This is a genomic window from Streptomyces sp. NPDC029292 (genome assembly GCF_055569295.1).
In genome coordinates this window covers 15,190-72,860 of record NZ_JBVHXR010000016.1, presented here as the reverse complement: position 1 = coordinate 72,860, position 57,671 = coordinate 15,190, and the positions used below count along the sequence as shown (strand labels likewise).

The window sequence follows — 57,671 nt, the reverse complement described above, 5'->3', positions numbered from 1 at the left end:
CCGAGGGCGCCGCCTCCCTCGTACGCGCCGCCCTGGAGGCGTACGGCCGTCTCGACACCCTCGTCAACAACGCCGGGTTCCTGCGCGACCGGATGCTGGTCAACCTCGACGAGGACGACTGGGACGCCGTGATGCGCGTCCACCTGAAGGGGCACTTTCTGCCGCTGAAGCACGCGGCGGCGTACTGGCGGGCCGAGGCGAAGGCCGGGCGGACGCCGCAGGCCCGGGTCGTCAACACCAGTAGCGGAGCGGGGCTGTTGGGGTCGGTCGGACAGGGCAACTACAGCGCGGCGAAGGCCGGGATCGTCGGGCTGACGCTCGTCGCCGCCGCCGAGATGGGCCGGTACGGCGTCCAGGTCAACGCGATCGCTCCGGCGGCCCGCACCCGGATGACGGAGCGGACCTTCGCGGAGACGATGGCGGCACCCGGGACCGGCTTCGACGCCATGGCACCCGAGAACGTGTCGCCGCTGGTGGTCTGGCTGGGCTCGGCCGCGAGCGCCGGGGTCACCGGGCGCGTCTTCGAGGCCGAGGGCGGCCGGATCACCGTGATGGGGGGCTGGCGGCCGGGGCCGAGCGCGGACAAGGGGGCGCGGTGGACTCCGTCCGAGGCGGGGGACGCGGCGCTGAAACTGCTGGCGGAGGCGGAGGATCCGGGGGCGGTGTACGGGGCGCAGTAGTGCGATCGGCGTACGACACCTAGGAGTTCGGGCCCTGGGCCCCGCGCCTCTGGCTGGGGAGGATGCCCGCTGAGGCGCCGTGGAGCGTGCCGCCCGCGGAACCCCGGTGGGTTCGACGGATGTCGGGGGATGCGGGCGGCGGAGGGTCGCCCGCCCTTCTAGCGGGAGAGACGGGCGGCGGCCTTCCGCTGCTGCTCGCCCATCACGGACAGGAAGCGGATCACGGTCTCCAGCTCGTCCGTGCTGAACTCCTCGCAGGCCTCGACGATGTCGCGGGCCCAGGCCTCGAAGAAGACGGCCAGCTCGGCGATCTTCTCCCGGTTCGGCTCGACCACCACCCGGCGCTTGTCCGTCGGGTGCTTGACCCTGAGCACGAAGCCCTTGGCCTCCAGGCGGTCGATCAGGCCGGTGACGGAGGCGGGGGCCAGGCCGGTGTGCTCCGCGAGGTCCTTGGCGGTGAGCGGGCCGAACCGCTCCAGCAGGTCGAGGGTCTTGCTCTCGGTGGCGCTCAGGCCCTGCTTCGCCGCGACCGCCGCGTGGAACATCACCGTGACGCCACTGTGCTCGCGGCCCACGGTCATGAGCTGCTCCAGCGTCTTGGCCCGCCTGTCGTCGCGCCTGTCGTCGCGTTTGTTCTCGGCGGGCCTCTCGTCCTTCGCTTCCTTCTCTCCGCTGCTCATGGGCTCAGGCTAACAAATATTTCGTTCGGTCGAACTAAAGACTTGCCATCACGGCGGGCCGGCTGTAAGTCTTTAGTTAGTCCGAACGAAATAAATCCGCCGGGCACCAACGGACACCACCGGACAACAGAGGAGAGATCATGTCCGCCACCCTGACCGCGCCCACGTCGCTCGCGGAGCCGTACCCGCGCCGCTGGGCCGCCGCCGCCGTGATGATGATCGCGGCGCTGATGGACCTGCTGGACGTGACGATCGTCAACGTCGCGATCCCGTCCATAGGCCGCGACCTGCACGCCTCGCAGAACGCCCTGCAGTGGCTGGTCTCCGCGTATCTGCTGGGCTTCGCCGCGACCCTGATCATCTCCGGGCACCTCGGTGACCGCTTCGGGCGGCGCTTCCTCTTCCTCGCCGGTACGGCGGGCTTCGGCCTCGCCAGTCTCGGGTGCGGGATCGCGCAGTCGCCGGGTCAGCTGATCGCCGCACGCGCCGTGCAGGGAGTGATGGCCGCGGTGCTGATGCCCCAGGTGCTCGGCTCGTTCCGCACGCTGTTCCAGGGCAAGGAGCGCGGGGCCGCCTTCGGGATGTATGGCGCCGTCGCCGGGTTCGCCTCCGCCGTCGGGCTGCTGCTCGGGGGGCTGCTCACCGACGCCGATCTGTTCGGGTGGGGCTGGCGGTCCGTGTTCCTGGTGAACGTGCCGGTCGCCGTCGCGACCTTCGTGGCGGGACTCGTCCTGGTGCCGTCCACGCGTGAACGGTCCGCCGGGCGGCCCGATGCGGTGGGGAGTCTCGTGCTGGCCGGCGGGCTGGTCGCGATCGTCCTTCCGCTGGTGCAGGGGCGCAGCAACGGGTGGCCGCTGTGGGGGTGGGTCTGCCTCGGCGGTGGGGTGCTCGCGGTGGGCGGGCTCGGGGTGTATGAGGCTCGGCGGCGCGGGGCGGCGACGGTGCCGTTGCTTCCGGTGCGGGCCTTTCGGCTCCCCGCGTTCTCCGTGGGTGTGCTCGTGCAGCTCCTCTTTTCCGTCGGGATGCAGGGGTTCTTCCTGATCTTCGCGATCTGGATTCAGGGGAGTGAGGGGTATACGCCGATGCAGGCGGGGCTGGTCACCGTGGCCTTCTCGGTCGGCGGGTTCCTGACCGCGCCCGCGGCCGACGGGCTGGCCGTGAGGTTCGGGCGGCTCGTGCTGGGGGCGGGGGCGCTGATGATGGCGGGCGGTTTCGGATGGGTGTGGGCCGCCGTTGCCGACGCGTCCGTCGCGCACACCGGGGCGTGGCCGTTGGTGCCGGGGCTGGTGCTCGCTGGGGCGGGGCTGGGGTTCCTGGTGGTTCCGCTGGTGAATGTCGTGCTGTCCGCGGTTCCTGGTGAGCTGGCGGGTGGGGCGTCCGGGATCTTCTCCACCGCTCAGCAGTTCGGTGGGGCGCTCGGGGCGGCGGCGATCGGTTCGGTCTTCTTCGGGCACGCCTCGAGTGGTCTGACTCATGCGCTGACCACGGCGATGCCTTGGGTGGTCGCCGGGTTCGTGCTCTGTGCGGGGTTGTGTGTGGGGTTGCCTCGGCGGGCGGTGGGTGAGGGGTGAGTGGAGGGGTTTTTCGCCCCCGCCGCCCCTACGCGTCCCGTACCTGGGGGCTGCCGCCCCCAGACCCCCGCTAAGAATCAGCCCCTCCGGCGTTTGAGGAGCGGGGTCTGGGGCGGAGCCCCAGGGACGGGACCGGACGGGTAGGGGCGGCGGGGGCGAAACCCGCTTTTCTCAAGGCCCCCCGGCCCCCCGCCCCCCTTCGAGCAGCGCAGCTATCGCCCCGTGCCCCGTCTGCTGGTCGTCGGCCGCCATCGGCCGCCCTTCCGCATCGAGGAGCTGGACCTCGATGGTGATGCCGTCGTCTTCCGGGGCCGCGTAGCGGTGGGTGACCGAGCGGTGGCCGGGGCCATGGGTCCGTTCCAGGCCCGCGCGGAGTTCGGCCTCGACGTCGAGGGCCAGCCAGCGCCGCGCCTCCGCGAGGGCCTCGCCCCGAGCCCGCGCCCCGTGGGCGAGCAGGACTCGTACGCACCCCTCGGAGCCCCGCCGCGCCGCCACCAGCAGGGGCGGCTCACCGGTCGGTCCGGGCCGGTCCGGGTCGGCGCCGCCCGCGAGGAGTTCCGTGACCACCGCGACATGGCCCAGCCGCAGCGCCCACGTCAGGGCCGTGAAGCCGAACGCCTCCACCGTGTCCGGGGCGGCTCCGGCCGCGAGCAGGGCACGGACGACCGCTGTGTGACCGCCGCAGGCCGCCCCGCACAGCGGAGCGTCGGTGCCCTGGCTGAGCCGGTCGGGCGCGGCACCGGCCACCAACAGCAGCCGTACGACACCGGGTTGGTCGCTCACCGCCGCCAGATACAGCGCCGTCTGCCCGTCCGCGTCCACCGACTCCGGGCTCACGCCGGAGCGCAGCAGCCGTACGACCGCGTCCTCGTCACCCTCGTACACAGCGGTGAAGAGATGTGTCGCGGGGTCGTTCGTGCTCATCCTTCGACCCTCGCTCGCGAAGGACGCGCGAGGCAAAGCCTTTTGAGGTGTTCTGTCTCACCTCTTACGCCTCGCGGGTCCCTTCACTCACGTGTCGCACTCCAGCACCGTCCGGCACAGCGCGCAGCGGGCCCGTACCCGGCCGCGTACCGGCACCCTGATCCGCTGGTGGCAGGTCGGGCAGGGGAAGGACACGCGCAGCGGGCCGTGGCCGTCGGGGGTGAAGGTGTAGGGGAGGCCGGGCTGGGCGCCGGGGGCGTGGTGGTCCTGGGCGTAGCGGCGGTCCTTGGCGTAGCGGCGGCGGCCCGCCCAGCCGGCCGCGGTCAGCGGGGGCTGTTGCTCGTCGCGGCGGGCCTGGGCCATGCCCTTGGTGTACGCGGTGTACGCCTGCGGACTGGTGAACCAGATCGAGGGGTCCTCGCCGAAGACCAGGGCGCGTTTGGCGAGGACGTACCCGAACTCCTCGGGGGTGAGGTAGCCGAGCTTCTGCGAGGACGCCGCGTCCTCGCGGAACGCGTCGAGGAGGAGCCAGCCCGCGCCCAGATACGTCGCCGCCGTGTCCGTGAGGATCTCGGTGTCGCGGGTGCCGGGGAAAGAGAGGTCGAGGCGGTGCAGATAGACGTGCATCACCTCGTGGGCGAGGGCGGCGCCGATGTCATGGCGGTGGGTGCGGAAGCGGTCGTTCAGTTCGATGAAGTACTCGGGGCCCGCGGTGAGTTCGACGTTCGCCGCGTGGGTCATCTCGCGGAAGCCGACGATCATCCGGGCGTCCGGCAGCCGGTAGTGGCGCACCATCTCGCGGGCCACGCGCTGTGCGCCCAGGTGCAGGTCGTCGGTGTCGCTGAAGGCCACGTCGGCGGGGGCCACGCTGGCCGCGAAGGTGTGGATGGTGTCGTACGAGAGCCGTTTGTAGAGCGCGGTGATCGAGGCCCGCACCGTGTCGAGGTGTGGGTAGCCGTGCTCGACGGGTCCGCCGTTCGCCACGTCCGCACCCCCTGAAGACGTCAGGCCTCCACTGTATGCGGGGTTCTGGCAGGAGGTGGGGCGCGCGGGCCCGTGGTCGGCCGCCGCTGGCCGGAAAGGGCTCCTTGCCGGTGCCGCTCGGCGGTCTCGATAATCCGCACCAGCTTGGCAGGGGCATGCCATGGCTGTCGCCCGTGTACGCGCTGCCTTGCGTTCAACCCCCCACGAGAGGAAGCACGTTGAAGTCTCCGAAGAAGTTCACCGGTGTCAAGAGAGCCCTCGCCCTCGGCGCCGTCACCCTGGCCGCCGTCTCTCTCCAGCCCGTCTCCGCACAGGCCGCGCCCGCGCCCGTCGTCGGCGGGACCCGGGCGGCGCAGGGCGAGTTCCCGTTCATGGTGCGGCTGTCCATGGGCTGTGGCGGCGCGCTGTACACCAAGCAGATCGTCCTGACCGCCGCGCACTGTGTCAGCGGCTCGGGCAACAACACCTCCATCACCGCCACCGCCGGCGTCGTCGACCTGCAGAGCAGCAGCGCGATCAAGGTCAAGTCGACGAAGGTGCTCCAGGCGCCCGGCTACAACGGCAAGGGCAAGGACTGGGCCCTGATCAAGCTCGCCACGCCGATCGAGCAGCCCACCCTGAAGATCGCCACCACCACCGCGTACAACAACGGCGACTTCACCGTCGCCGGGTGGGGCGCCACCCGTGAGGGCGGCGCCCAGCAACGCTATCTGCGCAAGGCCACCGTCCCGTTCGTCGACGACGCCGCCTGTCAGCAGGCGTACGGCAGTGATCTCGTCCCCGGTGACGAGATCTGTGCCGGGTTCGTCGAGCAGGGCGGCGTGGACACCTGTCAGGGCGACTCCGGCGGGCCCATGTTCCGCAAGGACGACACGGGTGCGTACATCCAGGTCGGGATCGTCAGCTGGGGTCAGGGCTGCGCGGAGCCCGGCTACCCCGGGGTGTACTCCGAGGTGTCGACCTTCGCGGCCGACATAGCCCGGGCGGCGTCCGGACTGTAGGAGCCGCGGTCGTACGTCGCTGAGCGGGCGCCCGTGGCCCCGGTTGCGGGCGCTCCGCCGCGCACCTGACAGATCGCGGTCACGAACGCTATGCTCCCCGCGATGACGACTCACTCTATTGACAGAATGGGGGACCCGTCCGCGCAAGGTGAGTGCTGATGCTCACTCATATCGCGAATGGGGATTCCCGCCTTTCCTTCTGGCTGCGCGTGCGCGAGTTCGCCGTGCCGCCGTCCATGATCGAGACTGCGACCGCCCGCCGCTGTGCCGGGGACTGGGCGGGGGCGTGCGCCGCCGCAGGCATCGATGTCGATCTCAATCTGCGTTCCGTGGCACGCACTTACGGCCACGACCTCGCCGCTCGGGTCCGGGCCGACCTCCGCCATCTGGCTCCCGACCTGTTGCGCTGGCACATGCCGAGGGTCGCCCCTGATGGGCTGTTGCGGCCGGGGCTGACCATCACTCTGGCTCGCTACGACTACGGCGCCGCGGGGCGTGACAGTGAAAGTCCGGTGCACCTCGTGGTCCGGACTCCACCGGCCTGGGCGGACGGCGGCCAGCGGATCAGCCTCGCGCTGTGGGACGGATCCCAAGGCGCACCCCACGACGGGTTCTCCTTCGAGGCCGCCGCCCGTCGGCATCCGCATCCCCGGCCCAACCGGCGGTTCCGCCTCGACCTGCACCGTCACCTGTGGGACGCGCGCAGGACCGACGAGCTGCGGGTCAGGTCCGGGGCCGAACGGCCGCCCGCCGACGGCCGTCCCACGGACCTGGACCCGGACCCGGATCCGTCGGGGCTGGGGCTGGTGCCCCAGGGACGCGGCTGCGCCGTCGACCGCTGGGCGGCCGAGGCGGGGATTCTGCTCCGCACGGAGGGACGGACGGCCGGGACCGTGACCGTGCGGTTCGGGGGCGGGCATCGGCTGGTCCTGGACCTGGGCGCGGACGGCGACGTCACCGGGCCGCCCGCTCTGCGGATCGCGGCGGCGCCCGCGGACGGCAGCGCCTCCGCGCTGCCGGTGCTGCCCGACGCGGCGACCTGGGTGCCGCCCGACCTGGAACTGATCCGTGCCGGTTGGATCGAGGCCGACCGGCTGCATCCGCTGGTCGCCTCGGCTCTCGTACCGGATCATGTGCCGGCCGGTCGCTCCGGGGCTCCGGACCGGGCAGGGCAACCGCGTCTCGTGGAGTGCCGCGGCGCTCAGCACCGGATCGGCCTGGTCGACGGCGTACTGGCGCCGCTGGACCACGACCCGGCCGAGATCCGCCGCGAGGAGTTGCTGGTCGCACTGACCGGTACTCCGCTTCCCTGTCTGCGGGCCATCGACGAGGCACACCGTCGTCCGGACTGCCTCAGTGGTGTCCACGAACGCCTGATCCATGGCGACACCGCCGGTGCACTGGCCGTCGTCGAGGGACTGCTGGGCCCCGACGTGGTGCTGCGCGGCGGCGCTCTGCGGGACGAACTGGAGGCGGCCGCGCAACGGCGGATCACCTACGGGCTGTTCAGGGCAGGCCTGGCCGGACCCGGACCCGGCCGCATCCGCCCGGGCGAAAGCCGTCCTTCCCACCACCGCACCCACCCGCGCCACACAGCCTCTCGCTGACCCCGGGGACGTCCGTCCCCGCGCCACACGACCCCTCGCTGAACCAGGACGTCCGTCCCGCACACCCACGCGCCCCACCACGAACCCAAAGGTGATGAAATATGCCCACATGCACCCCATACACCGCCGCCACCACCCTCTCCGACGCCACCTGCTCCGACGCCACCCCCTCCGCCCCGGCCCCCGCCTCCCAACTCGACGTCGCCGGCGAGTTGTTGACCCTGTTGCGCGACGCCACCACCGAACCGCGCCCCGACACCCAGCTGGAGGCCCTGACGCTGGCCGTGGCCGCCGACCTGCCCGTGCTCCTGTGGGGTGAGCCGGGGATCGGCAAGACCGCGGCCCTGACGCAGCTCGCCACGGCCCTGGACCTGCCGCTGACCACGGTGATCGCCAGCGTGCACGAGCCGTCCGACTTCTCGGGGCTGCCCATCGTCGGCGACGATCCCGCGGAGCAGGGTGTCCCGATGGCCCCGCCGGACTGGGCCGTGCGACTGGTACGGGCGGGACGGGGGCTGCTGTTCCTGGACGAGCTGTCCACCGCGCCGCCGGCCGTTCAGGCCGCCCTGCTCCGCCTCGTACTGGAGCGGCGCATCGGCGCCCTGCAACTGCCCCCCGGCGTCCGCATCGTGGCCGCGGCGAATCCGCGGTCCTCGGCGGCCGACGGCTGGGAGCTGAGTCCGCCGCTGGCCAACCGGTTCGTCCATCTCCAGTGGACCCACGACCACGAGGTCGTCGTACGCGGCCTCGGCGGGACCTGGCCCCGGGCGACCCTGCCGCGACTCGACCCGCAGAAGCTGCCGGAGGCCGTGGACTTCGCCCGCCGCGCGGTGTGCGGGCTCCTCGCCGCCCGCCCCGCGCTCGTGCACCGGCTGCCCAGCAGCGAAACCCGCCGGGGCGGCGCCTGGCCGTCCCCCCGAAGCTGGGACATGACCCTGAGTCTCATCGCCTTCGCGACCGCGGCCGGCTCCTCCCGTGAAGTGCTCTCCCTGCTGGTCAGGGGCACCGTGGGGGACGGTCCGGGGCTGGAGCTGCTGGCAAGCCTGGACCGGATGGACCTCCCGGACCCCGAGACGCTGCTCGCCGACCCGGAGAGTGCCGTCCTGCCCGAGCGCGGAGATCTGCGCCAGGCCGTGCTCGACGGCGTGGTGGCCGCCGTCCGCAAGCGCCCGGAGAGGGCACGCTGGGACGCGGCGTGGGCGCTGCTGGTCCGGGCGCTGGAGACCGGAGCCCCCGACCTGGTGGTCGTGCCCGCGACCACACTCGCCACACTGCGCCAGGAGGACTGGGACGTTCCGGCGTCGATCGAGCGGCTCACCGGAGTGGTGTCCCTGTCCCGGCGAGCGGATCAGGCGGCAGACCGCGCGGAGGCCCGGGCCGCCGCCGTCGCCGCGAAGGCCGGCCGATGACCCCGGACGCCCCGGGGGCACTGGACCTCGACAAACTCTTCGCCGCCCGGCTGCACGCCGCCCGGGTCCGGCCCTACCTGGCGACGGCGCTGTTCGCCCTGCACACCGTGGAGTCGCGGCGGGTACTGACGATGGCCGTCGACCGGCACTGGCGGTGCTATGTCTCGCCCGCCTTCGTGGAGCGGACGCCGGTCGAGGAACTGGCCGGCGTATGGGTGCACGAGGTGTCGCACCTGCTGCGCGACCATCACGGGCGCAGCGACCGGTTCGCGCGCGAGCACGGGCTGACCGGCCCGGGGGAGCGGCTGCGGATGAACATCGCCGCGGACTGCGAGATCAACGACGACGCGTACGGGGATGGGCTGGTCCGGCCCGAAGGAGCTGTCGAGCCGCAGCTTCTGGCCCTGTCTGACGGGGAGCTCATGGAGGACTACCTCCGCCAGTTCCGGCTCGGTGCGCGTACCCAGGACCTGGCCTGGCTGGACTGCGGCAGCGGCGCCGACGGACTGGACCGGGAGTGGGACCTGGGAGCGGACGGCGCGCACGGCCTCAGCGAGCAGGAACGGGACGCGGTCCGGTTCCGGGTGGCGCAGGGCATCAACGCCCGTCCGGGGAAGGCCCCGAAGGGCTGGCGGCGGTGGGCGGAGGACGCGTTCCACCCGCCGCAGCCGTGGCGGGAGCTGCTGGGAGCGGCGGTCCGCTCGGCGGCCTCCGGCTCCGGTGCGGGCGAGGACTACACCTACGGCCGGCCGTCGCGGCGCTCGGCCGGGGTGCCCGGCGCCATTCTGCCGAGCCTGCGGCGCAGGCCGCCCCGGGTCTGCGTGGTCATCGACACCTCAGGGTCGGTCAGCGACGCCGAACTGGGCAGCGCGCTCCTCGAAGTCGCCGCGATCTCCCGTGCCGTGGGCGGCCGGCGCGACCTGGTCACCGTGGTGCCGTGCGACGCGGCGGCCCGGATCGCGCACCCGCTGTGCCGTGCCGAGGGAATTCCGCTGCTGGGCGGTGGCGGTACGGATCTGCGCACGGGCTTCGCCAAGGCGCTCCGCACACAGCCCCGGCCCGACGTCGTCGTGGTCCTGACCGACGGGCAGACGCCCTGGCCGGAGTCGAGACCGCCGTGCCGGACGGTGGTGGGTCTGTTCCCTCGGCGGCACGCGTCGTGGGACGAGGACGATCCCGAGTACGTGCCGGACTCGCCGCCCGCGTGGGCACGCGTGGTCGAGATCGGCTCGGTACCCGCCGCTCGGTGAGCCCACCCGGGACGGGAGTGCTCGGTCCGTCGGCCCGTCAGGCTCGTTAGTCCAACTGCTCTCCCTTCTTTGTCCATGGGCACGTTGGGCTCACGCGCCGCAGGCTGGCGGCACCCCGAACGCCGCCTCCAGGAGGAGTGCCTTGCAGCCCTCAGCCATGCCCTCAGCCACGTCCACAGCCACGTCCACAGCCATGCCCTCAGCCATGTCCGCAGCCCTGCCTTCAGACACCTCCTCAGCCCTGCCCTCGAACACCTTCGCCCCCAGCCGTCGTGCCGTCGTCGCCGCGGGAGCCGCAGCCGGGATCGGGGCCGCACTCGGCATGCCCGGTGCGGCTTCGGCGGCCGGCGGACCCGACGAGAGCACCGCCCCCGCCGACGACCTCACCATCCGCTCCGCCCCCCTCGAAGTCCGGGTCGCCGCCGCCTTCCCGCGGATCGTCTCCTACACCGACCGCGCCACCGGCGCCGTCCTGCACGGCCAGGAGGGCGAGGTCACCTCCGTCCTGATCGACGGCACCGAACGCACCCCGACGGTCACCGCCACGGCGGGCGCCGACGCGGTCGCGTACCGGCTGGCCTTCGACGGCGGCACCACGATCGACGTCGAGGTCGTCGTGACGGACCGTCAAGTCACCTGGAGAGTCACGGAGATCGCCGACACCACTGCCCTCCCGGTCGGCACCCTCCGCATCCCCGGCCTCGCTCTGCTCTCCGTCCGCAGCGATCAGTCCGGCGCCCAACTCCTGGCCCCCCGCATCCAGTTGGACAAGTCGAAGAGCGGCGACACCCTGGTCGCCCCGACCGCGGACACCCCGGCGGAGGCGGCGAGCGGCTGCGCCTACGCCGTCGTCGCGCACCACGGACTCGCGGGCGCCGTCGAGACCAACACGGTCTACGACAAACCCGACAGCACCAGCTCGCGCACCCCGACTACGCGGGCAACTACAACAAGCGTGCCGGTGGCCTCGACGACCTCAACACCCTGGTCAGGGAGGGCAAGAAGTGGAACAGCGACTTCGCCGTCCACGTCAATGCCACCGAGTCCTACCCCGTCGCCCACGCCTTCTCCGAGACCCTCGTCGACAAGACCGACGAGCAGTGGGACTGGCTGGACCAGAGCTACCGCATCGACCAGCGCCGCGACCTCGTCTCCGGCGACATCGTCCAGCGCTTCGCCGATCTACGCCGCGACGCCGACCCGGCCCTCAACTCCCTCTACATCGACGTCTTCCGCGAGTCCGGCTGGACCTCCGACCGCCTCCAGCGCGCCCTGCGCGAGCAGGGCTGGCACGTCACATCCGAGTGGGGCCACGGCCTGGAACGCTCCTCCCTGTGGTCGCACTGGGCGACCGAGACGGACTACGGCCCCGACACCTCCCGCGGCATCAACTCCCGGCTGATCCGCTTCATCCGCAACCACCAGAAGGACGTCTTCGCCGACAAGTGGCCCACCCTGCTGGGCATCGCCCGCATGGGCAACTTCGAGGGCTGGACCGGCAAGACCGACTGGACCCACTTCCACGACCTGATCTGGACCGACTCACTGCCCGCCAAGTACCTCCAGGCGTACCCGATCAAGGCGTGGGCGGAGCACGAGATCACCTTCTTCGGACCGGCCGGCACCTCGGTGTCCGACGCGGACGGCACCCGCCGTATCACCACCGACGGGCGGCTCGTCTACGACGGCGGCAGCTACCTCCTGCCCTGGGAGCCGAGGAAGCCCACCAACCCCACGAAGCTCTACCACTACAACCCCCAGGGAGGCAGCAGCAGTTGGCGCCTCCCGCGCGGATGGGAAGGCCTCTCCGGAGTCGCCCTGTACCGCTCACCGACCAGGGCCGGGTCTTCCTGAAGTACGTCCCCGTACGCGCCGGAAAGGTCACCCTGGACGCCACGCCCAAGCAGCCGTACGTCCTCTACCGCACCCTCCCCCAGTCCCGGCTTCGCTCGACCGGGGGACCCCCACCGCGGACAGCCCCGACCCCTCCTGGGGCCAGGCGACGCCCCTCCGCGACCCCGGCTTCAACTCCGGTTCCCTGAAGGGCTGGACGGTCACCGGCCCCGCCTCCGTCGCACTGAGCGACCTCGGCGACTACGAGCTGGTGATCGCCTCCGGCGGCGCCGCCACCGTCTCCCAGCGGCTCACCCGCCTCAAGCCGGGCCCGTACGCCGCCTCCGTCCAGGTCGAGGTCGGCGAGAGCGCGGACGGCACCCGCAAGGCGTGCCTCCAGGTCCGTACCGCGGACGGCGTCATCGCCGCCAACTGGACCGAGACGTCCACCGCGGGCAACTACGTCGCCGCCGACCGCAAGCACGGCACACGCTTCCAGCGGATGTTCACCTGCTTCACCGTCCCCGAGGGCGGCGGCCCCGTCGACCTCACCCTGCGCGCCGACGCCGGGCACGCGCGCGTGCGCTTCGACAACGTACGGGTCGTACCGGGCCCCCGCCCGGCCAAGCAAGGCGCCCTCGTCTTCGAGGACTTCGAGAACGTCCCTCAGGGCTGGGGCCCCTTCGTGAAGGGCGACGCGGGCGGCGCCACCGACCCGCGCACCCACATCGCCCAGCGGCACGCGCCGTTCACCCAGCGCGGCTGGAACGGCAAGGCGATCGACGACGTCATCGACGGCTCCGAGTCCCTCAAGTCGCGCGGCGAGAACGACGGACTGGTCTACCGGACCGTGCCGCACACGGTGCGGTTCGCACCGGGCCGGCGCTGCCGGGTCACCTTCCGCCACGAGAACGAGAAGGCCGGGCAGTACGCCTGGATCACCGCCGTCGACCAGGGCGCGACGACGACGGAGCTCGACCGCAAGGATCTCCCCGTCGCCACCGAACCGACCGAACTGTCCTACGAGTTCACCGCGCCCGGTGCGGGCGAGGCCTGGGTCGGGCTCCGCAAGGTCGGAGACGACGGCACGGCCGAGTTCTCGCTCGACTCGTTCGAGGTGAGCGAGGTCTCCTGAAGCGACGGGGCTTCCTGAAGCTCCAGGATCCACACGTCGTTGACGCCCTCACGCAGGACGGGACCGGGGACGTACAGCGAACCCTGCGGGCCCACGGACCAGTAGCGTCCGAGATTGAACCCGTTGATCCACACGAACCCCCGGGTCCAGCCCGGGAGTTCCAGGAGGGCGTCCCCGGCGCCGCGCACCTCGAAGGTGCCGCGGTACAGGCCGGGGGCGCCGTCCCCGGGGAGTTCCCGGAACGGGACGGCCCCGAGGTCGTCCAGCGCGTCCAGCCGCAGCCCCCGGGCCCGCACCCCGTGCAGATACTGCCGCTCGTGCAGCACACCCCCGGTGATGCCCTTCGGCTCGCCCAGGCGCGGCCCGTAGTTGACCCTCCCCAGGGACTCCACCCACAGCTCCACGCGCGCGTGCCCCGCGACGGGCTCCTTGAGCTGCGGCTCGTCCTCGGTGAGCACCCCCGCCCGTACGCCGTCGACGTACACCACCGCCAGGTCCCGCAGCCCGCGCAGGAGCAGCGGGTACGGCTGCCGCGGCCCGGGCACGGTCACCTCGTACCGGACCAGGCCCTGGTCGACGTCCAGTTCCTCGAAGGTCGGCGGCACCGGGTACTCGCCCCCGGGGCCGCCCGCCGCCTCCAGCACGGCGTCCAGAGAAGCCCACTCCCCGAGGTCGACCGGCGTGGCCGCCCCGAGTCGCGCGGGCGCGGGCGGGACGTCGGGCAGCGGACCGTCGGCGTACCCGGCGAGGATCTCCCGGAAGTGCCAGAACTTTTCGGTGGGGCGCCCGAGTTCGTCGATGGGCGCGTCGTAGTCGTAGGAGGTGACGTCCGGCTCCAGCGGGCCCTCGTGCAGATCGCCGCCGCCCCGGTTGGCGCCCGCCCAGCCCGCGAAGTTGGTGCCGCCGTGCGCCATGTAGAGGTTGACGGACGCCCCGCACTCCAGGATCTCCCGCAGTGCCTGAGCCGCGTCGCCGGGATCGCGTACGACGTGGCCGGCGCCCCAGTGGTCGAACCAGCCGCACCAGAACTCCATGCACATCAGCGGGCCCTCGGGCCGGTGCCGGCGCAGCGTCTCGAAGGCCTCGCGTGCGCCCGAGCCGAAGTTGGCGGTCGCCAGGACACCGGGGACCGAGCCGCCGGTCAGCATGTGGTCCTCGGGCCCGTCCGACGTGAACAGCGGCACGCGCACGCCCTCGGCGCGCAGCAGATCGGCCAGCCGGCGCAGATACACCTGGTCGGAGCCGTAGCTGCCGTACTCGTTCTCCACCTGCACCATCAGCACGGGCCCGCCGCGGTCGACCTGCCGCGCCACGATCTCCGGCAGCAGGACGCGGAACCAACGCTCCACGTGCCCCAGATATTCCTCGTCCCGGGTGCGGAGCTTCCCCGTCAGCCAGTGCGGCAGCCCGCCGTTGTCCCATTCCGCGCAGATGTACGGGCCCGGGCGCACGATCGCCCACAGCCCGGCCTCGCGGGCCGCGTCCAGGAAGCGGCCCAGCCGCTCCACATCCCGGAAGTCACCCGGGAGCGGCTCGTGGAGATTCCACGGAACATACGTCTCCACACAGTTGAGCCCCATCGCCCGCAGCATCCCCAGCCGATGCGCCCACTGCTCCTCGCGCACCCGGAAGTAGTGCAGCGCGCCGGACAGCAGCCGCACCGGGCGCCCGTCCAGCAGAAAATCCGTGTCCCCCACCGTGAACTCGCTCATGGCCACACGATCACTTGTAGCGGGGCTCTTGTCCATGGAAAAGATCAGTGCTGGTTGGAGCAAGCGATGCCCAGTGTCCCCCTGAGTGACGCCAATCAGGACCGGGGGCGCAACTGGATGCGCTATTTCACCGTTCCTGGGCAGCGAGCGGCAGTGAACCCGCGCGCCGGCACGCCCCGAACGGTCTTGGGCGCACTGGTCATCCGCTTTCGCCTCCGGGTGGCGACACGGATCGTGTCCGTGGTCCGGTTCCGGAAGGGCGGAGTCCCTCACGACCTGGCCTCGTGGATGCGGCCAGAGGCGACGGGGAGGCCCTGAACCATCTCGCTGGTGGAGTAGGGGCCCCGCACGCTGGCACCGCACCTGGCGTCCCAGGTCGCGGTGCCCACGCTACCCCGATGCCCGAACGGCGCAGCAAGCCGAGAAGCCGACGATCACACGATCGAGTTAACGTCGAGCAATAGGCGTCCCCCGTCAAACAGTTGCCGCGGCAACCCCTCCTGGAGGTGGAGACGGGCGCGGCCGTCCACGAACTCCTCGTCGCCCTGCGCCGCGCCCGCGCCGACCTCGCCCCCGACGGCGACGAAGTCCTCCAGGCCCTCGCCCGCGACGCCTTCCAGCCCCTGTCCGTCGCCGAGCACGCGGCCCGGCACGGCATGACCCCCGCCGAACTGCGCACCGCCGTCCGCCGCGGCGCCGGATGCAGCCCCAAGGACTACCTCCTCGGCATCCGTCTGGGCCGAGCCAAGGAACTCCTCGCCGCCAGCGAACTCCCCGTCGCCGCCGTCGCCCGTCGCGTCGGCTACGACGACCCCGCCTACTTCTCCCGCCTGTTCACCCGCCGTGTCGGCATGGCACCCGTCCGCTTCCGGGAACAGCAGGGCCGCACCGTCCCCGGCGGCTGGAGCAACCGGATACCGGATCCGGACGATCCACCCATGATCGAGCGACTGCACGCCACGTAGGGTTGGTCCCCATGAGTACCAGCAACACCAACGGAACGGCCGGCGGCAGGGACCACGAGGTCGACCCGGCCGTCCGCGCCGAACTCGCCCGGCTGCGCGAGAGCATCGACAACATCGACGCCGCCGTCGTCCACATGCTCGCCGAGCGCTTCAAATGCACCCAGCAGGTCGGCCACCTCAAGGCCGCCCACCAGCTGCCGCCCGCCGACCCGTCCCGCGAGGCCCACCAGATCGCCCGGCTGCGCCGCCTCGCCGAGAACGCCAACCTGGATCCGGCCTTCGCGGAAAAGTTGCTGAATTTCATCATCGCCGAGGTCATCCGCCACCACGAGCGCATCGCGGACGACACCGTCGGCAGCACCGCCGACACGGGGGAGTGACACCGGGCCGTCCCAGCGTGCATCCTGCGCTGAGCACTTCCTGTCGAGCACTCTGTCGAGCACTCTGTCGAGCACTCCCTGACACAACCACGGGCCCACGTCGTGAGTCCGTACGGGCATAAGCTGGTCTGTCCAAACGAGGGGACGTCGGGCCATGCCTCCGGATGCCAAGATCCTCATCGTCGACGACCATGCGGACACGCTGTACGCCCTGGAGAACGCCCTGGCCCCCCTCGGCTACCTCGTATCGCGGGCGACCGGCGGCGACGAGGCACTCAAGGAAGTCCTGCGCGGCCAGGTCGGACTGCTCCTCCTCGATGTGCGGATGCCCGGCGTCAGCGGCCTGGACGTCGTGCGCTACATGCGGCGCGTGGAGCAGACCCAGCACATCCCCATCATCCTGCTCACCGGCTTCGGCTCCGACGCCGAACTCACCTCCACCGCCTTCGGCCTCGGTGTCGCGGACCTCGTCATGAAACCCGTCGACCCCTGGGCGCTGCGCACCAAGGTCCGCTACCTGTACGACGCCCACCAGCGCTTCCAGAGCCTGGAACGCGAAGTGCGCGCACTGCGCGCCCTGGTCAAGGAACTCACCCCGGACTCCGCCGGCCTCGCCCACCCCGACCCCCGCGTCCCCGGCCAGCGCGAGGCCCGCAACCGGAAGCAGACCCGTAAGGGGAAGCAGGAACAGACCCGCAACGGGAAGCAGGAGCAAGGCCGCAACGGCACACGGGAACCGGACCACAACGGCAAGCTTGAGCAGGACCGGACATAAAGCGCATGCCGGGCTGCCTCTGTGCCTTGACAGAGGCATCAGGCAGCATGTCCTCATGTCCGTACTGACGCGCGACGAAGCGCAGACCCGTGCCAAGCTCCTCGACGTCCACCACTACGGGATCGAACTCGACCTGACCCGCGGGGACGAGACGTTCGACTCCCTGACCGTCATCCGGTTCACCGCCCGCGCCGACGCGGACACCTTCGTCGAGCTGAAGCCCGCCGAACTGCGCTCCGTCACCCTCGACGGGCAGCCCCTCGACCCCGAGACCCTCGACGAGAACCGGCTGCCGCTGAAGGGCCTCACGGCGGGCGAGCACGAGCTGCGCGTCGACGCCTCGATGCGCTACTCCCGCACCGGCGAGGGCATGCACCGCTTCACCGACCCCACCGACGGCGAGACCTACCTCTACACCCAGCTGTTCATGGAAGACGTCCAGCGCGTCTTCGCCGCCTTCGACCAGCCCGACCTGAAGGCCGTCTTCGACCTGTCCGTCACCGCCCCCGACGGCTGGACCGTCCTCGCCAACGGCGTCACCGAACACCTGGGGGAGGGCCGCTGGAAGGCCGCGCCCACCCCGCTGATCTCCACCTACCTCGTCGCCGTCGCCGCCGGCCCCTGGCACTCCGTGCGCACCGAACACCGCGGCCTGCCCTTCGGTATCCACTGCCGCCGCTCCCTCGCCCCCCACATGGACGCCGACGCCGACGAGATCCTCGACGTCACCCGCGCCTGCTTCGACCGCTACCACGAGAAGTTCGACGAGCCCTACCCCTTCGACTCCTACGACCAGGCGTTCGTCCCCGAATTCAACGCCGGCGCCATGGAGAACCCCGGACTCGTCACCTTCCGCGACGAGTTCATCTACCGCTCCGCCGTCACCGACACCGAGCGGCAGACCCGCGCCATGGTCATCGCCCACGAAATGGCCCACATGTGGTTCGGCGACCTCGTCACCCTGCGCTGGTGGGACGACATCTGGCTGAACGAGTCCTTCGCCGAGTACATGGGCTACCAGACCCTCACCGAAGCCACCCGCTTCACCGACACCTGGGTCGACTTCGGCGTCATCCGCAAGCCCTGGGGCTACGAAGCCGACCAGCGCCCCTCCACCCACCCCGTCGCCCCCGACCCGGACGCCGTCCCCGACACCGCGTCCGCCATGCTCAACTTCGACGGCATCTCCTACGCCAAGGGCGCCTCCGCGCTACGGCAGTTGGTGACCTGGCTCGGCGAGAAGGACTTCCTCGACGGCATCAACACCCACTTCGCCCGCCACAAGTTCGCCAACGCCACCCTCGCCGACTTCATCGACTCCCTCGCCGGAGCGACCGAGCGCGACGTGCATGCCTGGGCCGACTCGTGGCTGCGCACCACCGGCGTCGACACCCTCACGCCGACGATCACCGCCGCGGCCGACGGCACCCACACCCTCACCGTCGAGCAGCGGGGCAGCCGCCCGCACCGCATCGCCGTCGGCCTCTACGACCGGGACCTCACCGACGACGGCCGCCTCACCCTGCGCGAACGCCTCGAACTCGACGTACCGCAGACCGAAGAGGCGGAGATCGGAAAGCGCCCCGCCCTGCTGCTCCTCAACGACGGGGACCTGTCCTACGCCAAGGTCCGCTTCGACCCCGAGTCCTTCGAAACCGTCCGCGCGGCCCTCTCCGGCCTGCCCGACCCGCTGACCCGCGCCGTCGTCTGGAACGCCCTGCGCGACGCCGTACGCGACGGCGAACTGCCCGCCATGGCCTACGTGGAGGCCGCCCGCGCCCACCTCCCGCACGAGAGCGACCTCGCCCTCGTCCAGGGCGTCCTGACCTTCGCCGCCGCCCACGTCGCCGACCGCTACCTGCCCGCCGAGGACCGTCCCGCCGCCCTCGCCACCCTCACCGACCTCTGCCGCGACCTCATGCGCCGCACCGAGGACGGCTCCCACCCCGGCCTGCGCCTCACCGCCGTACGCCACTTCATCGACGTCGCCGCCCACCCCGACACCATCAGCGCCTGGTTCTCCGAAGGCACCGTCCCCGGCGGCCCCGAACTCGACCCCGAGCTGCGCTGGCGCATCCTCGGCCGCCTCGCCGTCCTCGGCGCCGTCGACGACGCCGTCATCGACGCCGAACTCGTCCAGGACCCCAGCGCCACCGGCCAGGAAGGCGCCGCCCGCTGCCGCGCCGCCCTGCCCGACCCGGAGGCCAAGCGCCGCGCCTGGGAGGAGATGTTCGCCTCCGACGAGCTCTCCAACTACCTGTTCACCGCCACCGCCCAGGGCTTCTGGCAGCCCGAACAGGCCGACCTCGTCAGGGAGTACGTCGAGCGTTACTGGCCCGACGCCGTGGCCCTCGCCGCCCGCCGCGGCCCCGCCATCGCCGAGGCCGCCGGACGGTACGCCTTCCCCTTCCACGCCGTAACCCCGGAAACCCTCGCCCTCGGCGAGGCATGCCTCCGCGACGCCGACCCCATCCCGGCCCTGCGCCGCAAGCTCGTCGACCAACTCGACGACCTGGCACGGGCGTTGCGGGTGCGAGAGGCGTAGGACCGGCGCCCTCGGTCCCGGCTCCTCCCACACGACGATGCGGCGGGCTGATCATCCCTCCTGGGCTCGGCCAGGCAGGGATGATCAGCCCGAAGCCCGCGGAGGAGCCCCCGTGATCGTTGTGACCGGCGCGACCGGGAACGCAGGCCGCTTTCTCGTCGACCGCCTCGTCGCCGAGGACCAGCCCGTACGGGCACTGACCCGTGACCCGGCACGGGCCGCGCTGCCGGCGGCGGCCGAGGTCGCACGACTCGAACTGGCCGCACCGGCCGCCCTGTTCGACGGCGCGACGAAGCTCTTCCTGTACGCGCAGATCGCCGCGGACCGCATCGAGGCCCTCACGGGCACCCCGGCCCGCACCTTCGCCGGCTGGGCCGAGGACCACCGCGCGGACTTCACGGCCCGAGCCTGATGCCCACGCACGACGTCAACGAGGGCCGCGCGTACGACGCTCAGCATCGCGCACGGCCTCAACGAGGGCCGCTCGTACGACGCCTAGCACCTCCGCCGCCCCTACACATTTCCTCCGTACGGCAGTACCCCCATTCGGGTCGGATCGTTGTGCTCTCCGGGCGCGCCGACCCGATCCGCGTGCAGGCTTGGACTTCCCCTGCCGCGCGCCCACCGGAGGACACCCCATGAGCACGCCGCCCCTCGCCTCTGGTCCCGAAGGTCCCGGTGCGCTACGGCCGTTGCTCGACACCGTGCTCGACGCACTGCGCGACGGCGGCCGCGCCCGGGGCGGGCCGCTGCCCGCCGGCGGACCGGAGGCGGTCGCCGCGCGCGTGCGGGACGCGGTCGGGGACGTACTGCCGGAAGAAGGCGACCCGGACGCCCTGCGCGCCCTCGTCCACATGCTCGCCGAAGGCGCCGCCGACCCGGCGGACCCGCTGTGCGCCGCCCACCTGCACTGCCCACCCCTCGCCGTCGCCACCGCCGCCGACCTCGCCGCCTCGGTGCTCAACCCGTCCCTGGACTCCTGGGACCAGGCCCCGGCCGCCTCCGAACTGGAGGCACTCGTCACGCGATCACTCGCGCGCCAGGTGTACGGCGACGAAGGCGACGCCCTCGTGACCACCGGCGGCACCGAATCCAACCAACTCGCCCTCCTCCTCGCCCGGGAAGCCCACGCCGGCGTACAGCTCCTCTGCGGTGCCAACGCCCACCACTCGCTGCACCGCGCCGCCTGGCTGCTCGGCCTGCCCGACCCCGTCGTCGTCCCCGCCCCCGCAGGAACGATGGACCCGGCCGCCCTGGACGAAGCCCTCACGGAGCTGCCCGGCCCCCGCGGCTCCCTCCTGGTCGCCGCCACCGCCGGCACCACCGACACCGGGCTCATCGACCCGCTGCCCGACATCGCCGACCTGTGCGCCGCCCACGGCGCCCGCCTCCACATCGACGCCGCCTACGGCGGAGGCCTCCTCTTCAGCGACCGCCACCGCACCAAGCTCGACGCACTCGACCGCGCCCACACCGTCACCCTCGACCTGCACAAACTCGGCTGGCAGCCCGTCGCCGCCGGACTCCTCGTCGTCAAAGGGCCGCACGACCTCGCCGCACTGGAACACCGCGCCGACTACCTCAACGCCGACGACGACACCGAAGCAGGCCTCCCCGACCTCCTCGGCCGCTCCCTGCGCACCACACGACGCCCCGACATCCTCAAAATCGCCGTCACCCTCAAAACCCTGGGACGGCAAGGCATCGGCGCCCTCATCGACCAAGTCTGCGCCCGCGCCAACGAGTTGGCCGGCCTCGTAGCGGCCCACCCCGGCCTCGAACTCTACGACCGGCCGGTCATCAGCACCGTCCTGTTCCGGCCCGCCGGGGCCACCGACGACACCGTCGCCGCCGTACGCCGCACCCTCCTGAACGAAGGCCGCGCCGTCCTCGGCCGCGCCGCACTCGACGGCCGCCTCTGGCTCAAAGCCACCCTCCTCAACCCCCACACCCGGCCGGGCGACCTGGCCGCGCTTCTGAAACTGGTGGAAGGACACACCCCCCGATGAGCCCGACGCCCACCCCCACACGCCCCGCCGCCGAGGCACCCCGCGACCTGGTGGGCATCGGCATCGGCCCCTTCAACCTCTCCCTCGCCGCCCTCGCCCACCCCCTCGCCGAACTCGACACCGTCTTCTACGAACAGCGCCCCGGCTTCGACTGGCACCCCGGCCTCCTCATCGACGGCGCCACCCTCCAAGTCCCCTTCCTCGCCGACCTGGTGACCCTCGCCGACCCCGCCAACCCATGGTCGTTCCTCAACTACCTGAAAGACCGCGACCGCCTCTTCCCCTTCTACTTCGCCGAGCGCTTCCACATCCAGCGCGCCGAATACGACGCCTACTGCCGCTGGGTCGCGGACAGCCTCCCCGGACTCCACTTCGGCCACCAGGTCGACGCCGTCCGCTGGAACCCCGAACGCGCCCTGTTCGAGGTCGACTTCACCCAACTCGACACCGACGGACAAGCCGAAGCCTTCGGCCGCTCCTACACCCGCAACATCGTCCTCGGCGTCGGCACCGCCCCCCACATCCCCGAACCCCTCAAACCCCTCGTCGAAGCCCCCGGCGTGCCCGTCATCCACGCCGCGGACTACCTCAAACACCGCGACCAGTTCCTCACCGCCGAACACATCACCGTCATCGGCGCGGGACAGTCCGGCGCCGAAGTCTTCCTCGACCTCCTCAGGAACCGGCCCGCCGGACACGAGAAGATCCACTGGCTCGCCCGCACCGAAGCCTTCGCCCCCATGGAGTACTCCAAGCTCGGCCTGGAACACTTCACCCCCGACTACACCCGCTACTTCCACCACCTCACCGAACCCGTACGCGACCGGCTCGTCGCCGCCCAATGGCAACTCCACAAAGGCATCGACGCCGACACCATCGCCGCCATCCACGACGAGCTCTACCGCCGCACCCTGCACGGCGGCTGGCCCGACGCCGTCCTCACCCCCGCCGTCACCGTCCGCACCGCCGGCCGCGTCGCCACCACCAAAGTCGAACTCCACCTGGAACACGTCCAGCAAGGCGCCCGCTCCTGCCTCACCACCGACGCCGTCGTCCTCGCCACCGGCTACCGCGAACGCCCCCTCGGCCAGATCCTCGCCGGACTCGACCCCTACCTGTGCCGCGACAGCAGCGAACGCCCCCGCATCGACGACCAGTTCCGCCTCGTCCTCGACCCCTCCGTCACCGGCCACGTCCACGTCCAGAACGCCGAACTCCACACCCACGGAGTCGGCGCCCCCGACCTCGGCCTCGCCGCCTGGCGCAGCGCCACCATCCTCAACTCCCTCACCGGCAAAGACCCTTACCCGCTCCCCGGGCGAACCGCCTTCACCACCTTCGGACTTGAGCAACAGCCCCACATCCCGAGCACGCGGCAGACGGCTCCGACACTCATCCCCCTCGTCGAGGGACGGTAAGAAACAGGCAAACGAGGAAGAAGTCCGACGACGGGTGATGTTGGGCCCGGCATGACCACTTCATGGACTGCCGCCCACCGCTCCGCCGTCATCAGCCCCTACGAAGGATTCAAGCTCGGCGAGCCCCGCGGCTTCGCCGACCAGACCGTACGTCAAGCGCTGCGCCTGGCCGGCGGAGGCGACGCCCTGCGGGTCCGGCTCAGCAACCGCTTCGGGAAGGAACCCCTGGTCATCGCCGGCGCACACCTGGCCAGGAGGACCGAGGGGAGCGGGATCGACACCGACACGGACGTGCCCCTGCTCTTCGCGGGCGCCTCAGATGTCACGATCCCCGTCGGCGAGGAAATCGTCAGCGACCCCGTCGAGAGGGCCGTCAGCGCGGGGGAGGAGCTCGCACTCAGCCTCTATCTGCCCGGGGACACCGGACTCACCACCCACTCCCGCGTGCCGTACGACATCGGACACGCCGTCTCCGGCAATCAGCTGGGAGCCGAAGTCCTCGAAAACGCCGAGGAGTTGGACGCCGGCCACTTCGTCACCGGCATCGACGTACGAGCCTCCGAGGGCACCCGCATCGCCGTCGCCTTCGGCGACTCCTGGATCGAGGGAGCCGCCACCACCCCTGGTACCGACAGCAGCTTCCCCGCCCAGCTCAGCCGCCGCCTCACCCGCGGCTGGATCGTCAACCAGGGCATCTCCGGCAACCGCCTGCTCAACGACGAGATGGGTGAACACCTCCTGGCCCGCATCGAACACGACGTCCTCCACGTACCCGGGGTCAGCCACGTCCTCATCCACATCGGCCTCAACGACCTGGGCATGCCCGGATACATCTCCCACCCCGAGCCCGCACGGGACCGCGTCACCGCCGACGACTTCATCGGCGGACTCACCGCGCTCGCCGACCGGCTGCATGCCGCGGGTCTCACCACCATCGTCGGCACCATCGGCCCGTACGCGGGCACGGTCTACGAGGGCTACGACAGCGAGGAGGGCCAGGCCACACGTCGCCGCGTCAACGAGTGGCTCCTCGGCGACGACCACCCCTTCGACGCCGTCATCGACATCGCCGCCGCCGTCGCGGACCCCGACCGACCCGACCGGATCCGCGACGACTTCAACAGCGGCGACGGCCTGCACGTCAACGACGCCGGCGCGAAAGCCATCGCCGACGCCGTGGACGTATCCCTGCTGGACCTCTAGAACACGGCGGTGCCGTTCCGCGTCAGCTTCCAGTCCACCGAAGCGAACTCGGCCGGGTTCAAGGTGCCCTTCGCGGTCACCCACTCGGCGATCCGCGTACGGATCTCCGTGGACTCCGACCACACCTCGGTCGCGGACGCCACATGCGGGAAGGCACCGCCACCATTGGCACGGTAGTTGTTCACCGCGAAAACGAACTGCTGCGCGTCGTCCAGCGCCGCACCGCTGTACGTCAGGTTCTTGATCCGCGAACCCTCCGCCTGCGCGATGTCGATGTCGTACTGAAGACCCGACACATAGTCGTAGTTGTAGTCCGGACGGTTGTTCGCGTTCGTCAGCTTCTCCGTGTCGATCACCGCGTCCGCGGCCGTCTGCACGAAGTAGTTCGCCGAGTACTCCAGGTACGCCCGCACCTGCGCGCCCGTCAGCAACTTCGCGACCAGCGTGTTGTCGTACACGTACAGGCTCGACAGATCCCGGATCGTCACCTCTCCGGCCGGGATCTCCGACGTACGCGAGAACGGCGACGCCTGCGCGATCACCGGCACCGACGCGTACTCCGTGCTCGCCAGCGCCGCCTTGACCACGTCCTCCTGGACCTTCGTGATCAGGTCGATGATCGGGGCGTCCTTGTACCGCGCCTCGACCGTCGTCAGCGTCTGAGTCGCCGTACCGACCACCTGATTGACGTACGCCACGACCACGTCGTGCTCGTCCTTCAGCAGCCGCGTGATCCTCGGATCGTCGGCCACCGCGTTCGAGTTGCGCAGCGACGCCGCCACCGACTCGACCTGCCACTTGCCCTTCTCGAAGACCAGCTCGAAGTCGAAGAGAGTCAGCCGCTCCGCGTAGCACAGCGGCTCCGACAACACGACCGTCTTGCCGGTCGCGGCGTTGGTGACCTTCAACTCCGGGATCTCCACATGCGCGTGCCCGACCAGAATCGCGTCGATGCCCGGCACCTGCTGGGCCACCAAAGCAGCCGAGTTCTCGATGTACGGCAACTGATCACCGTACGACGACGTGCCCGACGAACCGCTGTGCGCCGACACCACCACCACGTCCGCACCCATCGACCGCAGCTTCGGCACCCACTTCGCCGCCTGCTCCTCCAGACCCGGGAACGTCAACTTGCCCTGCACATAAGCCTTGTCCCAGATCGCGATACCCGGGTTCGTCAGACCGAGCACGGCCACCTTCACCGGCGGAGCACCCGGCACATGGAACTTCTTGATGAAGTACGGCGGGAAAGCGGGCTTCAGCGTCTTCGCGTCCAGCGCGTTCGCACCCAGCAGCGGGAAGCGACACTGCGACTCGAACTTCCGCAGCGTCTCGATGCCGTAGTTGAACTCGTGGTTCCCGAGCGCCACCGCGTCATACCCGATCGCGTTCATCGCCTGCGCCATCGGATGCACCGGACCACCCTTGGCAGTGATCGGGTCCACCTTCGCGTAGTAGTACGTCAGCGGCGTGCCCTGAATCGTGTCGCCCGCGTCGAGCAGCAGCGTGTGGGAGCGGCCCTTCTCCTCGCGCACCTCGTTCACCAGCGTCGAAATCCGGGCCAGGCCCATCGCGTTGCCCTTGGCGTCGGAGTACTCCGCGTCCTTGAAGTAGTCCCAGTTGAAGACATGCCCATGCAGGTCGGTCGTCCCCATCACCGTCAGCGAGTACCGCTTCGGGGCCTTCCCCGACTCCTTCGCCTCGGCCGCCCGCGCGGACGGCGCCGCGACCGCGCCGGTCAACGCCACTCCCGCCCCGGTCACGGCGGACTTCTTCAGGAACTTCCGGCGATTCAACGGCATCTCAGAGACTCCTCAGGAAACGGTCAACAACGCGCGTAGATTCTGACCCGGGCATCAACAACAGCAACAGCCCCCGCAGGTTTCGATCTGGTGACCTACAGACGCCCCAACGGGCCGCCCAGTGACAGAGTGGGACGTATGGCCCCCACCGCAGAGGAACCCCAACCCGCAGTCCCCTACGGCACCCCCGAAGCACCCCGCATCGCCGTCCGCGGCGAAGCCCGCCTCGAAGTCGACCCCGAAATCGCCCGCATCGGCATCACCGTCAGCGCCCGCGGCACCGACCGCCGCGACGCCCTCGCCGACCTCACCCGCCGCAACGCCACCGCCCTCGACCTCGTCAAGACCTACGGAGAAGCAGTCGAACGCCTGGAAACAGGCGCCTTCTCCATCAGCCCCGAACTCACCAAACACGGCCGCGGCGAACGCATCCGCGCCTATCACGGCCGCGTCCACATCACCGCCGAACTCACCGACTTCACCGCCCTCGGCGAACTCACCACCCGCCTCGCCGACCTCGACCTCACCCGCGTCGACGGCCCCCGGTGGGCCCTGCGCCCCGACTCACCCTCCCACCGCCAAGCCCGCCAGCAAGCCGTCCGCGAAGCCGTCCAACGCGCCCGCGAATATGCCGAAGCCCTCGGCACCACCCTCGCCGCCCTCGTCGAACTCGCCGACATCGGAGCAGAAAACACCCCACCCCCCTACCCCGCCGCCCCCGGCCGCGCCATGCGCTCCGCCTCCTACGCCGGAGCCGCCTCCGACGAAGCCGCACCCCTCGACCTCGAACCCCAACGCCAACGCGTCTACGCCCAGGTCAACGCCCGATTCACCATGGCACCACCGGAGTTGTAGCCCCTACGGTTCTACGCGCCGCCCGAGAACGCCACAGCCCGTGACCGGCTGCTTCTCCTGAACGGACGTCGCACGACCGACAGATAAATGCGCCGGGGCACCGAAAGGCCCCCTCATGCTCATCGGAGCACCCCGGCGCACAATTCAACGGTTGTCAATAACCCTTCACGCAAAGGTTGTTGAGTAGTCATGCAGCGCCAATTCCCTACCGGCCGGTAAGGCCTAGGCTCAAACCATGCGCCGAGCAAAGATCGTCTGTACATTGGGCCCCGCCACCGACTCGTACGACCAGATCAAAGCCCTGGTCGACGCCGGAATGGACGTAGCCCGATTCAACCTCAGCCACGGCACCTACGCCGAACACGAGGAGCGCTACCACCACGTGCGAAAGGCCTCCGACGAGACCGGCCGCAGCGTCGGAATCCTCGCCGACCTTCAAGGCCCGAAGATCCGACTCGGCCGCTTCAGCGAAGGCCCCGTACTCCTTGAACGCGGAGACACCTTCACCATCACCGTCGAAGAAGGCGTGGAAGGCGACCGCCAGACCTGCGGCACCACCTACGACGGACTGGCCGCCGACGTCACTCCCGGTGAACGCATCCTCGTCGACGACGGAAAAGTCTGCCTCGAAGTCACCACCGTCGACGGCCCCCGCGTCCACACCACCGTCGTCGAAGGCGGCATGGTCTCCGACCACAAAGGCCTCAACCTCCCCGGCGTCGCCGTCTCCGTCCCCGCCCTCTCCGACAAGGACGAAGCAGACCTCCGCTGGGCCCTCCGCAGCGGCTTCGACGTCATCGCCCTCTCCTTCGTACGCAGCGGACGCGACATCGACGACGTCCACCGCATCATGGACGAAGAAGGCCGCCGCCTCCCCGTCATCGCCAAAGTCGAGAAGCCACAGGCCGTCGAGAACATCGACGACATCGTCGCCGCCTTCGACGCCATCATGGTCGCCCGAGGCGACCTGGGCGTCGAAATGCCCCTCGAACAGGTCCCCATCGTCCAAAAACGCGCCATCAAGCTGGCCAAACGCAACGCCAAGCCGGTCATCGTCGCCACCCAAATGCTCGACTCGATGATCGACAACTCCCGCCCCACCCGCGCCGAAGCCTCGGACGTCGCCAACGCCGTCATCGACGGCACCGACGCCGTGATGCTCTCCGGCGAGACCAGCGTCGGCAAATACCCCATCGAGACCGTCCGAACCATGGCCCGCATCGTCGAAGCGGCCGAGGAAGACATCCTCGCCAAGGGCCTGCCGCCCCTCACCGACCGCAACAAACCCCGCACCCAAGGCGGCGCGGTCGCCCGAGCAGCTGCCGAGATGGGCGACTTCCTGGGCGCCAAGTTCCTCGTCGCCTTCACCCAGTCCGGCGACACCGTCCGCCGCCTGTCGCGATACAGGTCACCCATCCCCCTGCTGGCCTTCACCCCGGCCCCGGCGACCCGCTCCCAGCTCAACCTCACCTGGGGCGTCGAAACCTTCCTCGGCCCCCACGTCGACTCCACCGACGCCATGGTCGACCAGGTCGACGAACTCCTCCTCAAGTACGGCCGCTGCCAGAAAGGCGACATCGTCGTCATCACAGCCGGATCACCGCCCGGAGTCTCCGGCTCCACGAACCTCGTACGCGTGCACCACATCGGCGAGGACGACAGCCCCAAGTAACACGCGAAGGGCCCCTCCAGGCGAGGGGCCCTCTCTTCATGGCGTCACGATGTTGAAATCGGCGGTCGGCGTCACGATCACCGAGAACAACTTCGTGAGCAGAGCCGTGTCACCCGACGTCTGGATCGACCCCAACCCCTTCCCCGCGAGCAGCTGAAGCAACTGCACCTTGCTCATGGTGAGCGTGAGCCTCGCCGAGACACTGGCCTTCGTATCGACGGTGTGGGTCAACACCCCGTTCCTCAGCCGCAGATGCCAGTACTTGCCCTGCCCCGGCAGACACCAGTCGATGGCGAGATCGAGATCCCAGGCCTTGGGGCCGTTCACACGCACCGACATCGCATCGATGAGCTGGTCAACGGACAGCGCCGCCTTCACATCCGTACTGTCCGACGTCGTCAGCGGCTCCTTCACACCCTCCCGGAGCTCCATCGCCCCCGTCAGATAGAAGTTCCGCCACACCGCGTTCTCCGACGCGAACGCGAGCTTCTCGTAGACCTGCGCCAGAAGCTGCTTCGGCCTCTGATAATCCGGCCCCGCGAACACACAATGATTCAGCAGCGTCGCCGCGAACCGCAGATCGCCGTCACGGATGAATCCCCGAGCCTTCGAAACAGCGGACGCCATTCCACCGAGCGCCTTCACATACCGCTCGGCCTCGGCGACCGGCGGATGCTCCCACAAATGCGCGGGATTGGCGTCGAACCACCCCATGTACCGCTGATAAATCCCCTTCACGTTATGACTCAACGACCCGTAGTAACCCCGATTCGCCCACACCTTGGCAAGAGCGGGAGGCAGCTCGAATTCCTCGGCGATCTCACGCCCGGTCAACCCCGCGTTGAGCATCCGCAAGGTCTGATCATGCATGTAGGCGTAAAGATCCCGCTGCTGTTCGAGCAGCGTGACGATCACATCGTTCCCCCAGGTCGGCCAGTGGTGCGACGCGAACGCGACATCGACCCGACCGTCGTACAGCCCGATCGACTCGGTGAGATACGCCACCCATTGCTTGGCATCCCGGACCTGCGCACCCCGCAGCGTGATGATGTTGTGCATCGTGTGCGTCGCGTTCTCCGCCATACAGACAGCACGCAGCTCCGGGAACAGGAAGTTCATCTCGGCCGGCGCCTCCGTGCCCGGCGTCATCTGGAACTCCATGACCACACCGTCAATGGTCTCGCGCTGCCCGGTAGCGGACACATAGACGGTGGGCTCCAGCAACCCGATGGTCCCGGTGGAAATGTTCTGCCCCAGCCCACAACCGATCTGCCCCGCCGGACCCTTGTCGAGCTGGGCGCCGTACATATAGACGGAGCGCCGCGTCATGGCCGTACCCGCGTATACGTTCTCGGAGACAGCGTGCTCCATGAACCCCTCGGGAGCCAGGACGGGAACGCTGCCCGCCCCATCCGGCAGTACGCCACGGCAACCGCCGTAATGATCGATGTGCGGGTGCGTGTAGACGAGCCCCGTGACCTTCTTGTCGGCCACGTGGTCGCGGTACAGCTTCAGCGCGGCGGCGGCCGTCTCGGCGGAGATCAGGGGGTCGATGACGACGATCCCGGTATCGCCCTCGACGATCGTCATATTGGAGAGGTCGAGCCCCCGGACCTGATAGATCCGGTCGGTCACCTTGTACAGCCCCTGCTTCCGCGTGAGCTGCGACTGCCGCCACAGGCTCGCGTTCGCGGTCTTGGGAGCGGGGTTCTTCAGGAAGGCGTACGCGTCGTTGTCCCACACCACGGCGCCGGCCGCGTTCTTCACGACGCCCGGTTCGAGCGCGGCGATGAATCCCCTGTCGGCGGCTTCGAAGTCGGCGGTATCCGTCGCCGTACTCCCGCCGCTCGCGCCACTCGCACCGAGCGCGGCGGCGGACTGCGGGTTCAGGGACACGGCCGCCGCAGCCGCACCGGCGGCCGCGGCGACGAAACCTCGTCGGTTCATGGGAGTCATGCCGCCGAAGATCGCCGCGGGGGGTCACTCCGGTCAACGGTTCTTTCGCGATTTGGGGCAGGTCCTAACCGGAGGCCGGGTGGGCTGTGACGGGTCATATTGCGGGGTCAGTACTTGGGGCCTACGTGGGTGTCCATGAGGGTGACGGAGGCCTTGCGGGCGATGGAGATGTTGAAGGGGTCGCTGCCGCGGGCGAGGGTGGTCCACTCGACGCCCACCTTGTCGAGGGTGTCCGTGAAGAGCCTCCTGATGTCGTCCGACTTGTTGGCGAAGAAGTACCGGGGGTACTCGTAGCGCTTGCGTTCGCCGGCGACGAGTCGGGTCGTCCAATTGGTGATGCGGCAGCCGTCGGAGTGGATGAGGCCCCGGATGAACTGCCAGGGATGGGCGTCGAGGATTTCGTGTTGCCAGGGTTCGAGGACGATGAGGCGCTCGTGCTTCTTGCCGGGGCCGTGCTGGGGGAACAGGCAGTGCAAGTGCTTCGAGTACACCTTCACGTTTCGGCAGCCGATCTTGCGGACGCGGCAGACGGAGTTGTCGGGGAAGACCGCGCGCATGGCCTGCTCGCAGTCGTCCATGAGGCCGGGCCACGATTCGGCGCAGGTGATCATGAGGTTGGGCACGCGGTGCTCGGAGTAACGGCTGATGTGGCCGTCGCCCAGGTACAGGCCGAGCAAGTAGCTGTACGCGGACTCGTCCAGCTCTCGGCCGTCGCACCGTGGGCATTTTGGGTCATGTTTGCCCGGGCACTCGCCGCGCTTCGCGCGGTCCATGTGCTTCCAGTAGCTGACGGTGCCGAGGGGGACGTTGAATTTCCGCGCCACGTCTGCGTTCCTCGTGCCGTTGCGCAGCAGTGTGAGCGCTTGCTGTCGAACCTCTGTTCCGTGAAAGATCATGCGTGCCACTCTGTGTCACCGATCGTGGCCGTGTGTAGCAAAAAGCGGAGGTTCACGAGAACGTGAACCTCCGCTTAGCGCCGAACTGTGCCGGGTGCGGGATTCGAACCCGCAAGCCCTCACGGGCAGAGGTGTTTGAGACCTCCGTGTATACCGTTCCACCAACCCGGCGTGAGTGGGCTGTGCGGAAGCATACCGGGTCATCGCAGGCCGCCGCCCCTAGGTAGTCTTCATAAGCAGCACTACCTGCCCGGCCCGTAATGAGGAGCCCCCGTGACCGCCCCCGAGTCGCCCCAGCCCGTAGACGCGCCCGACGACGACAAGGCGCACGTGCCTCCGCTGACGACCCGTGTCGTCATCGCTGAGGACGAGGCGCTGATTCGCCTCGACCTCAAAGAGATGCTGGAGGAGGAGGGCTACTCCGTCGTAGGTGAGGCGGGTGACGGTGAGCAGGCCGTCGAGCTGGCCCGGGAGCACAAGCCGGATCTCGTGATCCTCGACGTGAAGATGCCGAAGATGGATGGCATCTCCGCCGCCGAGAAGATCGCCGAGGAGGGCATCGCCCCCGTCCTGATGCTGACCGCGTTCTCGCAGCGCGACCTGGTCGAGCGTGCGCGCGACGCCGGCGCGATGGCGTACTTGGTGAAGCCGTTCAGCAAGAGTGACGTCGTGCCGGCGATCGAGATGGCTGTCTCGCGGTTCACGGAGCTCAAGGCGCTGGAGAAGGAGATCGAGGATCTCACGCAGCGGCTGGAGACGCGGAAGCTCGTCGACCGTGCGAAGTCGGTTCTGCAGACGGCGTACGGGCTGACGGAGCCCGCTGCCTTCCGGTGGATTCAGAAGACGTCGATGGACCGGCGTATGTCGATGCAGCAGGTGGCCGAGGCGGTCATTCAGGACGCCGAGGAGAAGAAGTCCTCGAAGGGCTAGTCCCGCCCCCACCCGGTACGAGCAGACGAAAGAGGCCCGCACCCCCGAACAAGGGGCGCGGGCCTCTTCGTACACCCGATTTCGTATACCCGGAGAGGGCTCAGTCCTCGCCGAGGTACGCCTTCCGCACGGACTCGTCGTGCAGCAGGTCCTGCCCTGTGCCGGAGAGGACGATGTTGCCGACCTCCATGACGTGTCCTTGGTCGGCGAGGGAGAGCGCTGCCTGGGCGTTCTGCTCGACGAGGAGGATGGTCGTGCCGGAGGCCTTGAGTTCGGCGATCGTGGCCATGATCTTCTGCATCATGATCGGCGAGAGGCCCATGGAGGGTTCGTCGAGCATCAGTAGCTTGGGCTGGGACATGAGGGCGCGGCCCATCGCCAGCATCTGCTGCTCGCCGCCCGAGAGGGTTCCTGCGGCTTGCTTACGGCGCTCGCCCAGGATGGGGAAGAGGTCGTAGGCGCGCTGGATGTCCTTCTCGATGCCTGCCTTGTCGGTGCGGAGGAATGCGCCGAGTTGGAGGTTTTCGGTGATCGTCAGCCGGGGGAAGATGTGGCGTCCCTCGGGGGAGTGGGCGAGGCCGAGGGCGACGATCTTGTGGGCGGGGACCCCGGAGAGGGGTTGGCCGTCGAAGAGGATGCGGCCTCCGCTGGGCTTGAGGAGCCCGGAGAGGGTGCGCAGGGTGGTGGTTTTGCCGGCGCCGTTGGTGCCGATGAGGGTGACGATCTGACCGGCTTCGACGGTGAAGGAGATGCCCTTGACGGCTTCGATCTTGCCGTAGGCGACCTTGAGGTCTTCGACCTCCAGCAGTGCGGTCACTGGGCGGTTCCTTCCTTGCTGGTGGTGCTCTGCGCGTCGGAGGCTCCCGCGGCTTCGGCGGCCTCGACTTCGGCGACTTCCTCTTCGCCGGGGGCGCCCTCGAAGGGCGTACCGAGGTAGGCGGCGATGACGCGTTCGTCGCCCTGGACGACCTCTGACGTTCCTTCGACGAGTTTTTCGCCTTGGACGAGGCAGGCGACGCGGTCGCTCAGGTTGAAGATGAAGCGCATGTCGTGCTCGATGACGAGGACGGCGATGCCCCGGTCGCGGATGGCGAAGACGAGGTCTTCGGTCGCCCGCGTTTCTTGGGGGTTCATGCCGGCGGTGGGCTCGTCGAGGAGCAGGAGACCCGGCTCGCTCGCCATCGCTCGCGCGATCTCCAGCTTGCGCTGTTCGCCGTAGGGGAGGTTGCGGGAGAGGTGGTCGGCCTTGTGGGCGAGGCCGATGAACTCCAGCAGTTCCATGGCGCGTTCGCGGGAGTCCGCTTCGGCCTTGCGGAAGCCGGGGCCGCGCAGGAGGGCCGACCAGAGGCCTTCCTTGGTGCGGGTGTGGCGGCCGACGAGGACGTTTTCCAGGACGGTCATGTTGGCGAAGAGCCGGATGTTCTGGAAGGTGCGGGCGATGCCTGCGCTGGTGACCAGGTGCGGCTTCGGGGGCAGCACCGTGCCTTTGTAGGAGACCTTGCCTTCGGTGGGGACGTACAGGCCCGTGAGGCAGTTGAAGAAGGTGGTCTTGCCGGCGCCGTTGGGGCCGATGAGGCCGACGATCTCGCCGCTGTTGACGGTGAGGTCGACGCTGCGTACGGCGGTGAGGCCGCCGAAGCGCATGGTGACGCCGCTGGCTTCGAGGACGGGGCTGGGGGCTGTGGTGGTGGTCATGTGGGTCACGCCCCTGCCTTGGTGACGCCGACGGTGGTGTCGGGCAGGCCTTGTTCGGGGATGTCGAGTTGGTCGGTCTCGTGGAATTCGAGCTGGCGGCGGCGGTTGGCGATGATGCCTTCGGGGCGGAAGCGCATGAGGATCACGAGTGCGATGCCGAATGCCAGGAGCTGGTACTCCTTGAGGAAGCTGAGCTTCTCGGGGAGGAGGTAGAGCAGCGTGGCGCCGAGGATGGGGCCGTTGACCGTGCCCATGCCGCCGAGGACGACCGCGGCGAGCAGGAAGGCGGAGTTCGGGGGCACGGAGCCGGCGAACTGGTACGGGGCCGGGTTGACGCTGTAGCCGACGTGGGCGCTGACGGTTCCGGCGAGGCCGGCGAGCGAGGCGCCGAGGGCGAAGGCGATGAGCTTGACGCGGAAGCCGTTGATGCCCATGGCGGTGGCGGCGGTCTCGTCTTCGCGGATGGCGATCCAGGAGCGGCCGATCCGGGAGTCGGCGGCGCGGTTGAAGACGATGACGACGAGCGCGGTGATGAGCAGCATCAGGAGGAAGTAGTTCGCGAATCGGCCGAGGGTGATTCCGCCGATGTCGTGGGTGCTTCCGAAGTTGAACCCGAGGATCTTGAGGTCCGGGATCATGGAGATGCCGTTGGGGCCGTTGGTGAGGTTCGGTCCGCTGGAGCCGTCCATGTTGTTGACGGTGATGCGGAAGATCTCTCCGAAGCCCAGGGTGACGATGGCGAGGTAGTCGCCGCGCAGTCGCAGGGTGGGGGCGCCGATGAGGACGCCGAAGACGAGTGACGCTGCCATGCCGGTGAGCATGGCGGCCCAGAAGGGGAACTGGACGCCGGCGAAGCGGGAGAACTCGGAGCCGGAGACGAGGGCCGCGGCGTAGGCGCCGACTCCGAGGAAGGCGACGTATCCGAGGTCGAGGAGTCCGGTGAGGCCGACGACGATGTTGAGGCCGAGGGCGACGGTGGCGACGACGAGGATGTTCACGCCGAGGTTGGCGTTGTGCTCGTTGTTCTCGACGAAGGGGAAGATCGCCGCGGCGAGGAATGCCATGGAGGTGGCGAATCCCTTGTGGCGGGCGTTGAGTTCGGCGAAGCGGTCGAAGAGTCCGGCGGTGAGCAGGGCCCAGGTGCCGAAGATGACCAGGAGCAGGTAGCCGAGGAACGTTTCGCTTGCGTCGGGGTCGACGCCGATGCCGTAGGTGAAGACGATCAGGGCCACGGCGGTGGCGGCGGTGATGACGAGGCGTTCGCCCCAGGCGGGGAGCTTGGCGGCCGGGGGGATGTTGCCCGGCTTGCTGACCCAGTCCTTGAAGGTGTCGCCGGGGCTGGGGAGTGCCAGGGTGCCGAGGAGGGCGATGAGGGAGCCGATGGCGGCGATGTAGGCGCCGGGGTCGAGGGCGACGAGGCCCTTGAGGTCGACGGCGATCGCGATGGCGCTGAACCAGCTGACGGCGAACGCGGAGGTGGCGGCGAGGACGACGGGCTGGGTGGCGCCCGCCGGGTTGAGCCAGCGCAGGCCGCGGATGTCGAAGAGGGTGAGCGCGAAGAGCAGGGTGAGGGCGCCGGCGACGATGTCGAGGATCTGGAGTCCGGCCGGGGAGCCGTAGTAGGTGAGGTCCCCGGGGAAGTCGGACGTGTAGGTCCAGGACATGAACGTGCTGGCGATGGTGGCGATGGCGCCGATGGCGATGAGGGCGCGGGCGGCGGTCTGGGGGAGTGCGATCAGGCCGCGTGCGGTGGCGGTGGTCTCGGTGGTTGCCATGGTGCTCACGCCCTGTCCGCGACGCGTTCGCCGACTAGGCCTTGTGGCCTGAACAGCAGTACGAGGATGAGGAGTACGAAGGCCCACACGGAGGCCCAGCCGCCGCCGCCGAGCTGCTGCATGCCGGGGATGCCGTCGATGTAGGAGGTGGCCATGGTTTCGGCGAGGCCGAGGACGAGGCCGCCGATCATGGCGCCGTAGATGTTGCCGATGCCGCCGAGGACGGCTGCGGTGAAGGCCTTGAGGCCCATCTGGAAGCCCATGTCGTACTTGACCGAGCCGTAGCGCAGGCCGTAGGAGACGGCGGCCACGGCGGCGAAGAAGCCGCCGATGGCGAAGGCGATGACGATGATGCGGTTGGTGTCGATGCCCATGAGCTGTGCGGTGTCAGGGTCCTGCGCGGTGGCCTGCATGGCGCGGCCGGTGCGGGAGAGGCTGACGAAGAGGGCGAGGGCTGCCATGCAGAGGGGAGCGGCGATGATGACGAAGAGGGAGCCGCTGCTGATGCTGATGGAGCCGAGGTGCCAGGGGCCGCCGTCGATCTGGGGGAAGTTGCGGTCGGTCTTGGCGTCCGGGTACCAGTTGAAGACGGCCTGCTGGAGGGCGAGGGAGAGGCCGATGGCGGTGATCAGTGGAGCGAGGCGTGGTGCGCCGCGGAGTGGCCGGTAGGCGAACCGTTCGGCCCCGACGGCGATGAGGACGGAGACGAGTCCGCCGCCTATGAGCATCGCTGGGAGGGCTATCCACATGGATGTGCCGTTTGGCAGAACGTAAAGGTAGACCGTGAGTGCGCCGAAGCCTCCGGTCATGAAGATCTCGCCGTGGGCGAAGTTGATGAGCTGGACGATGCCGTACACCATCGTGTAGCCGATGGCGATCAGCCCGTACATCGAGCCGAGGAACAGCCCGTTGGCCAGCTGCTGCGGCAGGGTGTTCACCGCATGGCCTCCATGTGGTGGGGAGTGTTGAGCAGGGCGTATGAAACGGGCCGCGCGGTGACGGGTGGTCTGGCCGCGCGGCCCTTGGGTGGTGCTAGCGGCAGGTGGGGATCAGCCGTTGAAGGTGCCGCTCTTCACGGCCTTCCACTTGCCGTCGACGACCTGGTAGACGGTGAGCTGCTTGTTGGTGGTGTCGCCGTACTCGTCGAAGGAGACGGGGCCGGCGATGCCGTCGAACTTGGTCTTCTGGACCTCGGCGACGACCTTGGCGCGGGCGCCGTCCGGGATCTTGCCGTCCTTCACGACGTTGCCGATGGCCTTGATGATGGCCGTGGCGGCGTCGTAGGAGTAGCCGCCGTACGTGCCGTAGTCGCCCTTGAGGCCGGAGGCCTTGTACTTCTTGATGAAGTCGGCGGCGGAGGGCAGCGAGTCGACGGGCTGGCCGACCGAGGTGACGAGGTCGCCCTCGGAGGTCTTGCCGGCGGTCTCGATGTAGGTCGGGGTGAACATGCCGTCACCGCCGAACAGCGGGATCTTGACTCCGCCGTCCTTGAGCTGCTTGGTGAGCTTCTCGGACTCGTCGTACTGGCCGCCGTAGTAGACGAGGTCGGCCTTGGCGTTCTTGATCTTGGTGACGAGGGCCGAGAAGTCCGTGTCGCCGGTGTTGACGTGGTCCTCGCCCGCGACCTTGCCGCCGGCCTTGGTGAAGCCGGCCTTGAAGAGCTTGGCGAGGCCGGCGCCGTAGGTCTGCTTGTCGTCGACCACGAACACCTTGCGCTTCTTCAGCGTGTTGTAGGCGTAGTCGGCTGCGAAGCCGCCCTGGAGGGCGTCGGTGGTGGCGGTGCGGAAGTACGTCTTGAACGGGCGGGACTTCGCGGTCTGCCAGTTCTTGCCCTGGGTGAGCTCGGGGGCCGTGTTGGACGGCGAGATCTCGACCAGGTTGGCGGTGTCGAAGACCTGCTGCATCTGGGTGGCGACGCCGGAGTTCAGCGGGCCGACGACGCCGAGGACCTTGTCGTTCTGGACGAGCTGGGTGGCGTTCGACTGGCCGGAGGCCGGGATCGCCTTGTCGTCGAGCGCCTGGACCTTGAAGGTCACGCCGGGGACGGTGTTGTTCTTGTTGGCGTCGTCGACGGCGATCTGGACGCCGCCCTGGATGCCGAGGCCCGTGGCGGAGTTCTGACCGGTCAGCGGCGCGTCCACGCCGATGATGATCTCGGTCTTCTTGCTGCTCTTGTTGTCCCCGCTGTCGTCGCGCGAGCCGCAGGCGGTCAGCGTGAGTGCTCCTGTGGTGAGCACGGAGGTGAGTATGACCAAAGAACGCTGTCGCACGTTGAATCCTCTCCCTGGCGCGGCACCCCAGGGTGGGGGCCGTGTGTCTCGCCGGGCCGTACTGGGTGATGCAAGGCCGTGCAGTAGACGCGCCCGGCGGCGCGGTGACTGGCCGTGACTCTAAGCGCAGGTGGGGGGAGGTGGGAGGACCGTAGGGAAGGCTGTGACGCTCTTGTTATGCGGGGGCTGTCCTGGCGGGGGCAGGGCGGATGATCGGAGTATTTCGGGATGCCGTCCTGGGGTGACTGCGTGTTCGCATGGTGAGAACGCCCAGTTCCAGTTCATGGCGGCGGGCGACTTCGGTGATGGCGGAGGTGGGCGGGGACGTTCCGTGGGGCGCGGTGCGGGAGGCGCTGTGGCGTCGGCATTGCTTCATTACGGCAGAGGTAACCGACTGTTACTGATGTGTGAGGCCGCGCCAGGTGTCCTGGTCGAGCGAAGCCGGGGCGGGGGAGCTCCGGTTGGGGAAGCAGACGGCGCGCAGGTCGGCCCACAGGTCACGGGGGTAGGCACCGCCGAAGAGAAAGCTCTGCTGCTGCCGAGCGGTCCGGTTGCTGAGGAGCAGGTCGAGGTGGGGGAGGTCGAGGGCGGGGGGCAGGGCGGCGCACTTGTATACGGATATGCGGACGGTGATCAGGCGGGGTGCTCCGGCCCTCACTGTCAGTGGCAGTCGAGGTGTGGTGGTGGCGCCCAACTCGGGTAGCCCGGCGCCGACTTGGTGAATGGTGACGGGGCTGCCGCGGGCGACGTCGACCTCGAACCGGAACGATGTGGGGGCGGGTCCCCGGCCCTTGTAGTGGAGGGTCGTGACGCCGGCGGGCCAGGGGTAGGGGTTCGGGGCGGCCTGGGTGACCGGTGCCGGGCGCAGGGTGAGGACGGTGCCGGTGGCGACCGCGGCGACGATCAGGGTCTGGGCGAGGCGGCGGCGGGAGCGGGGGAGCGCGGCCCAATAGGCGCCGGTGCGGGAGGATTTCGACCACAGCAGGTCGGTGGGGGTGTCTTTGTGGGGGCCGTCGGCTTCATCGGGGTGGCACGGCTCGACGGGCCCGATGCCGGTCATGCTTCACGCTAAGCCGGAGCGTGGGGCTCCGCCAATGGTGCTGTGGGCTGGGGAGTTGCCGGGCGCTGGGGCGGGGAGTGCCGTGCGTGGCCGGCCGGAGGGGGGAGGCGGCCGTCACGCCGACCGGCCATGGCCTGCTCGCCCCCCTCGTCGCCTTGTCCCTCGTCGGCCTCGGACTCCTCCGGGCGTCGGGCCTGTGGGGTCAGCCCTTGGGTGCGTCCTTGAGGACGCAGGTCAGGCGGGCGCTGCAGACGCGCTTGCCGTCCTCGTCGGTGATGGCGATCTCGTACGTCGCCGAGGTGCGCCCCCGGTGCACGGGTGTGGCCACGCCGGTGACCAGGCCGGAGCGCACCCCGCGGTGATGCGTGCAGTTCAGGTCGACGCCCACGGCGATCTTGGAGCTGCCGCCGTGGAGCATCGCGCCGACGGAGCCGATGGTCTCCGCGAGGACGGCGGAGGCGCCTCCGTGGAGGAGGCCGTAGGGCTGGGTGTTGCCCTCCACCGGCATGGTGCCCACGACGCGATCGGCCGAGGCCTCGAGGATCTGCACGCCCATGCGGGTGCCGAGGTGGCCGGCGGAGAACAGCGCGGGCAGGTCGACGCCGAGCGCGGCGTACTCGTCGATGACCTCTTGTGGGAACTTCACGGTGTGCTGCTCGCCCATGGGGCCCGGCTCCGTTCGTCGTGGTTCGTTTCGTCGTGGATCACTCTCGCTGAGCGAACGCTCAGTCGGTGGGCGATTGTTCCAGACGTACGACGACGGACTTGCTGGCAGGGGTGTTGCTGGTGTCGGCGGTCGCGTCCAGCGGGACGAGGACGTTGGTCTCCGGGTAGTAGGCGGCCGCGCAGCCCCGGGCGGTGGGGTAGTGCACGACGCGGAAGCCGGGCGCGCGCCGCTCCACGCCGTCCTTCCACTCGCTGACCAGGTCGACGTACGAGCCGTCCGCGAGCTTGAGCTGCCGCGCGTCCTCGGGGTTCACGAGCACGACCCGGCGGCCGTTCTTGATGCCCCGGTAGCGGTCGTCCAGGCCGTAGATCGTGGTGTTGTACTGGTCGTGCGAGCGCAGGGTCTGCAGGAGCAGGCGGCCTTCGGGGAGCGCCGGGTACTCGACGGGCGCGGCCGTGAAGTTGGCCTTGCCGGTGGCGGTGGGGAAGCGGCGCTCGTCGCGCGGGGCGTGCGGGAGGGTGAAGCCGGCCGGGTCGGCCACTCGCGCGTTGAAGTCCTCGAAGCCGGGGATCACGCGCGCGATGCGGTCGCGGATCGTCGCGTAGTCCTTCTCGAACTCTTCCCAGGGCGTACGGGATTCCGCGCCGAGGACGCGGCGTGCGAGCCGGGCCACGATGGCGGGCTCGGACAGCAGCTGCGGGCTCGCGGGCTCCAGGCGGCCGCGTGAGGCGTGCACCATGCCCATGGAGTCCTCGACTGTCACGAACTGCTCGCCGCTGCCCTGGAGGTCGCGTTCCGTGCGGCCGAGGGTGGGCAGGATCAGCGCACGCGCGCCGGTGATCGCGTGCGAGCGGTTCAGCTTCGTCGACACGTGCACGGTGAGGCGCGCGCGGCGCATGGCCGCCTCCGTCACCTCGGTGTCGGGGGAGGCGGCCACGAAGTTGCCGCCCATCGCGAAGAAGACCTTCGCCTCGCCGTCGCGCAGGGCGCGGATGGCCCGTACGACGTCGTAGCCGTGCTCGCGCGGCGGAGCGAACCCGAACTCCTTCTCCAGGGCGTCCAGGAAGGCGGGGGCGGGCCGCTCGAAGACGCCCATCGTGCGGTCGCCCTGCACGTTCGAGTGGCCGCGCACCGGGCACACGCCCGCGCCGGGGCGGCCGATGTTGCCGCGCAGCAGAAGGAAGTTGACGACCTCGCGGATCGTGGGCACGGCGTGCTTGTGCTGGGTGAGGCCCATGGCCCAGCACACGATGGTGCGCTCGGAGGCGAGGACCATGCGCAGGGCCTCGTCGATCTTCGCGCGGTCCAGGCCCGTGGCCGTGAGGGTCTCGTCCCAGTCGGCGGCTCGGGCCGCGGCCGCGAACTCCTCGTATCCGTGGGTGTGTTCGCCGATGAATTCCTCGTCGACGGCCCCGTCCGTCTCCAGGATCAACTTGTTCAGGAGGCGGAAGAGGGCCTGGTCGCCGCCGAGGCGGATCTGCAGGAACAGATCGGTGAGGGCGGCGCCCTTGAGCATGCCCTGGGGGGTCTGCGGGTTCTTGAAGCGCTCCAGGCCCGCCTCGGGCAGCGGGTTGATCGTGATGATCTTCGCGCCGTTCGCCTTGGCCTTCTCCAGCGCCGAGAGCATCCGGGGGTGGTTCGTGCCGGGGTTCTGCCCGGCGACGATGATCAGGTCCGCCTTGTAGAGGTCATCGAGCAGGACGCTGCCCTTGCCGATGCCGATGGTCTCGGAGAGCGCGGAGCCCGACGACTCATGGCACATGTTCGAGCAGTCCGGCAGGTTGTTCGTGCCGAGCTCGCGGGCGAACAGCTGGTAGAGGAAGGCGGCCTCGTTGCTCGTGCGCCCGGAGGTGTAGAAGAGGGCTTCGTCGGGGGAGCCGAGTGCGGCGAGCTCCTCGGCGACGATGTCGAAGGCCCGCTCCCAGGGCACCGGCTCGTAGTGGTCGGCGCCCTCCGCCAGGTACATGGGGTGGGTGAGGCGGCCCTGCTGGCCGAGCCAGTAGCCGCTGCGGGTGGCGAGGTCGGCCACGGAGTGCGCGGCGAAGAAGTCCGGGGTGACCCGGCGCAGGGTGGCCTCCTCGGCGACCGCCTTCGCGCCGTTCTCACAGAACTCCGCCGTGTGCCGGTGCTCCGGCTCGGGCCAGGCGCAGCCCGGGCAGTCGAAGCCGTTCTTCTGGTTGACGCGGAGGAGGGTCAGCGCGGTGCGGCGCACGCCCATCTGCTGATGGGCGATGCGCAGGGTGTGCCCGATGGCGGGCAGCCCGGCCGCGGCGTGCTTCGGCTCGGCGACCTGCGGCGCGTCCTGAACCGGATCACCATTGGGCGGCTTGCTGGCCATCGTTGGACCCCTTCGCGTGCACGTGAGAAGTACGTCTCCGATCCTCGCACGTGTCAGTGACAGCGACCGTGTCCGGTCCTGGAGGGCGGCACGTGAGAGGGGCTGTGGGCGACGAGCGGGTCTGAGTGTCAGTGGGGCGTGGCAGGATCGGGGGCGTGGCAGAAACAGCATCGAAGAAGACCGAGAAAACCGCAGGCACGGGCCGTCCGCGGCTGATGCTCATGGACGGGCACTCACTGGCCTACCGCGCGTTCTTCGCGCTGCCCGCGGAGAATTTCACGACCGCGACGGGCCAGCCGACGAACGCAATCTATGGTTTCGCGTCGATGCTGGCGAACACGCTGCGCGACGAGGCGCCCACGCACTTCGCGGTGGCGTTCGACGTCTCGCGCAAGACGTGGCGCTCCCAGGAGTTCACCGAGTACAAGGCGAACAGGTCGAAGACCCCGGACGAGTTCAAGGGGCAGGTCGAGCTGATCGGCGAGCTGCTCGACGCGATGCACGCAAAGCGGTTCGCGGTCGACGGCTTCGAGGCCGACGACATCATCGCCACGCTCGCCACGCAGGCCGAGGCCGAGGGCTTCGAGGTGCTGATCGTCACCGGCGACCGCGACTCCTTCCAGCTGGTCTCCGAGCACACGACGGTGCTGTATCCGACGAAGGGTGTCTCGGAGCTGACCCGCTTCACTCCGGAGAAGGTCTTCGAGAAGTACGGGCTGACGCCGGCCCAGTACCCCGACTTCGCGGCGCTGCGCGGCGACCCGTCCGACAACCTGCCGGGCATCCCCGGTGTCGGTGAGAAGACGGCCGCGAAGTGGATCAACCAGTTCGGTTCGTTCGCGGACCTCGTCGAGCGCGTCGACGAGGTCAAGGGCAAGGCCGGGCAGAATCTGCGCGACCACCTGGAGGCGGTGAAGCTCAACCGCCGTCTCACGGAGATGGTCAAGGACGTCGAGCTGCCCGCGACGGTCACCGACCTGGAGCGCGCGGCGTACGACCGTACGAAGATCGCGATGGTCCTGGACACCCTGGAGATCCGCAACCCGTCGCTGCGCGAGCGCCTCTTCGCCGTCGACCCGGGGGCCGCGGAGGCGGAAGCGGCACAGCCGGTCGCCGAGGGCGTCGAGCTCGACGGCACGGTGCTCGGCGCGGGCGAGCTGAAGCCGTGGCTCGCCGAGCACGGCAAGGCGGTCCTGGGCGTGGCCACGGTCGACTCCTGGGCGCTGGGCACGGGCGCGGTGGCCGAGGTCGCGCTCGCCGCGGCCGACGGTCCGGCCGCGTGGTTCGACCCGTCACAGCTGGACGAGGCCGACGAGAACGCGTTCGCGAAGTGGCTCGCCGACCCCAAGAAGCCCAAGGTCATGCACAACGCCAAGGGCGCGATGCGGGTCTTCGCCGAGCACGGCTGGAGCATCGAGGGCGTGTCCATGGACACCGCGCTCGCCGCCTACCTGGTCAAGCCGGGGCGTCGCTCCTTCGCGCTGGACGCGCTGTCCCTGGAGTACCTCGGCCGGGAGCTGGGGCCCGCCGCCGCGGCCGACGGACAGCTCGCTTTCGGCGCCGACGACCAGGCCGAGGCGGACGCGCTGATGGCGCAGGCCCGCACGATCCTCGACCTGGGCGAGGCGTTCGGCGAGAAGCTGACGGAGGTCGGCGCGGCCGACCTGCTGCGCGACATGGAGCTGCCCACGTCGGCGCTCCTCGCCCGCATGGAGCGGCACGGCATCGCGGCCGACCGGACGCATCTGGAAGCCATGGAGCAGATGTTCGCGGGCGCGGTGCAGCAGGCGGTGAAGGAGGCGCACGCGGCCGCCGGGCACGAGTTCAACCTCGGCTCGCCCAAGCAGCTCCAGGAAGTCCTCTTCGGCGAGCTGGCCCTGCCGAAGACGAAGAAGACGAAGACGGGCTACACGACGGACGCGGACGCGCTGGCGTGGCTGGCGACACAGACCGAGAACGAACTGCCGGTGATCATGCTCCGGCACCGCGAGCAGGCGAAGCTGCGCTCCACGGTCGAGGGCCTGATCAAGACGGTCGCCGCGGACGGCCGCATCCACACCACGTTCAACCAGACCGTGGCGGCGACGGGCCGGCTGTCCTCGACCGACCCGAACCTGCAGAACATCCCGGTCCGCACGGACGAGGGCCGCGCGATCCGCCGTGGCTTCGTGGTCGGCGAGGGCTTCGATTCGTTGATGACCGCGGACTACAGCCAGATCGAGCTCCGTGTGATGGCCCACCTGTCGGAGGACGAGGGCCTGCTGGAGGCGTTCACCTCCGGCGAGGACCTGCACACCACCGTCGCCTCCCAGGTGTTCTCCGTGGAGCGGTCCGCGGTCGACGCGGAGATGCGGCGCAAGATCAAGGCGATGTCGTACGGCCTGGCGTACGGGCTGTCGGCGTTCGGGCTCTCCCAGCAGCTGAACATCGACGCGGGTGAGGCCCGCGCGCTGATGGACACGTACTTCGAGCGCTTCGGCGGCGTACGGGACTATCTGCGCAGGGCGGTCGACGAGGCGCGGGCGACGGGCTACACGGCGACGCTCTTCGGCCGCCGCCGCTACCTGCCGGACCTCAACAGCGACAACAGGCAGCGCCGCGAGGCGGCCGAGCGCATGGCCCTCAACGCCCCCATCCAGGGCACGGCCGCCGACATCGTCAAGATCGCCATGCTCAACGTGGACCGCGCGCTGCGTGAAGCGGGCCTCAAGTCCCGGATGCTCCTCCAGGTCCACGACGAAATCGTCCTGGAAATCGCCCCGGGCGAGCGCGCCAAGACGGAGAAACTCCTCCGCCACGAGATGGCGTCCGCCGTCCAGCTCCGGGCTCCCCTGGACGTCTCCATCGGCTCCGGGGAGGACTGGGAGTCGGCCGCGCACTAGCCGGAGCGGGGACTTACCGTCCGACGGTCAGTCCCCCTCCGCCGCAACGGCGCGCAGCTGGCGCGGGGTGTTTCGGCGGTGCGGAACCGGCCGGGATCCGCGGGGGCTGCCCGCGGGGCAAGCCCCGAGTGCCGAGTCGGCCGGAATCCGCTGGGGCCGGCCACGGGGCAAGCCCCGAGTGCCGAACCGGCCAAAACCCGCCGGGCCCGCCCGCAGGGCAAACCCCCACCTGCGCCACCCCGGAGTCGCAAGTCTCCATCCCGCCCGCAGGCCCCGTACCCACCCCCGCTCAACCCCGGAGGGAACCGTCACCCGCGTGGCCCTCGCAAAGGCGCCCCCCGGGCAGAGGGGCCGTAAGGATGCGGGCATGGGTATACGCATGCTCCACTGCCGCACGGCCGCATCCACGGCCGTCGTTGTCGCGGCCACCGCTGTCGTCTCGGCGCTACTCACGCCGATACCAGCGGTCGCCGCGGAAGCCAGCACCGTTCAGGTGCCCGCGGTCTGCCGCTCCACCCGTGACCCCGACCTCGCTGGCCGGATGTCCCGTGACATCCTGGCGGCGCTGTCGTCTCGCCGGGGCACCGTCTCCGTGGCGGTGCACGACGACGGCACCGGCCTGACCTGCGCCCTTGCCAGCGAACTGCAGTACGACTCGGCGAGCGTCGTCAAGGTCATGATCATGGAGGGCACCCTGCGCCGGGCTGAGAAACTCGGCCGCAAACTCACCCGCTGGGAACTGGCCAACATCCGCCCCATGATCACCAGGTCGGACAACACGTCCGCCCTGCGTCTGTGGACCGACCTGGGCCACGCCTATCTGGACCGCCTCCTGGCCCGCGTCGGAACGACCGGCACCGTCCTCGGACCGCGCGGCTACTGGGGTCTGACCCGCATTACGGCCGACGATCAGATGCGGCTGCTGGGCGTGCTCACCAACGCCCGCTCGTTCCTGAGGAGCCGCGCCTACGGTCTGAAGCTGATGAGCGAGGTCGAAAGAGACCAGCGCTGGGGCGTGCCGTCCGGCATGCCGAGAGGCCTCACGGCCCATGTGAAGAACGGCTGGCTGCCACGGGCCACGCACGGCTGGCGCGTACACAGCGTCGGCGCGTTCACGGGCACCAACCGCACCTACCGCATCGTCGTCCTGTCGCACGACAACCCGACGATGGCGTACGGGGTCCGCACCATCGAGCGCATCGCTCAGGCCGTGCACCGGGGCCTCAACCAGGGGCGCGGTCTCGTCCAGAGCCCCACCCCGCAGACCAAGGTCAGCGAGCGGTCGGACGGCTCGGCTCCGTATGAGTCGCAGCCCGGCTGGGACGAGCCGGAGCGGGACGCCACGCCCTGACCCCCACCGCGTACAGCGCGAGGCCGAGCACCAGACCCGCCCCGCCGCCGAAACACACCGTCGGGATCAACTCCCAGAGCTTCGCGCTGGAACCCCAGTACGCCGACCAGCGCGAGGCTCGCTGCACCGCGGCCACCAGCGCACAGCATCCGATCACGGCAGCGGACCACCACCGGTCGGAAACGGACAGCACGGGCACCCCCACTGGTTCGCCGGACGGCGTCCGCCGCAGCGCGACGACCACGAAGGCCGCGATCACGACGGCGGCCACCGCCGAACTGCCGTACTGGAGGTACCAGTACAGCGGCGAGCCCGCGATCTCCCGCCCCAGGACGGGGAACAGCCGCATCCCCCACCGGTCGTGATGGGTGAACGCGTCCCACACGACATGCGTCAGCGCGCCGAGCGCCGCGGAGACGTACCACCACAGCACCGCCGACGGGCGCACACGTTCCTGTGCCGCACCGCAGCGCAGCAGACCGGCAACCCGCCCCTGCCGGGCCCGCGGCAGCAGCGCCACCAGCGGCTCGCGCAGGACCAGCCAGGCGCCCACGAGCGCCCAGGCGACGAGCACGTCGAAGGTGAACACACCGGTGAAGGAGTGCGTGAAGGTGCCGAACTCCATCGCTCCGGGCAGCACACTTGCCGCGTAATAGGTCATGTCGGGGGCGAACGAACCAGCCACGAGGACCGCCGGAACAAGTCGGCCGCGCCCGGTTCCGTCACCGCGCACGGCGGGCAGCACGGCCGCCGCATGGCTGAGAGTGAAGGGCAAGTCGGCTCCCCCGGCGGCTAACGTTGGCCGGGTGCGACGGCCCGGCGATCACTGGCGCCCAGTATGCGGGCGCACCAGCGCACATGGCCAACTGGTGAAAACCGGGCACGAACGGGTGCCCCAGCGTCGGAAGTTGTCGTAGTGTCACCTGGGTTGCCGTGCTGGGGAGCACGGTCGCACACGAGAAAAAGGTCGTCCACGGGAGGGGTTCACTCAATGGCGGCGCATTTCGGCAGGAGGCTGCGCAAGGGAGCGGCAACCACCGCCGTGGCCGCGGCCGCGGTCGCGGCTCTGGCCGCGTCCCAGGCCCCGGGAGTGACCAGCGACGACCAGGGCAGACAGACCACCGGCTCCGAGTCCGCACCCGACGGGACCGACGACGGCGGCGCGACCGGCCAGTCGCCGTACTACACGGACCTTCCGCCGCTGAACAGCCCCAGCCCGTCGCCGACCATAGGCACGCCCGTTTCCCAGGGCGAAGCCGAGGCCGGCATACCCGCGACCGTCCTGGACGCCTACAAGAAGGCCGAGGCCGCGCTGCGCGAGTCGAAGCCGGGCTGCAACCTCCCCTGGCAACTCCTCGCCGCCATCGGCAAGGTCGAGTCCGGCCAGGCCCGCGGCGGCCGCGTCGACGCGAGCGGCACCACGCTGTCGCCGATCCTCGGCCCCAAGCTCGACGGCAACGGCTTCGCCCTGATCGCCGACACCGACAACGGCGCGTACGACGGCGACAGCGCGTACGACCGCGCGGTGGGCCCCATGCAGTTCATCCCCTCCACCTGGGACTGGGCGGGCCGCGACGGCAACGGCGACGGCAAGAAGGACCCGAACAACGTCTACGACGCGGCGCTCGCCGCCGGCCACTACCTCTGCCGGTTCGACCGCGACCTGTCCGTCCAGTCGCAGATGAACGCCGCGATCCTCAACTACAACAACTCGACGGCCTACCTCAACACGGTCCTGTCGTGGCTGGAGTACTACCGCAAGGGCACCCACGAGGTGCCGGACGGCACCGGCACGCTGCCCTCGCACAGCAGCAACGACGGCTCCGGGGCGAGCCCTAGTCCGTCGTCACCCTCGACGCCCAGTACGCCCAGTACGCCGAGTACGCCGAGTCCGAAGCCGAGCACCCCCAAGCCGGGCGGCGGCTCCACGAGCCCCAGCCCGACCCCGCCCACCACGCCCTCCCCGACCCCGACCCCGCCCACCCCCACCGAAACGGTGGACCACCTGGAGGACGCGGACACCGGCAAGCTCTCCGCGACGGCGGGCGACGCGTTCGGCGAGAGGGTGGCCGTACGGACCGAGACCAAGGCCGGCGTGGCCGTGGCGAAGGTCCGGGTGCGGTTCACGATCATCGGCGACACCGACGCCACCTTCACCGGCGGCGAGACCGTCGCCACGATGGTCACCACCAGCGCCGGCCTGGCCACCGCGCCCTCGCTGGTGGCGGGCGAGAAGACCGGCGACTTCACGGTCCGCGCCACCGTCGTGGGCCGCGACCTGGCTGGCCTCGACTACACGGCGAGCGTCACCCCGCGCCAGGCCGACACCCTCACCCGCACCAGCGACACCGAGCTGACCTGCGTGCCGGGCGGCGAGTTCGCCGACCAGGTCGAGGTGAAGGCCACGTACCAGGGCGCCGTCGCGGACAAGGTCGCGGCCACCGCGACCCTCATCAAGTCGGCCGACGACGCGACCGAGAACGACAAGGGCCCGTACTTCAAGGACGCGGACGGCAACACCGTACGCACTCTCACGGACCTCACGACGGACGCCGACGGCGTGCTCAAGCTCCCGAAGCTGTACGCGGACGACACCACCGGCACGTTCCTGCTCCGCATCGACACCACGGGCGGCGCGACGCTGACGGTCGAGCTGAAGGTGGCGGCGGCCACCTCTTAATACGCATCGCACCGCTAAATACGCATCGCACCGCGGCGCCCCTCCGGTTTTGTACGGAGGGGCGCCGCCGTCTGTTTGTGCAACGTGTTCTCATCTCGCCCCGCCGTTGCTACGGTGCCGGACCTGACGACGTATCAGCTCCTGGCCCTCGGGAGGCCCCGCATGCGTGCCCTCATCGCCGCCGCGATCGGTCTCGCCGTGGCGCTCGCCCTGGTGCTCACCATCACGGCCATGGGTTCACCGTCCGGCAAGACGTCGCCGAAGCCGATGCTGACCACGGTCCCGAAGCACCCGTAGGCCGTACGCGGCCCGTACCGCACGCACAGGGAGGACGCCGAAATGCGCCGCAAGGCCAGCCTGATCCTGCTCGCCTTCGCCGTGTTCTTCACGGCGCTGTCCCCACTCATGCGCTGGTACGCCTTCCCGCGCCTGGCGAAGATCCCCGCCAACCAGTACCAGGACATGGTCCTGGAGGCGAAGAACGCGACCCTCATCGACTACGGCACCATGAAGGCCAAGAAGGTGCCCAAGGTCACCGTCGTGCAGACCCTCAAGGGCAACGTCGAAGCCTCCGAAAAGATCGAGAAGACCGCGGGCCGCGACGTGGTCGTCTGGGACTCCCTCTCCTACATCCAGGGCCCCGACGGCAAGATGGTCTCCGAGATCCCCGAGCGCTACATCTTCGACGCGCACAGCCAGGACCCCGTCCACGCCACGGGCGAGATGGTCGACGGCGACCCGGTGAAACGCGACGGCATCGAGTTCAAGTGGCCCTTCCTCACGGAGAAGCGGGACTACGAGTACTTCGACGCGCAGACCCGCACCACCAACCCCATCCACTACAAGGGCACCCAGAACTTCCGGGGAGTCAAGGTCTACTACTTCGAGCAGACCATTCCCTGGACCAAGGTCCAGTTCCCCAGGGTCATGCCCGTCAAGGGCATCACCCGGGAGTCACTCGCCAAGACCGGCACGAGCATCTGGTACACGACGGTCCGCAAGTTCTGGGTGGAGCCGGTCACAGGGGCACCCGTCTACGGCGAGGAGGACCACAAGGAGGAACTCCGCGGCGGCACCCTGCTCGGCGACGGCAAGAAGGTGACGGCGTTCGCAGGGCAGGTGAAGATGCGCGAGGACTACATCAAGCACACGGTCGACCTGGTCAAGTCGAACCGCACCCTGGTCCTCCTGATGACCTCGTACCTCCCCTGGGGCTTCCTGATCCTCGGCGCGGGACTCCTGTCCCTCTCCCTGTACCTGGAGGCGCGCAGCCGCCGTCCCGGCGACCCGGCGCCCACCGAGGCTGTGGAACCCGAACCGGTCAACGCCTGAGCCGCGCGTTCGTGTGCCGCGTCGGCTCGGCGGTCGCCGGGTCCTCGGGCCACGGATGCTTGGGGTAGCGCCCGCGCAGTTCGGCCCGTACGGCCCGGTAGCCGTCCTTCCAGAAGGAGGCCAGGTCGGCGGTGACGGCGGCGGGCCGGCCGGCGGGGGAGAGGAGATGCACGAGTACGGGCACGCCGGCCACCCGGGGTGTCTCGGCCAGCCCGAACATCTCCTGCAGCTTCACCGCCAGCACGGGCCGTTCGGGGTCGGCATAGTCGATCCGGATTCTGGACCCACTAGGCACCTCGATCCGCTCCGGTGCGAGCTCGTCGAGCCGCGCGGCATCGCCGGTGGCCCACGGAAGCAGCCGGGTGAGCCCCTGCCCGGCTTCGATGCGCCCCAGATCGGCTCGTTTGCGCGCCCGTCCGAGCTCGGGCTCCAGCCACTCGTCCACGCGCGCGTGGAGGGCGTTGTCGCAGACGTCGGGCCAGGGAGCGCCGAGGTGGTGGTGCAGAAACGCGAGCCGCTGCCGCAGGGTCTCGGCGTCCCGCGTCCAGCGCAGCAGCCCCAGCCCCTCCTCCCGCAGCCCTTCAACAAGCGCCTCCCGTACGAGCCCGGAGTCGACGTCCTTGATCGGCCGCACCGCCAACTCCACCGCCCCGAGCCGCTCCACGCGCCGCGCGACGACGTCCCCGTCGGCCCAGTGGACCTCGTCTCCTTCGGCGTACAGGCTCCCCGCGGCCCACCGCGCCGTCTCCTCGTCGATGGCGGCCCCGAGCCGCACGCGCGCGTGCCCGGCGCCGACGGGCCGGTCGGCGACAGCCACAGCCAGCCAGGGCGCTCCGCGCAGCCCCGACCCGTCCGCCACCTCGGCCCGCGTCCCCGACACCATGAGGTAGGACCCGCCCTGAAGCCGCGCCACCCGCTCGGGAAACGCGAGCGCGGCAACAAGCCCGACCACCCGGTCGTCCCCGGCGCCCGCCCATCCACCCGCCCTGGAAGGCGTGGCCCGGGTGGTGTCCGCGGCGTCCGCGCCGGGCGCGTGCTGGTCGGCGGGGCCGGGAGGGTTTTCGGCGGTGACCGTGACAGGAAGAGGGTCACCGGCCGGCGGACGGGAAAGCCCCGTGGACGCGTCCCGCAGACGCCGAGCCTCCGTCCGCCAGCGGGCCGCGTAGGCGTCAGCCCCGCGCCGGGCGGCACGCCAAGCCCCGGCGAGATCGTCGCCGTACTCCCGCGGCGGCTCCTCGCTCAGCAGGGCGACGACCTCCGCGGAGCGTCCCGCGCCGACGGAGGGCGCCGCGTCCAGCAGGGCCCGAGCGAGCCGCGGGTGCACCCCGAGCCGGGACATGCGTACCCCCCGCGCCGTCGCCCGCCCCGCGGCGTCCACCGCACCGACCGCCGACAGAACATCCCGCGCCGCCGCCATCGCCCCACTCGGCGGCGCGTCGAGGAGCGCGAGCCCGGACGCGTCCGGGTCACCCCAACAGGCCGCCTGCAGGGCGAACGCCGTCAGGTCGGCCACCTTGATCTCCGGTGCGGGAAAGCGCGCCAGACGCGTGTCCTCGGCCTCCGTCCAGCACCTGTACACCGCTCCCGGCGCCTCACGGCCGGCCCGCCCCGCCCGCTGCCGCCCCGCCGCCTGCGAGGCCCGTACGGTCGTCAGCGCGCTCAGCCCCCGCGCGTGGTCCACCCGCGGCTCCCGCGCGAGCCCGGAGTCGACGACCACGCGCACCCCGGGAACCGTCAACGACGACTCGGCGACGGCGGTGGCGAGGACCACCCGGCGCCGTACACCCGCGGACAGCACGGCGTCCTGCACGGCCGCCGGCGCCCGCCCGTGCACCTGAAGCACATCGACATCGCCGAGGTCCCCCAGCTGCCCGGCGACCCGCGCGATCTCCCCGACACCGGGCAGGAAGCACAGCACGTCCCCCGCACGCTCGGCCAGCGCCCGCCGCACCACCGACGCCACATGCGTCAGCAGCGCCGGGTCCACGCGCATCCCGTGCGGCGGCCGTACAGGGCGTACGGGCGGCGCCCACACCACCTCGACCGGATACGAGACACCCCGCGCCTCGACCACCGGCGCGTCGCCCAGCAGCCGGGCCCACCCCTGGGCGTCGGTGGTCGCGGACGCGGCCACCAGCCGCAGCTCAGGGCGGAGAGCGGCGCGTACGTCCAACAGAAAGGCGGCCACCGTGTCGGCGTCCAGATGCCGCTCGTGGCATTCGTCGAGCACGACGACGTCGACGCCCGCCAGCTCCTGGTCCCGCTGGAGCCGCTGCAGCAGGACACCGGTCGTGACGACCTCCACGCGCGCGTGGCGGCCGACCACCCGCTCGCCGCGCACGGTGTAGCCGACGCTCTCGCCGACCTTCTCCCCGAGCAGCCACGCCATCCGCCGCGCCGCGGCCCGGGCGGCGATGCGCCGGGGCTCGGCGACGACGACACGCCGTACGGGCCGCTCGTCGAGAAGACCGGCGAGCGCCAGCGGCACGAGGGTCGTCTTGCCGGTGCCGGGCGGCGCCACGAGCACCGCGCCGCCGTCGCCCTCCAGGGCGTCGTTCAGACCGGGCAGGGCGCCGCGTACGGGCAGCACGTCCAGGGCGTCGTAACGGATCACGCCCCTAGTCTCGTACGCGCGTCAAAACGCCCTCCACGCGCGCGTGCCCACGGACCCCCACGGCACGGCCGCGTTCGTCAGTCCCGCTCGCACACGAAGATCGCCGTCCCCGGGATCAGATTCCCGCGCAGCGGGGACCAGCCGCCCCACTCCTGGGTGTTCCAGGCGGGCCACTCCGGCTCGACGAGGTCGATCAGGCGGAAGCCGCCGGCCACGATGTCGCGGACGCGGTCGCCGATCGTCCTGTGGTGCTCGACGTACACCGCGCCGCCCTGCTCGTCCTGCTCCACGTACGGAGTGCGGTCGAAATAGGAGGCGGCGACGGAGAGGCCCTCGGGGCCCGGCTCGTCGGGAAACGCCCAGCGGATCGGATGCGTCACCGAGAAGACGAAGCGGCCGCCGGGGCGCAGCACCCGGTGCACCTCGCGCAGGACGCGTACCGGGTCTGCCACGAACGGCAGCGCGCCGTACGCCGAGCACGCGAGGTCGAAGGAGCCGTCCGCGAACGGCAGGGCGCCCGCGTCGGCCTCCACCAGCGGCACGCCGCCGCCGATGCGCAGCGCGTGCTGGAGCTGGCGGTGGGAGAGGTCCAGGGCCACCGGACGGGCTCCCTGCCCGGCCAGCCAGCGCGAGCACTGGGCCGCGCCGGCGCCTATCTCCAGGACGTCCTTGCCCTTCAGGTCCTCCGGCGGGCCGAGCAGCTCGGCCTCCACCTCGTCGAGCCCCTCCGGGCCCCACACGAAACGGTCGTCTCCGAGGAACGTGCCGTGTTCGATCTGGTACTCGTCCGCGTTCCGGTCCCACCAGCCGCGATTGGCGCGGGAACTCTCCGTGACGTCCGCCTCGCGTCGGGTGGCTTCGGGCTCGAACGGCTCAGGCTCTTGGATGATCGGCTCCCTCGTCGTACTCTTCCGTCCAACCCGTCTCGGGGGTGTCACGGCAGGGGCTGCCTACAGCCCGCGTGGCCTCTTGAGACAGGTCTTGTGCCGGGTTTGCGGCAATCCGCCCCGGGTGTGCGCCTTCGCGCATTGACCCTGCCCGGCTGCCCCCGTATGCTACAAGTTGCGCTGCGGGCCTGCGCACCTCAGACGTAGCAGGCTGCGCTCGCATCTGTATGTATGTCCCCTCGGTTTTCGAGGCGCCACCGGCGGTGTTTGTCATAAACACGATCCGGGTTCGGCGCTTCCTATGCTGTCCGGCTTCTGCAGAGCGAAACGGGCTCCCGGCGTAAGCAGTACCTACGACTCTCTGTCCGTACCGGAGCCCTTTCCCACATGACGAGCAGCACCGAGACCACCGCCACCACCCCGCAGGTTGCGGTCAACGACATCGGTAACGAGGAAGCATTCCTCGCCGCGATCGACGAGACGATCAAGTACTTCAACGACGGCGACATCGTCGACGGCGTCATCGTGAAGGTCGACCGGGACGAGGTCCTGCTCGACATCGGTTACAAGACCGAAGGCGTCATCCCGAGCCGCGAACTCTCCATCAAGCACGACGTCGACCCCAACGAGGTCGTCGCCGTGGGCGATGAGATCGAGGCCCTCGTTCTCCAGAAGGAGGACAAGGAAGGCCGTCTGATCCTGTCCAAGAAGCGCGCTCAGTACGAGCGTGCCTGGGGCACGATCGAGAAGATCAAGGAAGAAGACGGCATCGTCACCGGTACCGTCATCGAGGTCGTCAAGGGTGGTCTCATCCTCGACATCGGCCTCCGTGGCTTCCTGCCGGCCTCCCTCGTCGAGATGCGCCGCGTTCGCGACCTCCAGCCGTACGTGGGCAAGGAGCTCGAGGCCAAGATCATCGAGCTGGACAAGAACCGCAACAACGTGGTCCTGTCCCGCCGTGCCTGGCTCGAGCAGACCCAGTCCGAGGTTCGCCAGACGTTCCTCACCACCCTGCAGAAGGGTCAGGTCCGCTCCGGCGTCGTCTCCTCGATCGTCAACTTCGGTGCCTTCGTGGACCTGGGTGGCGTCGACGGTCTCGTCCACGTCTCCGAGCTCTCCTGGAAGCACATCGACCACCCGTCCGAGGTTGTCGAGGTCGGCCAGGAAGTCACCGTCGAGGTTCTCGACGTCGACATGGACCGCGAGCGCGTCTCCCTGTCGCTCAAGGCGACGCAGGAAGACCCGTGGCAGCAGTTCGCCCGTACGCACCAGATCGGTCAGGTCGTCCCGGGTAAGGTCACCAAGCTCGTTCCGTTCGGTGCGTTCGTCCGCGTGGACGAGGGCATCGAGGGTCTGGTCCACATCTCCGAGCTGGCCGAGCGCCACGTGGAGATCCCGGAGCAGGTCGTCCAGGTCAACGACGAGATCTTCGTCAAGGTCATCGACATCGACCTCGAGCGCCGCCGCATCAGCCTCTCGCTGAAGCAGGCCAACGAGTCCTTCGGTGCCGACCCGGCCTCGGTCGAGTTCGACCCGACCCTGTACGGCATGGCCGCGTCCTACGACGACCAGGGCAACTACATCTACCCCGAGGGCTTCGACCCCGAGACCAACGACTGGCTCGAGGGCTACGAGACCCAGCGCGAGGCGTGGGAGCACCAGTACGCCGAGGCGCAGCAGCGCTTCGAGCAGCACCAGGCTCAGGTCATCAAGTCCCGCGAGGCGGACGCCCAGGCCGAGGCCGAGGGTGCCGGCGCCGCGGGTGCGGCTCCGGCCGCCTCCGGTGGCGGTTCGTACTCCTCGGAGTCGGACGACACCTCCGGCGCCCTGGCGTCGGACGAGGCCCTGGCTGCCCTCCGCGAGAAGCTCGCCGGCGGCCAGAGCTGAAAGCTCACCGCTAGCCAGTAGTTCGTGACTGCGGGCCCGCACCCATCTGGGTGCGGGCCCGCAGTGCGTTCCCGGCAGCCGTACCCAGGGGTGTCCAGCCCGCTGGACGCGTGCGGTCGCAGAAACATGGGGGATACACGAGTAACTGACGGGCCGTAACCAGCCATTGGGAGGCTTCCCCGGTCGTTCAAGATCGAAAGGGGAGCCCAAGTCATGGCACAGCTTCAGAGCGGGCCGGGTGCGAGTCGGCGATCGTTCTTGCGGAATGTGGGTCTCACCGGCGGCGCGGGCACGATGCTCGCCACCATGGGGGCCCTCGGCCTCGCGCCCACCGCCCAGGCCGCACAGCGTGAACAGCCGTTCCGGGCCCTGAAGTCGAGCGACTTCACGCTCATTGGGCGCGGCGCCGCCAAGGTCGTCATCGTCGGCGGCGGTATCGCCGGACTCGCGTCCGCGTACGAACTCGGCAAGGCCGGCTACGACTGTACGGTCCTGGAGGCCAGAGACCGCACCGGCGGCCGCAACTTCACGGTCCGCGGCGGCGATACGACCACCGACCTCTACGGCAACACGCAAACAGCCCGCTTCAGCGAGGGCCACTACATGAACGCGGGCCCCGCCCGCCTCGCGCAGTGGATGGTCACCCTCGACTACTGCCGCGAACTCGGCGTCCCGATCGAGGTGTTCACCAACGTCAACGCCGACGCGTACATCTTCAACGAGTCCACCGGCATGACCAAGCCGATGCGCTACCGCACCGCGAAGGCCGATGTCTACGGCTATGTCTCCGAGCTGCTCGCCAAGGCCACCGACAAGGGAGCCCTGGACAAGGAGTTGACGGCCACCGACCAGGAGCGGCTCGTCGAGTTCCTCAAGGACTTCGGGGAACTGGGCGACAAGCTGACGTACGAAGGCGGTGAACGCCGTGGATACACCACGGTCCCGGCCGCCGCCGGCACCCCCGGTACGCTCCTCGGCGACATCCCCTCCGCCTCCGACGTCTTCGCCACCGGCGTCGGCCGCTACTTCTCCTTCGAGTTCGGCTTCGACCAGGCGATGCTGATGTTCCAGCCGGTGGGCGGCATGGACCAGATACCGCGCGCGCTCACGAAGGCGATCGGCGCCCATCGCGTCCGTACAGGGGCCGCGGTTTCGAAAATCACCGACAAGGGGAGTGGCGTTACCGTCACTTACACCCAGGGCGGCCGTACCAAGTCCATCGACGCCGACTACTGCATCGGCGCCCTTCCGCCCAACATCCTCGCCAAGATCCCGCACAACCTCGGCTCCGGCGTGCAGACGGCACTGGAGGCGATCACCCCCTCCTCCGCGGCCAAGATCGGCCTGGAGTACCGCTCCCGCTGGTGGGAGCTGGACCACAACATCTACGGCGGCATCACCGAGACCGACCAGGACATCACCCACATCTGGCACCCCTCGTACGGCTTCCACGGCGAGCGCGGCGTGCTGGTCGGCTACTACAACTACGACGACGACGCGGACGCGTACGCGAAGCTCACCCCCAAGGAGCGCGAGAGCCGCGCGGTGGCCGCGGGCGTGAAGATCTACGGCGAGAAGTACCGCAGCGAACTCGCGTCCTCCTTCTCGCACCACTGGCGCCAGACGCCCCACCTGGAAGCCGCCTGGCACGACACCCCCGGCGGCCCCGACGACGCCCGCTACAAGCCGCTCAACCAGCCGACCGGGCGGGTCTACTTCGCGGGCGACTGGCTCAGCTACACCGACGCCTGGCAGCACGGCGCCTTCACGTCCGCCCGCAAGGCGGTCACCGCGCTCCACGCGCGCGTGCTGTCGTCGTAACGCGAGCATGCTGTTCTTGTAGCGGTCTTCACTGTCTTCACCGTCTTCACCGTTTTCGTTGTCTTCCAGCCGCTCGTGGCGGCTGAAAAAGCCGGTAAGAGACGCCGGTGGGGGGGGGGGGGGGGGGGGGGGGGGGGGGGGGGCGGGTGGGTGGGGGGGGGGGGAGAAAAAAAGGGCGGGGCGGGCTTGCGGCGCGCTGGGTGTGGTACGTGGTGGTGAA

General features: G+C 69.9%; 43 protein-coding genes, 1 tRNA gene and 4 pseudogenes (1 of these 48 running past the window's edge). 29 read left to right on the top strand and 19 right to left on the bottom strand.

The window, feature by feature from the left end; genetic code table 11:
- Positions 1–680 carry the 3' portion of an SDR family oxidoreductase gene (locus ACZ4WS_RS30725; protein ID WP_467985577.1) on the top strand. 235 nt of this gene lie to the left of the window's left edge, so 680 of the gene's 915 nt are visible here — the last part of the coding sequence; its start codon lies beyond the left edge, outside the window; the stop codon is at positions 678–680.
- 158 nt (positions 681–838) lie between these two features.
- Here ACZ4WS_RS30725 and ACZ4WS_RS30720 read toward each other — a convergent pair whose 3' ends face one another.
- Positions 839–1,360, bottom strand: coding sequence for a MarR family winged helix-turn-helix transcriptional regulator (locus ACZ4WS_RS30720; protein WP_467985575.1), 522 nt, complete (start codon positions 1,358–1,360; stop codon positions 839–841).
- 140 nt (positions 1,361–1,500) lie between these two features.
- On the opposite strand from ACZ4WS_RS30720, the gene ACZ4WS_RS30715 reads away from it, so the two are divergent.
- Positions 1,501–2,931, top strand: a complete 1,431-nt coding sequence (locus ACZ4WS_RS30715; protein ID WP_467985573.1) for an MFS transporter — start codon at positions 1,501–1,503, stop codon at positions 2,929–2,931.
- A gap of 171 nt (positions 2,932–3,102) precedes the next feature.
- Here ACZ4WS_RS30715 and ACZ4WS_RS30710 read toward each other — a convergent pair whose 3' ends face one another.
- Together ACZ4WS_RS30710 and ACZ4WS_RS30705 are read right to left on the bottom strand one after the other, a co-directional pair.
- A complete protein-coding gene (locus ACZ4WS_RS30710) occupies positions 3,103–3,855 on the bottom strand; it encodes an ankyrin repeat domain-containing protein (protein WP_467985571.1) in 753 nt (250 codons plus the stop codon).
- A gap of 87 nt (positions 3,856–3,942) precedes the next feature.
- Positions 3,943–4,839 (bottom strand): hypothetical protein, encoded by an 897-nt coding sequence (locus ACZ4WS_RS30705; protein ID WP_467985570.1) that lies wholly within the window; start codon positions 4,837–4,839, stop codon positions 3,943–3,945.
- A gap of 218 nt (positions 4,840–5,057) precedes the next feature.
- Here ACZ4WS_RS30705 and ACZ4WS_RS30700 point away from each other — a divergent pair, with 218 nt between their 5' ends.
- From ACZ4WS_RS30700 to ACZ4WS_RS30660, 9 genes and pseudogenes are all read left to right on the top strand, one after another.
- A complete protein-coding gene (locus ACZ4WS_RS30700; protein WP_467985568.1) occupies positions 5,058–5,840 on the top strand; it encodes a S1 family peptidase in 783 nt (260 codons plus the stop codon).
- Positions 5,841–5,998: 158 nt separating this feature from the next.
- A complete protein-coding gene (locus ACZ4WS_RS30695) occupies positions 5,999–7,447 on the top strand; it encodes a hypothetical protein (protein ID WP_467985566.1) in 1,449 nt (482 codons plus the stop codon).
- Positions 7,448–7,548: 101 nt separating this feature from the next.
- Positions 7,549–8,856, top strand: a complete 1,308-nt coding sequence (locus ACZ4WS_RS30690) for an AAA family ATPase (protein ID WP_467985564.1) — start codon at positions 7,549–7,551, stop codon at positions 8,854–8,856.
- Entirely contained in the window at positions 8,853–10,106 is a 1,254-nt protein-coding gene (locus tag ACZ4WS_RS30685) for a vWA domain-containing protein (RefSeq protein ID WP_467985562.1), read from the top strand. The genes ACZ4WS_RS30690 and ACZ4WS_RS30685 overlap by 4 nt, the downstream gene beginning before the upstream one ends.
- Before the next feature lie 157 nt (positions 10,107–10,263).
- Positions 10,264–11,049: pseudogene (locus ACZ4WS_RS30680) on the top strand (endo-alpha-N-acetylgalactosaminidase family protein); the annotation flags it as partial.
- A pseudogene (locus ACZ4WS_RS30675) lies at positions 10,941–11,567 on the top strand (endo-alpha-N-acetylgalactosaminidase family protein); the annotation flags it as partial. The pseudogenes ACZ4WS_RS30680 and ACZ4WS_RS30675, both read left to right, overlap by 109 nt.
- Positions 11,568–11,579: 12 nt before the next feature.
- Positions 11,580–11,960, top strand: a complete 381-nt coding sequence (locus ACZ4WS_RS30670) for a glycoside hydrolase family 101 beta sandwich domain-containing protein (RefSeq protein ID WP_467985895.1) — start codon at positions 11,580–11,582, stop codon at positions 11,958–11,960.
- A 169-nt stretch (positions 11,961–12,129) separates the two neighbouring features.
- Positions 12,130–12,516: pseudogene (locus tag ACZ4WS_RS30665) on the top strand (endo-alpha-N-acetylgalactosaminidase family protein); the annotation flags it as partial.
- A gap of 3 nt (positions 12,517–12,519) precedes the next feature.
- A complete protein-coding gene (locus tag ACZ4WS_RS30660) occupies positions 12,520–13,074 on the top strand; it encodes a hypothetical protein (protein WP_467985893.1) in 555 nt (184 codons plus the stop codon).
- Here the strand turns inward: ACZ4WS_RS30660 and ACZ4WS_RS30655 are convergent.
- Positions 12,960–14,786, bottom strand: coding sequence for a glycoside hydrolase family 35 protein (locus tag ACZ4WS_RS30655; RefSeq protein ID WP_467985560.1), 1,827 nt, complete (start codon positions 14,784–14,786; stop codon positions 12,960–12,962). The genes ACZ4WS_RS30660 and ACZ4WS_RS30655 overlap by 115 nt on opposite strands.
- Before the next feature lie 494 nt (positions 14,787–15,280).
- Between ACZ4WS_RS30655 and ACZ4WS_RS30650 the strand changes: the two are divergent.
- The 8 genes and pseudogenes from ACZ4WS_RS30650 to ACZ4WS_RS30615 form a co-directional block, all read left to right on the top strand.
- Positions 15,281–15,751 (top strand): annotated as a pseudogene (locus ACZ4WS_RS30650) (helix-turn-helix transcriptional regulator); the annotation flags it as partial.
- An 11-nt stretch (positions 15,752–15,762) separates the two neighbouring features.
- Complete coding sequence (locus ACZ4WS_RS30645; protein ID WP_467985558.1) at positions 15,763–16,131, top strand: chorismate mutase; 369 nt, start codon at positions 15,763–15,765, stop codon at positions 16,129–16,131.
- A 154-nt stretch (positions 16,132–16,285) separates the two neighbouring features.
- Positions 16,286–16,906, top strand: coding sequence for a response regulator (locus tag ACZ4WS_RS30640; protein WP_467985557.1), 621 nt, complete (start codon positions 16,286–16,288; stop codon positions 16,904–16,906).
- A 55-nt stretch (positions 16,907–16,961) separates the two neighbouring features.
- Entirely contained in the window at positions 16,962–19,451 is a 2,490-nt protein-coding gene (pepN, locus tag ACZ4WS_RS30635) for an aminopeptidase N (protein ID WP_467985555.1), read from the top strand.
- Positions 19,452–19,563: 112 nt separating this feature from the next.
- Positions 19,564–19,863, top strand: coding sequence for an NAD(P)H-binding protein (locus ACZ4WS_RS30630; protein WP_467985553.1), 300 nt, complete (start codon positions 19,564–19,566; stop codon positions 19,861–19,863).
- 226 nt (positions 19,864–20,089) lie between these two features.
- Positions 20,090–21,460, top strand: coding sequence for a pyridoxal phosphate-dependent decarboxylase family protein (locus ACZ4WS_RS30625; protein WP_467985551.1), 1,371 nt, complete (start codon positions 20,090–20,092; stop codon positions 21,458–21,460).
- On the top strand, positions 21,457–22,878 hold the full coding sequence (locus tag ACZ4WS_RS30620; RefSeq protein ID WP_467985549.1) for a lysine N(6)-hydroxylase/L-ornithine N(5)-oxygenase family protein: 1,422 nt from the start codon (positions 21,457–21,459) through the stop codon (positions 22,876–22,878). The genes ACZ4WS_RS30625 and ACZ4WS_RS30620 overlap by 4 nt, the downstream gene beginning before the upstream one ends.
- A gap of 51 nt (positions 22,879–22,929) precedes the next feature.
- Positions 22,930–24,081 (top strand): GDSL-type esterase/lipase family protein, encoded by a 1,152-nt coding sequence (locus tag ACZ4WS_RS30615; RefSeq protein WP_467985547.1) that lies wholly within the window; start codon positions 22,930–22,932, stop codon positions 24,079–24,081.
- Here ACZ4WS_RS30615 and ACZ4WS_RS30610 read toward each other — a convergent pair.
- Positions 24,078–25,883: a bifunctional metallophosphatase/5'-nucleotidase gene (locus ACZ4WS_RS30610; RefSeq protein ID WP_467985545.1), complete on the bottom strand. Its 1,806-nt coding sequence runs from the start codon at positions 25,881–25,883 to the stop codon at positions 24,078–24,080. The genes ACZ4WS_RS30615 and ACZ4WS_RS30610 overlap by 4 nt on opposite strands.
- Before the next feature lie 138 nt (positions 25,884–26,021).
- Here ACZ4WS_RS30610 and ACZ4WS_RS30605 point away from each other — a divergent pair, with 138 nt between their 5' ends.
- Positions 26,022–26,738, top strand: a complete 717-nt coding sequence (locus tag ACZ4WS_RS30605; RefSeq protein ID WP_467985543.1) for an SIMPL domain-containing protein — start codon at positions 26,022–26,024, stop codon at positions 26,736–26,738.
- 235 nt (positions 26,739–26,973) lie between these two features.
- The gene (pyk, locus tag ACZ4WS_RS30600) at positions 26,974–28,410 is read left to right on the top strand and encodes a pyruvate kinase (RefSeq protein ID WP_467985541.1); all 1,437 of its coding nucleotides are present in this window, start codon (positions 26,974–26,976) and stop codon (positions 28,408–28,410) included.
- Positions 28,411–28,446: 36 nt separating this feature from the next.
- Here the strand turns inward: pyk and ACZ4WS_RS30595 are convergent, their stop codons facing one another.
- The 3 genes from ACZ4WS_RS30595 to ACZ4WS_RS30585 all read right to left on the bottom strand — a co-directional run bounded on the left by ACZ4WS_RS30595 (position 28,447) and on the right by ACZ4WS_RS30585 (position 31,433).
- Entirely contained in the window at positions 28,447–30,366 is a 1,920-nt protein-coding gene (locus tag ACZ4WS_RS30595) for an alkyl/aryl-sulfatase (protein ID WP_467985539.1), read from the bottom strand.
- A 107-nt stretch (positions 30,367–30,473) separates the two neighbouring features.
- A complete protein-coding gene (locus ACZ4WS_RS30590) occupies positions 30,474–31,262 on the bottom strand; it encodes a helix-turn-helix domain-containing protein (protein ID WP_467985537.1) in 789 nt (262 codons plus the stop codon).
- An 88-nt stretch (positions 31,263–31,350) separates the two neighbouring features.
- Positions 31,351–31,433, bottom strand: a tRNA-Leu gene (locus tag ACZ4WS_RS30585).
- Between the two features lie 102 nt (positions 31,434–31,535).
- Here ACZ4WS_RS30585 and ACZ4WS_RS30580 point away from each other — a divergent pair.
- Positions 31,536–32,192: an ANTAR domain-containing response regulator gene (locus tag ACZ4WS_RS30580; RefSeq protein ID WP_467985536.1), complete on the top strand. Its 657-nt coding sequence runs from the start codon at positions 31,536–31,538 to the stop codon at positions 32,190–32,192.
- Positions 32,193–32,292: 100 nt separating this feature from the next.
- Here ACZ4WS_RS30580 and ACZ4WS_RS30575 read toward each other — a convergent pair whose 3' ends face one another.
- The 8 genes from ACZ4WS_RS30575 to ACZ4WS_RS30540 all read right to left on the bottom strand — a co-directional run bounded on the left by ACZ4WS_RS30575 (position 32,293) and on the right by ACZ4WS_RS30540 (position 41,997).
- Positions 32,293–33,009, bottom strand: a complete 717-nt coding sequence (locus ACZ4WS_RS30575; protein ID WP_467985534.1) for an ABC transporter ATP-binding protein — start codon at positions 33,007–33,009, stop codon at positions 32,293–32,295.
- Entirely contained in the window at positions 33,006–33,887 is an 882-nt protein-coding gene (locus ACZ4WS_RS30570; RefSeq protein ID WP_467985530.1) for an ABC transporter ATP-binding protein, read from the bottom strand. The genes ACZ4WS_RS30575 and ACZ4WS_RS30570 overlap by 4 nt, the downstream gene beginning before the upstream one ends.
- A 5-nt stretch (positions 33,888–33,892) precedes the next feature.
- Positions 33,893–35,662, bottom strand: coding sequence for a branched-chain amino acid ABC transporter permease (locus tag ACZ4WS_RS30565; RefSeq protein WP_467985891.1), 1,770 nt, complete (start codon positions 35,660–35,662; stop codon positions 33,893–33,895).
- Between the two features lie 5 nt (positions 35,663–35,667).
- Positions 35,668–36,600, bottom strand: a complete 933-nt coding sequence (locus tag ACZ4WS_RS30560; RefSeq protein WP_467985528.1) for a branched-chain amino acid ABC transporter permease — start codon at positions 36,598–36,600, stop codon at positions 35,668–35,670.
- 111 nt (positions 36,601–36,711) lie between these two features.
- The gene (locus ACZ4WS_RS30555) at positions 36,712–37,932 is read right to left on the bottom strand and encodes a branched-chain amino acid ABC transporter substrate-binding protein (protein WP_467985527.1); all 1,221 of its coding nucleotides are present in this window, start codon (positions 37,930–37,932) and stop codon (positions 36,712–36,714) included.
- A 397-nt stretch (positions 37,933–38,329) separates the two neighbouring features.
- A complete protein-coding gene (locus ACZ4WS_RS30550) occupies positions 38,330–38,992 on the bottom strand; it encodes a hypothetical protein (RefSeq protein ID WP_467985525.1) in 663 nt (220 codons plus the stop codon).
- A gap of 202 nt (positions 38,993–39,194) precedes the next feature.
- Positions 39,195–39,656: a PaaI family thioesterase gene (locus ACZ4WS_RS30545; protein ID WP_467985523.1), complete on the bottom strand. Its 462-nt coding sequence runs from the start codon at positions 39,654–39,656 to the stop codon at positions 39,195–39,197.
- 61 nt (positions 39,657–39,717) lie between these two features.
- The gene (locus ACZ4WS_RS30540; protein ID WP_467985521.1) at positions 39,718–41,997 is read right to left on the bottom strand and encodes an FdhF/YdeP family oxidoreductase; all 2,280 of its coding nucleotides are present in this window, start codon (positions 41,995–41,997) and stop codon (positions 39,718–39,720) included.
- A gap of 155 nt (positions 41,998–42,152) precedes the next feature.
- Between ACZ4WS_RS30540 and polA the strand changes: the two genes are divergently transcribed.
- Entirely contained in the window at positions 42,153–44,879 is a 2,727-nt protein-coding gene (gene polA, locus ACZ4WS_RS30535; RefSeq protein ID WP_467985519.1) for a DNA polymerase I, read from the top strand.
- Between the two features lie 367 nt (positions 44,880–45,246).
- A complete protein-coding gene (locus ACZ4WS_RS30530; protein ID WP_467985517.1) occupies positions 45,247–46,230 on the top strand; it encodes a serine hydrolase in 984 nt (327 codons plus the stop codon).
- Here ACZ4WS_RS30530 and ACZ4WS_RS30525 read toward each other — a convergent pair.
- On the bottom strand, positions 46,151–47,005 hold the full coding sequence (locus tag ACZ4WS_RS30525) for a DUF4184 family protein (protein WP_467985515.1): 855 nt from the start codon (positions 47,003–47,005) through the stop codon (positions 46,151–46,153). The genes ACZ4WS_RS30530 and ACZ4WS_RS30525 overlap by 80 nt on opposite strands.
- A 216-nt stretch (positions 47,006–47,221) precedes the next feature.
- Here ACZ4WS_RS30525 and ACZ4WS_RS30520 point away from each other — a divergent pair, with 216 nt between their 5' ends.
- The 3 genes from ACZ4WS_RS30520 (at position 47,222) to pgfA (ending at position 50,242) form a co-directional block, all read left to right on the top strand.
- A complete protein-coding gene (locus tag ACZ4WS_RS30520) occupies positions 47,222–48,910 on the top strand; it encodes a lytic transglycosylase domain-containing protein (RefSeq protein WP_467985513.1) in 1,689 nt (562 codons plus the stop codon).
- Between the two features lie 162 nt (positions 48,911–49,072).
- Positions 49,073–49,207 (top strand): SPW_0924 family protein, encoded by a 135-nt coding sequence (locus ACZ4WS_RS30515; RefSeq protein WP_467985511.1) that lies wholly within the window; start codon positions 49,073–49,075, stop codon positions 49,205–49,207.
- A gap of 42 nt (positions 49,208–49,249) precedes the next feature.
- Positions 49,250–50,242 carry a cell envelope lipid trafficking protein PgfA gene (gene pgfA, locus ACZ4WS_RS30510; protein WP_467985509.1) on the top strand — a complete coding sequence of 331 codons (993 nt, stop codon included), beginning with the start codon at positions 49,250–49,252 and terminating at the stop codon, positions 50,240–50,242.
- Here the strand turns inward: pgfA and ACZ4WS_RS30505 are convergent.
- Complete coding sequence (locus tag ACZ4WS_RS30505; RefSeq protein WP_467985508.1) at positions 50,232–52,856, bottom strand: ATP-dependent RNA helicase; 2,625 nt, start codon at positions 52,854–52,856, stop codon at positions 50,232–50,234. The two genes, pgfA and ACZ4WS_RS30505, sit on opposite strands and share 11 nt — an antisense overlap.
- Before the next feature lie 77 nt (positions 52,857–52,933).
- Positions 52,934–53,794, bottom strand: coding sequence for a class I SAM-dependent methyltransferase (locus ACZ4WS_RS30500; RefSeq protein WP_467985506.1), 861 nt, complete (start codon positions 53,792–53,794; stop codon positions 52,934–52,936).
- A gap of 336 nt (positions 53,795–54,130) precedes the next feature.
- Here ACZ4WS_RS30500 and rpsA point away from each other — a divergent pair, with 336 nt between their 5' ends.
- Together rpsA and ACZ4WS_RS30490 are read left to right on the top strand one after the other, a co-directional pair.
- Positions 54,131–55,630, top strand: coding sequence for a 30S ribosomal protein S1 (rpsA, locus tag ACZ4WS_RS30495; RefSeq protein ID WP_467985503.1), 1,500 nt, complete (start codon positions 54,131–54,133; stop codon positions 55,628–55,630).
- 294 nt (positions 55,631–55,924) lie between these two features.
- The gene (locus ACZ4WS_RS30490; RefSeq protein WP_467985890.1) at positions 55,925–57,451 is read left to right on the top strand and encodes a flavin monoamine oxidase family protein; all 1,527 of its coding nucleotides are present in this window, start codon (positions 55,925–55,927) and stop codon (positions 57,449–57,451) included.
- The last annotated feature ends 220 nt before the right edge of the window (positions 57,452–57,671 follow it).

What these genes read in the sequence shown, in the direction of transcription:
- ACZ4WS_RS30720 (WP_467985575.1), bottom strand. Translation starts at nt 1,360, where the DNA reads ATGAGCAGCGGAGAGAAGGAAGCGAAGGACGAGAGGCCCGCCGAGAAC.
- ACZ4WS_RS30715 (WP_467985573.1), top strand. Translation starts at nt 1,501, where the DNA reads ATGTCCGCCACCCTGACCGCGCCCACGTCGCTCGCGGAGCCGTACCCG.
- ACZ4WS_RS30710 (WP_467985571.1), bottom strand. Translation starts at nt 3,855, where the DNA reads ATGAGCACGAACGACCCCGCGACACATCTCTTCACCGCTGTGTACGAG.
- ACZ4WS_RS30695 (WP_467985566.1), top strand. Translation starts at nt 5,999, where the DNA reads ATGCTCACTCATATCGCGAATGGGGATTCCCGCCTTTCCTTCTGGCTG.
- ACZ4WS_RS30690 (WP_467985564.1), top strand. Translation starts at nt 7,549, where the DNA reads ATGCCCACATGCACCCCATACACCGCCGCCACCACCCTCTCCGACGCC.
- ACZ4WS_RS30685 (WP_467985562.1), top strand. Translation starts at nt 8,853, where the DNA reads ATGACCCCGGACGCCCCGGGGGCACTGGACCTCGACAAACTCTTCGCC.
- ACZ4WS_RS30670 (WP_467985895.1), top strand. Translation starts at nt 11,580, where the DNA reads ATGGGCAACTTCGAGGGCTGGACCGGCAAGACCGACTGGACCCACTTC.
- ACZ4WS_RS30655 (WP_467985560.1), bottom strand. Translation starts at nt 14,786, where the DNA reads ATGAGCGAGTTCACGGTGGGGGACACGGATTTTCTGCTGGACGGGCGC.
- ACZ4WS_RS30645 (WP_467985558.1), top strand. Translation starts at nt 15,763, where the DNA reads ATGAGTACCAGCAACACCAACGGAACGGCCGGCGGCAGGGACCACGAG.
- ACZ4WS_RS30640 (WP_467985557.1), top strand. Translation starts at nt 16,286, where the DNA reads ATGCCTCCGGATGCCAAGATCCTCATCGTCGACGACCATGCGGACACG.
- pepN (WP_467985555.1), top strand. Translation starts at nt 16,962, where the DNA reads ATGTCCGTACTGACGCGCGACGAAGCGCAGACCCGTGCCAAGCTCCTC.
- ACZ4WS_RS30625 (WP_467985551.1), top strand. Translation starts at nt 20,090, where the DNA reads ATGAGCACGCCGCCCCTCGCCTCTGGTCCCGAAGGTCCCGGTGCGCTA.
- ACZ4WS_RS30620 (WP_467985549.1), top strand. Translation starts at nt 21,457, where the DNA reads ATGAGCCCGACGCCCACCCCCACACGCCCCGCCGCCGAGGCACCCCGC.
- ACZ4WS_RS30615 (WP_467985547.1), top strand. Translation starts at nt 22,930, where the DNA reads ATGACCACTTCATGGACTGCCGCCCACCGCTCCGCCGTCATCAGCCCC.
- ACZ4WS_RS30610 (WP_467985545.1), bottom strand. Translation starts at nt 25,883, where the DNA reads ATGCCGTTGAATCGCCGGAAGTTCCTGAAGAAGTCCGCCGTGACCGGG.
- ACZ4WS_RS30605 (WP_467985543.1), top strand. Translation starts at nt 26,022, where the DNA reads ATGGCCCCCACCGCAGAGGAACCCCAACCCGCAGTCCCCTACGGCACC.
- pyk (WP_467985541.1), top strand. Translation starts at nt 26,974, where the DNA reads ATGCGCCGAGCAAAGATCGTCTGTACATTGGGCCCCGCCACCGACTCG.
- ACZ4WS_RS30595 (WP_467985539.1), bottom strand. Translation starts at nt 30,366, where the DNA reads ATGACTCCCATGAACCGACGAGGTTTCGTCGCCGCGGCCGCCGGTGCG.
- ACZ4WS_RS30590 (WP_467985537.1), bottom strand. Translation starts at nt 31,262, where the DNA reads ATGATCTTTCACGGAACAGAGGTTCGACAGCAAGCGCTCACACTGCTG.
- ACZ4WS_RS30570 (WP_467985530.1), bottom strand. Translation starts at nt 33,887, where the DNA reads ATGACCACCACCACAGCCCCCAGCCCCGTCCTCGAAGCCAGCGGCGTC.
- ACZ4WS_RS30565 (WP_467985891.1), bottom strand. Translation starts at nt 35,662, where the DNA reads ATGGCAACCACCGAGACCACCGCCACCGCACGCGGCCTGATCGCACTC.
- ACZ4WS_RS30550 (WP_467985525.1), bottom strand. Translation starts at nt 38,992, where the DNA reads ATGACCGGCATCGGGCCCGTCGAGCCGTGCCACCCCGATGAAGCCGAC.
- ACZ4WS_RS30545 (WP_467985523.1), bottom strand. Translation starts at nt 39,656, where the DNA reads ATGGGCGAGCAGCACACCGTGAAGTTCCCACAAGAGGTCATCGACGAG.
- ACZ4WS_RS30540 (WP_467985521.1), bottom strand. Translation starts at nt 41,997, where the DNA reads ATGGCCAGCAAGCCGCCCAATGGTGATCCGGTTCAGGACGCGCCGCAG.
- ACZ4WS_RS30530 (WP_467985517.1), top strand. Translation starts at nt 45,247, where the DNA reads ATGGGTATACGCATGCTCCACTGCCGCACGGCCGCATCCACGGCCGTC.
- ACZ4WS_RS30520 (WP_467985513.1), top strand. Translation starts at nt 47,222, where the DNA reads ATGGCGGCGCATTTCGGCAGGAGGCTGCGCAAGGGAGCGGCAACCACC.
- ACZ4WS_RS30515 (WP_467985511.1), top strand. Translation starts at nt 49,073, where the DNA reads ATGCGTGCCCTCATCGCCGCCGCGATCGGTCTCGCCGTGGCGCTCGCC.
- pgfA (WP_467985509.1), top strand. Translation starts at nt 49,250, where the DNA reads ATGCGCCGCAAGGCCAGCCTGATCCTGCTCGCCTTCGCCGTGTTCTTC.
- rpsA (WP_467985503.1), top strand. Translation starts at nt 54,131, where the DNA reads ATGACGAGCAGCACCGAGACCACCGCCACCACCCCGCAGGTTGCGGTC.
- ACZ4WS_RS30490 (WP_467985890.1), top strand. Translation starts at nt 55,925, where the DNA reads ATGCTCGCCACCATGGGGGCCCTCGGCCTCGCGCCCACCGCCCAGGCC.